This is a genomic window from Bartonella sp. AP1QHHD (genome assembly GCF_042196265.1).
GTDB lineage: Bacteria > Pseudomonadota > Alphaproteobacteria > Rhizobiales > Rhizobiaceae > Bartonella.
Map to the genome: position 1 here is coordinate 57,672 of NZ_JBHIPW010000050.1, position 54,334 is coordinate 112,005.

Annotated in this window: 59 protein-coding genes, 1 tRNA gene, 1 other RNA gene and 4 pseudogenes (1 of these 65 running past the window's edge); 21 read left to right on the forward strand and 44 right to left on the reverse strand. The window is 39.9% G+C overall.

The genetic code is table 11. From position 1 onward, the window contains the following. Positions 1-129, forward strand: the 3' portion of a protein-coding gene (purE, locus tag ACFIME_RS04775; RefSeq protein WP_375610656.1) for a 5-(carboxyamino)imidazole ribonucleotide mutase. It extends 369 nt beyond the left edge of the window; 129 of the gene's 498 nt are visible here — the last part of the coding sequence; its start codon lies off the left edge, out of view; it ends in the stop codon at positions 127-129. A 1-nt stretch (position 130) separates the two neighbouring features. Then, positions 131-1,291 (forward strand): 5-(carboxyamino)imidazole ribonucleotide synthase, encoded by a 1,161-nt coding sequence (locus ACFIME_RS04780; RefSeq protein WP_375684576.1) that lies wholly within the window; start codon positions 131-133, stop codon positions 1,289-1,291. Positions 1,292-1,486: 195 nt separating this feature from the next. On the opposite strand, the gene ACFIME_RS04785 is transcribed toward ACFIME_RS04780, so the two are convergent. Both ACFIME_RS04785 and ACFIME_RS04790 read right to left on the reverse strand, forming a co-directional pair. Further along, positions 1,487-1,612, reverse strand: a complete 126-nt coding sequence (locus tag ACFIME_RS04785) for a hypothetical protein (RefSeq protein ID WP_375627706.1) — start codon at positions 1,610-1,612, stop codon at positions 1,487-1,489. A gap of 142 nt (positions 1,613-1,754) precedes the next feature. Continuing rightward, the gene (locus ACFIME_RS04790; protein WP_375662268.1) at positions 1,755-1,991 is read right to left on the reverse strand and encodes a hypothetical protein; all 237 of its coding nucleotides are present in this window, start codon (positions 1,989-1,991) and stop codon (positions 1,755-1,757) included. Positions 1,992-2,650: 659 nt separating this feature from the next. On the opposite strand from ACFIME_RS04790, the gene ACFIME_RS04795 reads away from it, so the two are divergent. From ACFIME_RS04795 to ACFIME_RS04820, 6 genes are all read left to right on the forward strand, one after another. Next, entirely contained in the window at positions 2,651-3,031 is a 381-nt protein-coding gene (locus ACFIME_RS04795; RefSeq protein ID WP_375613596.1) for a hypothetical protein, read from the forward strand. Positions 3,032-4,434: 1,403 nt separating this feature from the next. Next, positions 4,435-4,560, forward strand: coding sequence for a type B 50S ribosomal protein L36 (ykgO, locus tag ACFIME_RS04800; protein ID WP_004863016.1), 126 nt, complete (start codon positions 4,435-4,437; stop codon positions 4,558-4,560). 142 nt (positions 4,561-4,702) lie between these two features. Then, on the forward strand, positions 4,703-5,488 hold the full coding sequence (locus ACFIME_RS04805; RefSeq protein WP_375655399.1) for a tetratricopeptide repeat protein: 786 nt from the start codon (positions 4,703-4,705) through the stop codon (positions 5,486-5,488). A gap of 811 nt (positions 5,489-6,299) precedes the next feature. Next, positions 6,300-6,460, forward strand: a non-coding RNA gene (ssrS, locus tag ACFIME_RS04810) — 6S RNA. 325 nt (positions 6,461-6,785) lie between these two features. Next, the gene (locus tag ACFIME_RS04815; protein WP_375627769.1) at positions 6,786-7,391 is read left to right on the forward strand and encodes a 5-formyltetrahydrofolate cyclo-ligase; all 606 of its coding nucleotides are present in this window, start codon (positions 6,786-6,788) and stop codon (positions 7,389-7,391) included. An 18-nt stretch (positions 7,392-7,409) separates the two neighbouring features. Continuing rightward, complete coding sequence (locus ACFIME_RS04820) at positions 7,410-8,231, forward strand: TIGR00282 family metallophosphoesterase (protein ID WP_375634533.1); 822 nt, start codon at positions 7,410-7,412, stop codon at positions 8,229-8,231. A 342-nt stretch (positions 8,232-8,573) separates the two neighbouring features. Here ACFIME_RS04820 and ACFIME_RS04825 read toward each other — a convergent pair. From ACFIME_RS04825 to ACFIME_RS04855, 7 genes and pseudogenes are all read right to left on the reverse strand, one after another. Next, positions 8,574-8,929: pseudogene (locus tag ACFIME_RS04825) on the reverse strand (helix-turn-helix domain-containing protein). A 281-nt stretch (positions 8,930-9,210) separates the two neighbouring features. Then, positions 9,211-9,567, reverse strand: coding sequence for a helix-turn-helix domain-containing protein (locus ACFIME_RS04830; protein WP_375684577.1), 357 nt, complete (start codon positions 9,565-9,567; stop codon positions 9,211-9,213). A gap of 872 nt (positions 9,568-10,439) precedes the next feature. Then, a complete protein-coding gene (traG, locus tag ACFIME_RS04835) occupies positions 10,440-12,347 on the reverse strand; it encodes a Ti-type conjugative transfer system protein TraG (protein ID WP_375613600.1) in 1,908 nt (635 codons plus the stop codon). 754 nt (positions 12,348-13,101) lie between these two features. Further along, positions 13,102-13,686, reverse strand: a complete 585-nt coding sequence (locus tag ACFIME_RS04840) for a helix-turn-helix domain-containing protein (RefSeq protein WP_375684578.1) — start codon at positions 13,684-13,686, stop codon at positions 13,102-13,104. Positions 13,687-13,921: 235 nt separating this feature from the next. Further along, positions 13,922-14,272: pseudogene (locus ACFIME_RS04845) on the reverse strand (UDP-N-acetylglucosamine 1-carboxyvinyltransferase); the annotation flags it as partial. A 311-nt stretch (positions 14,273-14,583) separates the two neighbouring features. Next, a complete protein-coding gene (murA, locus tag ACFIME_RS04850; RefSeq protein WP_375671812.1) occupies positions 14,584-15,879 on the reverse strand; it encodes a UDP-N-acetylglucosamine 1-carboxyvinyltransferase in 1,296 nt (431 codons plus the stop codon). Between the two features lie 176 nt (positions 15,880-16,055). After that, positions 16,056-16,208, reverse strand: coding sequence for a hypothetical protein (locus tag ACFIME_RS04855; protein ID WP_375607050.1), 153 nt, complete (start codon positions 16,206-16,208; stop codon positions 16,056-16,058). Positions 16,209-16,380: 172 nt separating this feature from the next. On the opposite strand from ACFIME_RS04855, the gene ACFIME_RS04860 reads away from it, so the two are divergent. Continuing rightward, positions 16,381-16,455 (forward strand) — tRNA-Thr (locus ACFIME_RS04860). Between the two features lie 2 nt (positions 16,456-16,457). Here ACFIME_RS04860 and ACFIME_RS04865 read toward each other — a convergent pair. Together ACFIME_RS04865 and ACFIME_RS04870 are read right to left on the reverse strand one after the other, a co-directional pair. After that, a complete protein-coding gene (locus ACFIME_RS04865) occupies positions 16,458-16,808 on the reverse strand; it encodes a hypothetical protein (protein ID WP_375634529.1) in 351 nt (116 codons plus the stop codon). Positions 16,809-17,560: 752 nt separating this feature from the next. Further along, positions 17,561-17,749 carry a hypothetical protein gene (locus ACFIME_RS04870; protein WP_375636919.1) on the reverse strand — a complete coding sequence of 63 codons (189 nt, stop codon included), beginning with the start codon at positions 17,747-17,749 and terminating at the stop codon, positions 17,561-17,563. Positions 17,750-18,547: 798 nt separating this feature from the next. Between ACFIME_RS04870 and ACFIME_RS04875 the strand changes: the two genes are divergently transcribed. Then, positions 18,548-18,724, forward strand: coding sequence for a hypothetical protein (locus ACFIME_RS04875; protein ID WP_375633334.1), 177 nt, complete (start codon positions 18,548-18,550; stop codon positions 18,722-18,724). Positions 18,725-18,953: 229 nt separating this feature from the next. Continuing rightward, positions 18,954-19,187: pseudogene (locus ACFIME_RS04880) on the forward strand (DnaJ domain-containing protein); the annotation flags it as partial. A gap of 508 nt (positions 19,188-19,695) precedes the next feature. Here ACFIME_RS04880 and ACFIME_RS04885 read toward each other — a convergent pair. The 5 genes from ACFIME_RS04885 to ACFIME_RS04905 form a co-directional block, all read right to left on the reverse strand. After that, a complete protein-coding gene (locus ACFIME_RS04885; protein ID WP_375633335.1) occupies positions 19,696-19,833 on the reverse strand; it encodes a hypothetical protein in 138 nt (45 codons plus the stop codon). 452 nt (positions 19,834-20,285) lie between these two features. Further along, the gene (locus tag ACFIME_RS04890; RefSeq protein WP_375684579.1) at positions 20,286-21,050 is read right to left on the reverse strand and encodes a lambda exonuclease family protein; all 765 of its coding nucleotides are present in this window, start codon (positions 21,048-21,050) and stop codon (positions 20,286-20,288) included. Between the two features lie 525 nt (positions 21,051-21,575). After that, entirely contained in the window at positions 21,576-21,764 is a 189-nt protein-coding gene (locus tag ACFIME_RS04895; RefSeq protein ID WP_375634524.1) for a hypothetical protein, read from the reverse strand. A 2-nt stretch (positions 21,765-21,766) separates the two neighbouring features. Then, positions 21,767-22,156, reverse strand: coding sequence for a hypothetical protein (locus tag ACFIME_RS04900; RefSeq protein WP_375684580.1), 390 nt, complete (start codon positions 22,154-22,156; stop codon positions 21,767-21,769). Positions 22,157-22,468: 312 nt separating this feature from the next. After that, positions 22,469-22,786 carry an XRE family transcriptional regulator gene (locus tag ACFIME_RS04905; RefSeq protein ID WP_273790852.1) on the reverse strand — a complete coding sequence of 106 codons (318 nt, stop codon included), beginning with the start codon at positions 22,784-22,786 and terminating at the stop codon, positions 22,469-22,471. A 416-nt stretch (positions 22,787-23,202) separates the two neighbouring features. Here ACFIME_RS04905 and ACFIME_RS04910 point away from each other — a divergent pair, with 416 nt between their 5' ends. From ACFIME_RS04910 to ACFIME_RS04920, 3 genes and pseudogenes are all read left to right on the forward strand, one after another. Further along, positions 23,203-24,273 carry a YdaU family protein gene (locus ACFIME_RS04910; RefSeq protein ID WP_375633341.1) on the forward strand — a complete coding sequence of 357 codons (1,071 nt, stop codon included), beginning with the start codon at positions 23,203-23,205 and terminating at the stop codon, positions 24,271-24,273. Further along, positions 24,270-24,761: a hypothetical protein gene (locus tag ACFIME_RS04915; RefSeq protein WP_375684601.1), complete on the forward strand. Its 492-nt coding sequence runs from the start codon at positions 24,270-24,272 to the stop codon at positions 24,759-24,761. Before ACFIME_RS04910 ends, ACFIME_RS04915 begins: the two co-directional genes overlap by 4 nt. 101 nt (positions 24,762-24,862) lie before the next feature. Next, positions 24,863-27,070, forward strand: a pseudogene (locus ACFIME_RS04920) (toprim domain-containing protein); the annotation flags it as partial. Here ACFIME_RS04920 and ACFIME_RS04925 read toward each other — a convergent pair. From ACFIME_RS04925 to ACFIME_RS04955, 7 genes are all read right to left on the reverse strand, one after another. Beyond that, positions 27,064-27,591, reverse strand: coding sequence for a hypothetical protein (locus ACFIME_RS04925; RefSeq protein WP_375684581.1), 528 nt, complete (start codon positions 27,589-27,591; stop codon positions 27,064-27,066). The pseudogene ACFIME_RS04920 and the gene ACFIME_RS04925 sit on opposite strands and share 7 nt — an antisense overlap. Before the next feature lie 91 nt (positions 27,592-27,682). Then, positions 27,683-28,366 (reverse strand): hypothetical protein, encoded by a 684-nt coding sequence (locus ACFIME_RS04930; RefSeq protein WP_375684582.1) that lies wholly within the window; start codon positions 28,364-28,366, stop codon positions 27,683-27,685. Between the two features lie 150 nt (positions 28,367-28,516). Then, positions 28,517-28,693: a hypothetical protein gene (locus ACFIME_RS04935; RefSeq protein ID WP_375662338.1), complete on the reverse strand. Its 177-nt coding sequence runs from the start codon at positions 28,691-28,693 to the stop codon at positions 28,517-28,519. 4 nt (positions 28,694-28,697) lie between these two features. Next, entirely contained in the window at positions 28,698-29,021 is a 324-nt protein-coding gene (locus tag ACFIME_RS04940; protein WP_375642848.1) for a hypothetical protein, read from the reverse strand. A gap of 24 nt (positions 29,022-29,045) precedes the next feature. Further along, complete coding sequence (locus ACFIME_RS04945; protein WP_375662339.1) at positions 29,046-29,714, reverse strand: hypothetical protein; 669 nt, start codon at positions 29,712-29,714, stop codon at positions 29,046-29,048. Between the two features lie 15 nt (positions 29,715-29,729). Continuing rightward, complete coding sequence (locus ACFIME_RS04950; protein ID WP_375642920.1) at positions 29,730-30,146, reverse strand: hypothetical protein; 417 nt, start codon at positions 30,144-30,146, stop codon at positions 29,730-29,732. Beyond that, positions 30,106-30,297, reverse strand: coding sequence for a hypothetical protein (locus ACFIME_RS04955; protein ID WP_375684583.1), 192 nt, complete (start codon positions 30,295-30,297; stop codon positions 30,106-30,108). The genes ACFIME_RS04950 and ACFIME_RS04955 overlap by 41 nt, the downstream gene beginning before the upstream one ends. An 88-nt stretch (positions 30,298-30,385) precedes the next feature. Here ACFIME_RS04955 and ACFIME_RS04960 point away from each other — a divergent pair, with 88 nt between their 5' ends. Then, the gene (locus ACFIME_RS04960; RefSeq protein ID WP_375662341.1) at positions 30,386-30,955 is read left to right on the forward strand and encodes a hypothetical protein; all 570 of its coding nucleotides are present in this window, start codon (positions 30,386-30,388) and stop codon (positions 30,953-30,955) included. A gap of 2,315 nt (positions 30,956-33,270) precedes the next feature. Here ACFIME_RS04960 and ACFIME_RS04965 read toward each other — a convergent pair. From ACFIME_RS04965 to ACFIME_RS04975, 3 genes are all read right to left on the reverse strand, one after another. Further along, positions 33,271-33,492 carry a hypothetical protein gene (locus ACFIME_RS04965; RefSeq protein WP_375684584.1) on the reverse strand — a complete coding sequence of 74 codons (222 nt, stop codon included), beginning with the start codon at positions 33,490-33,492 and terminating at the stop codon, positions 33,271-33,273. Between the two features lie 123 nt (positions 33,493-33,615). After that, positions 33,616-33,750 (reverse strand): hypothetical protein, encoded by a 135-nt coding sequence (locus ACFIME_RS04970; RefSeq protein WP_375684585.1) that lies wholly within the window; start codon positions 33,748-33,750, stop codon positions 33,616-33,618. A 79-nt stretch (positions 33,751-33,829) separates the two neighbouring features. Further along, positions 33,830-34,213: a hypothetical protein gene (locus ACFIME_RS04975; protein WP_375684586.1), complete on the reverse strand. Its 384-nt coding sequence runs from the start codon at positions 34,211-34,213 to the stop codon at positions 33,830-33,832. 406 nt (positions 34,214-34,619) lie between these two features. Here ACFIME_RS04975 and ACFIME_RS04980 point away from each other — a divergent pair, with 406 nt between their 5' ends. Continuing rightward, positions 34,620-34,943, forward strand: coding sequence for a hypothetical protein (locus tag ACFIME_RS04980; protein ID WP_375662342.1), 324 nt, complete (start codon positions 34,620-34,622; stop codon positions 34,941-34,943). Positions 34,944-35,816: 873 nt separating this feature from the next. Here ACFIME_RS04980 and ACFIME_RS04985 read toward each other — a convergent pair. The 5 genes from ACFIME_RS04985 to ACFIME_RS05005 form a co-directional block, all read right to left on the reverse strand. Then, the gene (locus ACFIME_RS04985) at positions 35,817-36,980 is read right to left on the reverse strand and encodes a DUF6990 domain-containing protein (protein ID WP_375684587.1); all 1,164 of its coding nucleotides are present in this window, start codon (positions 36,978-36,980) and stop codon (positions 35,817-35,819) included. Positions 36,981-36,990: 10 nt separating this feature from the next. Beyond that, entirely contained in the window at positions 36,991-37,368 is a 378-nt protein-coding gene (locus tag ACFIME_RS04990) for a hypothetical protein (protein ID WP_375662344.1), read from the reverse strand. 353 nt (positions 37,369-37,721) lie between these two features. After that, positions 37,722-38,039 carry a hypothetical protein gene (locus tag ACFIME_RS04995; RefSeq protein WP_375662345.1) on the reverse strand — a complete coding sequence of 106 codons (318 nt, stop codon included), beginning with the start codon at positions 38,037-38,039 and terminating at the stop codon, positions 37,722-37,724. A gap of 24 nt (positions 38,040-38,063) precedes the next feature. Then, positions 38,064-38,630, reverse strand: a complete 567-nt coding sequence (locus ACFIME_RS05000; RefSeq protein ID WP_375662346.1) for a hypothetical protein — start codon at positions 38,628-38,630, stop codon at positions 38,064-38,066. Between the two features lie 269 nt (positions 38,631-38,899). Beyond that, positions 38,900-39,457, reverse strand: a complete 558-nt coding sequence (locus ACFIME_RS05005; RefSeq protein WP_375684588.1) for a hypothetical protein — start codon at positions 39,455-39,457, stop codon at positions 38,900-38,902. 989 nt (positions 39,458-40,446) lie between these two features. On the opposite strand from ACFIME_RS05005, the gene ACFIME_RS05010 reads away from it, so the two are divergent. Further along, positions 40,447-41,010: an NADPH-dependent FMN reductase gene (locus ACFIME_RS05010; protein ID WP_375633355.1), complete on the forward strand. Its 564-nt coding sequence runs from the start codon at positions 40,447-40,449 to the stop codon at positions 41,008-41,010. An 18-nt stretch (positions 41,011-41,028) separates the two neighbouring features. Then, entirely contained in the window at positions 41,029-41,544 is a 516-nt protein-coding gene (locus ACFIME_RS05015) for a short-chain dehydrogenase (RefSeq protein WP_375662347.1), read from the forward strand. A gap of 706 nt (positions 41,545-42,250) precedes the next feature. On the opposite strand, the gene ACFIME_RS05020 is transcribed toward ACFIME_RS05015, so the two are convergent. The 10 genes from ACFIME_RS05020 to ACFIME_RS05065 form a co-directional block, all read right to left on the reverse strand. Next, positions 42,251-42,427 carry a hypothetical protein gene (locus ACFIME_RS05020; protein ID WP_375655256.1) on the reverse strand — a complete coding sequence of 59 codons (177 nt, stop codon included), beginning with the start codon at positions 42,425-42,427 and terminating at the stop codon, positions 42,251-42,253. Between the two features lie 22 nt (positions 42,428-42,449). Further along, a complete protein-coding gene (locus ACFIME_RS05025; protein ID WP_375662349.1) occupies positions 42,450-43,034 on the reverse strand; it encodes a hypothetical protein in 585 nt (194 codons plus the stop codon). Between the two features lie 10 nt (positions 43,035-43,044). Beyond that, complete coding sequence (locus tag ACFIME_RS05030; RefSeq protein ID WP_375662350.1) at positions 43,045-43,419, reverse strand: hypothetical protein; 375 nt, start codon at positions 43,417-43,419, stop codon at positions 43,045-43,047. 88 nt (positions 43,420-43,507) lie between these two features. Continuing rightward, positions 43,508-44,644, reverse strand: coding sequence for a DUF6990 domain-containing protein (locus tag ACFIME_RS05035; RefSeq protein WP_375684600.1), 1,137 nt, complete (start codon positions 44,642-44,644; stop codon positions 43,508-43,510). Between the two features lie 28 nt (positions 44,645-44,672). Further along, positions 44,673-45,038 carry a hypothetical protein gene (locus ACFIME_RS05040; RefSeq protein ID WP_375684589.1) on the reverse strand — a complete coding sequence of 122 codons (366 nt, stop codon included), beginning with the start codon at positions 45,036-45,038 and terminating at the stop codon, positions 44,673-44,675. A gap of 227 nt (positions 45,039-45,265) precedes the next feature. Next, positions 45,266-45,628 carry a hypothetical protein gene (locus tag ACFIME_RS05045; protein ID WP_375684590.1) on the reverse strand — a complete coding sequence of 121 codons (363 nt, stop codon included), beginning with the start codon at positions 45,626-45,628 and terminating at the stop codon, positions 45,266-45,268. A gap of 3 nt (positions 45,629-45,631) precedes the next feature. Next, on the reverse strand, positions 45,632-45,766 hold the full coding sequence (locus ACFIME_RS05050; RefSeq protein WP_375684591.1) for a hypothetical protein: 135 nt from the start codon (positions 45,764-45,766) through the stop codon (positions 45,632-45,634). Between the two features lie 87 nt (positions 45,767-45,853). After that, entirely contained in the window at positions 45,854-46,090 is a 237-nt protein-coding gene (locus ACFIME_RS05055) for a hypothetical protein (RefSeq protein WP_375684592.1), read from the reverse strand. Between the two features lie 845 nt (positions 46,091-46,935). After that, on the reverse strand, positions 46,936-47,268 hold the full coding sequence (locus ACFIME_RS05060; RefSeq protein WP_375684593.1) for a hypothetical protein: 333 nt from the start codon (positions 47,266-47,268) through the stop codon (positions 46,936-46,938). A gap of 198 nt (positions 47,269-47,466) precedes the next feature. Then, positions 47,467-48,045, reverse strand: a complete 579-nt coding sequence (locus ACFIME_RS05065; RefSeq protein ID WP_375684594.1) for a hypothetical protein — start codon at positions 48,043-48,045, stop codon at positions 47,467-47,469. Positions 48,046-48,172: 127 nt separating this feature from the next. Here ACFIME_RS05065 and ACFIME_RS05070 point away from each other — a divergent pair, with 127 nt between their 5' ends. Continuing rightward, positions 48,173-48,358 (forward strand): hypothetical protein, encoded by a 186-nt coding sequence (locus ACFIME_RS05070; protein WP_375683314.1) that lies wholly within the window; start codon positions 48,173-48,175, stop codon positions 48,356-48,358. Between the two features lie 311 nt (positions 48,359-48,669). On the opposite strand, the gene ACFIME_RS05075 is transcribed toward ACFIME_RS05070, so the two are convergent. Beyond that, positions 48,670-49,173, reverse strand: coding sequence for a hypothetical protein (locus tag ACFIME_RS05075; RefSeq protein WP_375684595.1), 504 nt, complete (start codon positions 49,171-49,173; stop codon positions 48,670-48,672). 2,235 nt (positions 49,174-51,408) lie between these two features. Here ACFIME_RS05075 and ACFIME_RS05080 point away from each other — a divergent pair. Then, a complete protein-coding gene (locus ACFIME_RS05080; protein ID WP_375633370.1) occupies positions 51,409-51,975 on the forward strand; it encodes a hypothetical protein in 567 nt (188 codons plus the stop codon). 649 nt (positions 51,976-52,624) lie between these two features. On the opposite strand, the gene ACFIME_RS05085 is transcribed toward ACFIME_RS05080, so the two are convergent. Both ACFIME_RS05085 and ACFIME_RS05090 read right to left on the reverse strand, forming a co-directional pair. Continuing rightward, positions 52,625-52,765, reverse strand: coding sequence for a hypothetical protein (locus tag ACFIME_RS05085; protein WP_375633371.1), 141 nt, complete (start codon positions 52,763-52,765; stop codon positions 52,625-52,627). 400 nt (positions 52,766-53,165) lie between these two features. Continuing rightward, entirely contained in the window at positions 53,166-53,309 is a 144-nt protein-coding gene (locus ACFIME_RS05090) for a hypothetical protein (protein ID WP_375684596.1), read from the reverse strand. Positions 53,310-53,446: 137 nt separating this feature from the next. On the opposite strand from ACFIME_RS05090, the gene ACFIME_RS05095 reads away from it, so the two are divergent. After that, positions 53,447-54,334, forward strand: an 888-nt coding sequence (locus ACFIME_RS05095; protein ID WP_375684597.1) for a YopJ/AvrA family T3SS effector serine/threonine acetyltransferase, incomplete at its 3' end; no start/stop codon positions are given.

Consider the following 54,334-nt stretch of genomic DNA (forward strand, 5'->3'; position numbering starts at 1 on the left):
GCAATTAATGCAGCACTTTTAGCCGCAGCCGTTATGGCCGTTTATGACCATGATCTCGCCCAACGATTAGAAGATTGGCGTCAACAACAAACAGCCAATGTCGCCCAAACGCCTGTAACGGAGGTTTAAAATGGCACCGTTTTTCAACACCTCCTCAGCCAACGCCACCCCCTCCAACACCACCTCGTCCAACACCACTCCCTTCACCATGTTACCTCCAGGCAGCGTCATTGGTTTAATCGGGGGCGGACAATTAGCAAGAATGCTCGCCATAGCGGCTGCAGAATTAGGATTTCGAACCGTTATTTTTTGCCCTGAAGCCGATTGCCCAGCCGCTCAAACAGCAAACAACCATATTGTTTCCTCCTATGACGATATATCAGCTTTAGATCATTTTATTTCTCAGTGTGATGTTGTCAGCTATGAATTTGAAAATCTTTCGCTTCAAACGGTTCAATATGTAGAAAAGAGTAAGCCTGTTTATCCTTCTTCCAAAGCATTAGAGATCACGCAAGATCGACTTTTTGAGAAGCAATTTTTGCGTGATCAAGGGATTGGCACCGCGTTATGGCACGCTGTTGACAATTCTTCTTCTATTCTTTCCGCTCTTGATACCTTAGGCGGACGTGGTCTTTTAAAGACGCGTCGTTTTGGTTATGACGGAAAAAACCAGATCAAGCTTGATCACCCAGATGAACAAACCCTTGACGAAGCCTTAAGGACTTTTCAAGAACAGCCTTGTATTTTGGAAGAAATAGTTCCTTTTTTATCGGAAATTTCGGTTCTCTCGGCCCGCACAAAACAAGGAGAACATATTTTTTATGATTGCCCTGAAAACCAACATAAAAACGGAATTCTTCATAAATCCTTTGTTCCATCACATATTCCACTTGACGTGCAAAAAGCAGCTCAAGAAATCAGTGTAACAGTCATGGATGCCCTCGATTATGTTGGTGTTCTTTGTATTGAACTTTTTGTCTTAACGAATGGTCATCTTTTAGTGAATGAATTAGCACCGCGTGTCCATAATTCTGGTCATTGGACACAAAAGGCATGCATAACTTCACAATTTGAACAGCATATCCGTGCTATTTGCGGACTTCCCTTAGGCAGTCCCTATCGCCATAGCGATTGCCAAATGACCAATCTTCTTGGTAACAATTTTAGCACGTTAAAATATTTTCTGAAGCAAGAGCGCACCTCGATCCATTTATATGGCAAAAGCACTGTTCACCCCAACCGCAAAATGGGGCACATCATCCAATTACTGGGACCAGCCAACAAATCTTAAGCCCACATATATATAAATACTTTTTCACACTTTTCCCCCCAATGAACTGAAAAAACAACTTCTCCCCTACACCGATATCCAGCGGCTCAAAGCGCCCCTAACCTTTTAATTCGCCCCTAGCAGGGCTTCACGCCCTCCTACAAGCCCCCTGCTCTTTTAAAAACATCACCTCTTCCCCCTCCAAACCGCTTCATCCTACACGAACATCTCATCCGCCCTCAAAAACAACCTCTCCCCCACACACCGATATCCAAGCAGTACAACAAGCGCTCCCAACCCTTCAACTCCACCCCCTAGCTCTTCTCCCCTTCCTTTTCTCAAAAATATCCCCCCACGGCTAAAAACAATCCACCAGCCCTCAACTTCCCCTCAACGGATACCTCCCACAGCATAAATATTCCCCCATAACATACGCAGCCCCTTCATTTTTCTTTTAATGCCAATCTTTAAGAAATAGACTTATCTATTGCACCCCATAGATACCAATCCCCATGATTGCGCTTTTATTGTCTCTAGCTTCTCTTCTTATGTTCATTTTTTCACAAAAGCATCGTTTTGTTTTCCATAAAATCGCTGCAAAGAGGTAAAACGTATTACTCTCCCCAAACAACTCTCGAGAATTCGGCCCAATATCAGCCAGACGATAGCCCCCTCCAGCATAGCAACTTTCTTCTTTTTCTCCTCTCTCTTTTTCCTTCAACGGATAGAAGATTTTCTCCTTTCGTTAATTCCCCCAACACATTCCTCGAAAAGGTTTCCTGAACTTCTCCCCAAAGGCTTAAGTTTCTTCTTTTCAGATCAATTTTTCTTCTCTCACGCCCCCTCTCTTTTCAGCGCATCCATTTTCCTACCTTTTAATCCTGTTAAAACAATGAATTATAAGGTGCATCACCACCGTATAATGCGCATTGGTTTTATGGCATCTTTTTATTGCATCTCGCACAATTCTTTATGAACTCCCCTTATCGTAAACGCACTTTGTTTACGCATATTCTTAACCACCCATAAGAGATTGTCTGTAACTCTCTAATCCTGCTCAGCAATGACATTCGTCACCCCCAACAGACCAGCGCTTCATGAAGTTCCCACAATTTTTCTCAATCCAAGCTTCTTTCAAGAGCACCTAATAATTTATAAATATAAATGTTTATTTTATTATCCTGATAAAGCTAAACTATACTTTTTAATACTATTATTTTAACACTATCATTGCCTTTAAAACGCTCATTATGCGAAAAAATACTTCACTTCTAACAATAATAAAATAATTTCGCTTGTATCTTATCTTAATATGTGATTAACGTTCAGCACAAACTTAGATCTTTTTATAGCAAAAATACCATACAAAAGGGGAAAATAATGGAGGGGATCTCTTCAAACAAACTCAAAGATGAAAACAATGAAAATAAGGAAGCAACTTTAAATGAGGCACAGTCTGTTCCTCCTCAAAAACGTAAAGGGGGTCCATTTAGACATATGTTGTTCCTCTTTCTTTTAACCTTTCGTAAACCCATTGTTTTCGTAACGAAAATCCTAGCGATAGGCTTTTTATTAATGGCAGGAATTCTTTGTCTAACATACCTCGCAGTAGGAAGAGAGTCATTACCCCTATCGATCGGGATACCAATGATCATTACGTCAGCTCTCTTTGGCATTTGCAACATGTATATAAATTGGTATTATGACATGCTTTTATTACGTTTATCGCCAGACAATGTGAACCTTTCACTCTTTCAATAAACATCATCATAGACCACCCTTGGGAAGGTCAAATTTTTCTACAGCATGGATATTAAAAGGAATTCAAACTATCCACATTCAAGAGCCAAAGTATATTCTCACTATACTGGTTCCCTCACCGGATAATTTGAATTCCCCCTCCGTTTGACAATATCCAGCACTCCACCCACGTAGAAATAATTGGGTTGCAAAGAATCATAAACTATTGCCTTAAAAGAGAAATTTATGCATAATCTTTCACTCTAACCGCACAGATTTAATCCCTCATTAAAAGTACCGAGCGCTCCGCTCCGTCCCTGATCTCCACATCAAAGATATAATTACAGGATATGATTACAGCACTAAGCTTATCCATTCCCAAACCAAATATCCTCTCACCCCTCACGTAAAATAAAAAGCCTCAAACAGAAGACACTTGTGTTGCCAATTTACGCACTTGTTTTACCACGCGCTTATTTTAAAGAAACATTTGGCCAATGCACATTGCCCCACCACTTCACAACAGCAGCCCCTGTCATAGAGCATAAAAACTCTCGATAATAGCTTAAACATTCATAGTGCACCACCCCTCTTTAAACTTATGAAGCGTAAACACCAACCTCATCATACCGCTTTGCCAGTCTCCAATGTTACAACACTCTTAGCATTTGAAAGCATTCATAAAAGACCGTTTTATTCCTTATCTTCAAGTATCTTTACCATAGATCAATCCCGCTTGTGATATGCAAGCAGCGAATGCTATGCTTAAAGATACACAGATTTGCAATGAGAAAACCTTAAGACTATGCGAAACTCTTATTTTACTATGTTTTCTCTGAACAATAGAAATTTATCCTTATCAATTCATCATCTTCGTCATCATCATGCGGTTTATTTTTTAGGTTTTAAGAATAAGCCTTAAGAATATCCTCACACACGAACAAAAAACACCTCATGTTATAAATTTTACATGAGCCTTACTAAACGATGATATTTTACGAAAAAACAGGATTATTTTCTCACAAATAGGAAGCTTTTACTTTTTTTCACTCTTTGTGCTTTTTTGTGTCCTTCTTTTTACGAGAAAATTTTTACCTCCAAGGCAACCATTAACACACACTATAGGAATTTGTAAGAGATATACCCTTGACAAGAATAAGACTTCTTGTTAGATCTCTCCTACTTTTTTGCAATTTTCACTTATCGTTGTGCTAATGAAGTGGTTAGTGCGTACCTTAAGAGTACGCTTTTCTTTTTGTGATCACAGTGAAAAAGTGTATCGTGTGATGTTATCATGCAAGTACGATATCGCAATGCAATGCTCATTAAAGTGAGCAGTCTATTGGGGTTGTAATATTGTATTTTCGTGTTTTAATATTGTATTATAGTATTGTGTTACGTAAACTATTTAAACGGTGAATATGATGAAAATTAAAAATTCGCTTAAAGCACTAAAAGAGCGCCACCGTAACAATCGTTTGGTGCGTCGTAAGGGTCGTGTTTATATTCTTAATAAAACGAACCCACGTTTTAGAGCACGTCAGGGCTAATTTCTTTAGGGTCAATGTTTTTATGCCTACTTTGATTGTAGGCTTAAAAATTTTTTCTTGCGTTTTTTTGGTTATAAGTCCGTTGATTACAAGTCTAGTATTTGATAATATTTGGTGATTTATCTTTTGGGGGCTTGTTTTTATGGATTCTTCTATTTTTTTAAAAGCCTTTCGATTTTTTCAGCTGCGTTTTTTCTGTATTTTCCAGCGCGCGTTTTTTCTTTCTTTTGTTGGCGTTTTTTGTTTTGTTCCCTCGAGCTATGGGCAAAATCCTCCTTCTCTTCCTGAAGATCGGCCTTCTCCACAATCGCTTTTACCGTTAGATGATCTTATTCCCAATTCTCCTCCCTCCTCCTCAACGCCCTCCGATTCTGATTCTTCGGCGGTTATTCTTGAAGATCTTGACAAAGAGCAGCTTTCCCATGTTGACAGAGTTAAGCAGCGCAAAGAAGCAGAAATTTCACGTTTACTCAAAGAATTGAAATATTGTGCTGATGTTGCTAAAGCGAAAAAGATCAGTCAACAGCTTCAACATTTATGGTCCCAATCGGGGAGCGAGACGATTGATCTTTTGATGTCATGGGCTGAAAATGCACTCAACAGCGACGATTATGGACTTGCGCTTGATTATATTGATAATGCTCTTGCACTTTTACCTACTCATGCTGAAGCTTGGATAAGACGCGCTTGGATTCACATTCAACTGAACGATTTCAAACTTGCCCTGCTTGATCTCAACCATGCTCTTGAACTTGAGCCGCGCAATTATAGTGCTTTTTTTGAACTTGGCGTTGTCATGGAAGCAACGGAGCGTCCAAAACTTGCTCTTAAAGCTTATGAAACAGCATTGGATTACTATCCACAAATGCGCAGGATTCAAAAGCGCGTGCAAGCTCTATTAGACGAACAATCACCACAAGCTCTTTGAAACCATTCAAAAACGAGACGCTTTACGGCATCCTTTCAAACCTAGATAAGACACAAGCCGGCTTCACATTCCACTCAATAAACTGCCCCTGCTTATAACCACACCATCACCCCCCACACAATTCACAGTACTTTTTTTGAATTTTGACTTTTTTGTATTGAAGGCATCTTCCAAACACTGCCAATATACTCCCTACAGAATTTCTTCTCATAGCAAGCAAACGCTTCCACGCCGGAGTCCTCTTCACGCCGTTTCTTCTTTTCACACCTTCCATCATGGATAAAAAAAATTTGTAAACACGATCCTCAAAAAATACTTTTTGAAAAAAGCTTAAAACATCGCTTAGCGCCTCTGATAAACTATCATCATCTGTTTTTTATTTTTAAGCTTCAACCATAGCAGCACATACCGTATCGGCTCTCCTTCACCCCTCAAAGTTGATAAAACAGCCCTGAAATATGGATTCACAAAGCAAAAACTTCAAAGACGCAACACCAATTCAACCAACATCCTTGAATAAGAAATATTTCCCTTCAAACCTCCTCCAAGTATTCCCGCGAAACATAAAAATCAAGCATTGTCCCAAAAGAGCCAATCAAGCCATTGCCAATAAATCGTTCTGCGTCACTCAAACACCCACCCCCACTCATATTTTTTGCTTTTTTACTTTGAATAAGCCATCCATCATACAGCCATTTCGAGCAGCCACCAGCAAGGTTATAAAAACTCTCCTGAAATACTTTTTGAAAAAGAAGAGAGCGAGGTTATTTTATCTCTAGCAGAAGCTCTGAAATTGTTTTATATTAAGGAGGGTGTTCTGCGCTTCTCGACAGGAAATAACGTATTCCTGAGACCTTAATGATCTCCAAGGGAGCTGTCCCTGATCAAGCCCGTGGGCTTTTTCATATGGCGCCCACCTATTTGTATAGGTTCCCGGGATCAGCTTTTTCCATCGGCTGTTGTGGATCACCCTTTTTTACATCAAATTTTTCCAGCTAAAATTGAGAGCGTCTTTTTACATAAGACCAATGACGATACTCTTTTCAAGAAATAAAAATTACGATAGGCTTTATTTTGTAGAACAGACAGCACTTACAAATAATCCCCTCTGTGAATCTGCTTCATCCCTTCGCACGCAAGCAGCGCAAAAGCGGCTTGTTGCACCAAGATACCCCCTAAAGAGCACACACTTTTTTCATGCTTTTTTTTCATGAGCACAGCTCTTGTCCTAACAGAGATTTACAAAACGCCAACAATGGATAAAATACCAGCATCTTATAAAATAATTGACGAGACAATGACAAATAATCCCCTCTATGAATCTGCTTCATCCCTTCGCACACAGCAACGCAAAAGCGGTTTATCGCGTCGTGATGCTCTTTTAACAGAAGAGCGTGCACTCTTTTCACAGCGTGCTTGTTGCCACTTTATTGAATACCTTGAAAAGAAGGGAACCGATTTTTCACGCCTCATTTTAGCAGGCTATTGGCCCATTAAATCGGAAATTGACCCGCGTCCTTTACTGGATGCTGTAGCGTTACGCGGTGGGCATTTAGCCTTACCAGCAGTTCTTGATTCCACCACCATGATTTTCCGTGCATTTTCGCCCAGCACGATTTTAGAGCCCATGCGTTTTGGCACCTTTGGTCCGGGTGCAGACAATGGCGTTGTTGCCCCCAATAATATTATTGTTCCGCTTTCTGCGTTTGATCGTCAATGTCACCGTCTTGGCTATGGAGGAGGATACTATGACCGTGCTGTTGCAGCTCTTGAAAAACAAGGGCATCAAATGACATTATGGGGCATAGGATTTTCATGTCAGGAGGTTTCCTCTATTCCCGCAGCAGAACATGATCTACAGGTACAAGGAATTTTTACAGAAAAAGGTTTCTTAAAATGTTAAAATGTGATTAAAGTGCCTATGCGTTTTTTATTTTTAGGTGACATTGTTGGTAACACAGGCTGTAAAGCTGTTTTTGAATACCTTCCTCAACTGATTGAGAAATGGCAGCTTGATTTTGTTGTGGTAAATGGTGAAAATGCCTCTGGTGGTTTTGGTCTCACACAAGAAACGTATCAAGATCTTTTGATAACCGGTGTTGATGTTGTCACCACAGGTAATCATGCTTTTTCTCACAAAGAAGCATTGCAATATGCCCATGAGAGTGATCGTTTTTTACGCCCTGCCAATTTTTCGAAAGAAACTCCCGGAAAAGGTTCTGGTGTTTTTACGGCAAAAAATGGCGCCCGTGTTCTTGTCGCCAATCTGTTGGGCAACGTTTTTATGCCGTGTAAAGTAGAAGATCCATTTGAAACAGCGGAAAATATTCTGCTTGCCTGTTCGTTGATGGAGCAAGCCGATACGATTATTTTTGACTTTCACGCAGAAACGACAAGCGAGAAGCAATGTTTTGGCCATTTTCTTGATGGTCGTGTAAGTGTTATCGTTGGCACACATACGCATATTCCCACGGCTGACGCGCAGATCTTAGAAGGTGGGAGCGCCTATTTAACAGATGCAGGCATGTGTGGAGATTATAATTCATCTCTTGGAATGGATAAAGAAGAACCCTTACACCGTTTTCTTTATAAGACGAAGCAAGATCGTTTTGAACCGGCATGTGGTCCTGCCACCCTTTGTGGTTTAGCGGTTGAGATTTCAGATCGCACCGGTTTAGCAGAAAAGGTCTCGGCGGTACGGATTGGTCCTCATTTAAAGCCTGAAGTTCCGGATTTTTGGTAGCTTCTTTTAAGCCACCCCTTTGATAGTTTCTTTCCAAGATTTTCTTTTGAGAACTCTATTTGGCAAGACGACTTTTCCAGCCCTTCCCAAATCCCTACTAAAAACACCCCGCCCTCCAATTTACCTAATACAGCAACTTTTCTAGCACAAATAAGTCACTCTTTTAAAAAAAATAAAGGATAAAGGATAAAATTTTTCGTGATTTTTAAAACGATGAGAAGGAGGTTTTATTTGGACATTTCTGCGGGGGGGGGGGAGGAGAAATGTTAACCCCCTTCTCTAGAAAAAGCTTTATATAATAATTTATTATTTAGCAAGAGCCTCTTTAATCTTTTTTTAATTCTAACGAAAATTTAATCTTAAAATTGCTTTCTGCTTTTTAGGTTTGAGCTCTCTAAAACTTTTCAAAAGAATGTGCTCTTCTTTACTTGCGATCCCTTCATCACAGCAATACAAGACGTCTTCTTTTGTTGAGAGACCAGAATAAAAAAGGAAATGGGAACATTAAGAATGTCGGCAATCTCCTGTAAACGCCCTGCGCCTATACGATTAGAGCCTTTTTCATATTTTTGGATTTGTTGAAAAGTCACACCTAACTGACTGCCTAATTGCTTTTGCGACATTCCCAGCATTGTTCTTTTAAAGCGAATTTTTCTGCCTATCGAAATGTCGTTAAAGTGTGGATTTTTAGTTTGCACTTCAAGCTCCCCTACCGGTTGCGAGCGCCTCTTATGCGTATTCCGGGAGTCTGAAAGTACTGAGTTCAGTCAGCTTTTTTTGCTTTTAGTGCTAGAGAGCACCTGGACATAACAAAAGCTCCCGGAATCTCGCGATACTTATAAAGCAGGCTAATGTCTCATCTTGGATTTTCAGGCTTTGGGTTCCACCATTCAACCACACTGTACGACGAGAACCTTGGTGCTTGTTCATAAAATAATTTCTGGAGACCAGCAATAAAAATTAAAACAGTGTTTTTATCTCATGAGACAATCAAACACAAAATTGCTTTCTGTTTTTGAGGTTTGAGCTCTCTAAAACTTTTCAAAAGGATGTGCTCTTCTTTACTTGCGATCCCTTCATCACAGCAATACAAGGCATTTTCTTTTGTCGAGAGATCCATATAGAAAAAAGAAATGGGAACATTGAGAATATCAGCAATTTCTTGTAAACGCCCCGCCCCTATACGATTAGAGCCTTTTTCATATTTTTGGATTTGTTGAAAAGTCACACCTAACTGACTGCCTAATTGCTTTTGCGACATTCCCAGCATTGTTCTTTTAAAGCGAATTTTTCTGCCTATCGAAATATCATTAAAGTGTGGATTTTTAGCTTTCACTTCAAGCTCCCCTGCCGGTTGCGAGCGCCCTCGCATTGGTATTCCGGGAGTCAAAAACACTGAATCCGAGTCAGCTTTTTTGCTTTTAGTGCTAGAGCGCACCTGGACATAGCAAAAACTCCCGGAATCCCGGGACACCCACAAGAGTAGGTTCATTTTTACGCTCGGATTTTAGGGGTTTTTGAATCCCTCTTGGTCGTTGCGTAGACGACCAAAGTTACCCTTTAAGGTATAAAGTAATTTCATGAAATTAGCAATAAAATTTAAAAACAGTCTTTATTTGTATTTTTATAAGAGGCAGATAACCTCTCATTTTTGATTAAATTATATACGAACGAAGTGAGCGCTATTTATTGAAATAAGTATAAGATCATAATCAAGAGATGCTAGACGTATTAGCTCGTAGTAAAAGCCTTTCATAGACATCATTAGCAAACAAGCAAAGAAATATCATGATAACAAAACCAATGACCATTGCTGTTTGGTGTTCATAGGGTGCAACTCTCGCTGTGTATCCCCAAAAAAGAAAAATAGGAATAAAACCAAGCCACCAACAAAGAAGTTTAAGAAGGCAAAAACTGGTTTACGAATGAATAATAAAATAAGGAAGATTGCGTAAAGCAACCTTTTAACTATTACAGCCAATATTCTACGTATTATCTTGAACACCCCACGCATTATAATTGATAAGATACTCTTTTTATGTCTTGATTTTTTTGGTGTTTGTCTTCTTAGCAGAAAGATCGCTCATGACTCCCCCATTTTCAAGCCACTATATTATAAAAATGTAATATAAAAATGATTTATCTCTAATTATATCATCCAAAAATACAACAATACTTTATTCATTTTAACTAAAAACAAGTGCTTTATTAAGAAGAAAAGCTATTTTCATTAGTAAGAGCTGTTAAATCCTTACGTCTAAAATAGATAGAGCGTCCACAACGAACAGGTGGTTGCCCTTGCATAAGAATAATCTGTTCGTCTTTTCGCATTTCTTGTGTTATTTCATGTGGATATATTAAAGGTCTATGCTGGGTGTTTATATTTTCTGTCCCTCTTGTATGGAATCCTCCTAGAGGTTTGCTTGAATCTTTCACTTCAATGGTCATTTGACCACATGCCTTAGATATATTTTCAGCAGTTTTAATATCTTTTATTGCGGCATAGCTTACAAAAGCACAATTTTCAAACCATGTCATAACGCCTGACGAACCGAAATAGTGTTCTATTTGATCTACAGACTTGTAAAAAAGCATGAGAGATATACCATATTTGCGTCCATGATCACGTGCTTCTTCTAAAATGTTCATATATCCTAAAAGATCAGCATTATCTAAAATAAAGAGCGCTCTTTTTGCATAATTACCATTAGCGGCTTCCATAGCTCTGAGAAAAGAGCCAACAAGGACACGCCCAACACCTGGATAAGATTTTAAAATTTTTGAGGGGATATTTAGAAAAATATCAATATTTCCCTTTGTTATATCGGTAGTTTTAAAATCATGACCACTGATAAGGTTTGCATAGTTAGAGAGTGAAAGCCATTGTATATCTTTTGCAGCAGTAGAATAGACATCTGAGAAAGTTTGTTCAGCCATATTTGTAAACACCCCAAGGGTTTCACGAATAAATTGGGATGGAGAATTTGATCGTATAGATTGCAATTTTCCAATCACGGATGGTTCTGGCATTGACATGATCGTATGAAGGGTTTTTAAGTTTTTTTCCTTTAATGTGTATTCATCAGAAAAGACAATATGCGCAAGTAGTCCTGTTAACAAATTATGTGCCTGTAATACAAAAAATTGATCAGTCGAAGTTGATTTGTCGTTTTCAGAAAGAAGGAGTCTAGCAACTTCAACCAACCCCGCTTCTCTTTCATAAAGGGGTAGATTTTCATCTAACAGCCAATCTAAAGGATTAAAAGTTTCCGTTGAAGAACCATGAGGATCAAGAACGTATACTTTTCTGTTTGACAGCTGCCTTGTTTTTTTTACCATTGGAGCGACTTCAGTTGAAGGGTCAAAAACGATCAGTGGACCGGAATATTTGAGACAAGTTGGAATAACATTACTGGTTGTTTTATAACTACCAGAACCAGCAAAAAATAACATATGGGTTGAATCAAAATTGAGTTTATATGTCAACAATGGCTGGCGACCACCTTTTCCCCATGTTGTTTTGTCTTTAGGATTAAAAGGGACATCTTTAACAATATCTTTGTCGACTCTATAGCGCTCTCCTATGACGACTTCGCCATCACGAGGAAAAATCTTTTCAAGGCGTTTCATACTCATCCATTGAACACCACCAAAGATCGTATTTTTTGAAATTTTCAAAGGTGAAGCTTTAGGTAATGATAGTTTTATCGTGTAACCAAGGATAATAACGCCAATAACAACACCCCATAAAACCATCCTATCAAAGAAAGGAAGAACATCCGCCCATGTCATATTATCTTGACCTACATATGGACTAAGTCTGATATATTCATTTGCACTATAATAAGTTGCAAACAAACCAAAGATGATCATGGACGAAATAGTGATATTTTTTCTGATATGCCTTTTTTGTAATAAGATGAATGAAGAACATGAAAATGCAATAAGGATTAAAATATCCAGTGGCTTTGATCTTACAAACCAATAAGCATCAGGCGTCGTTCCATTTTCTGTAATGTTATTGATGGTTATATTGACCAAAAAAGCTACAATGATTGAAAAGATGAGTGGCAATGCTAAAAATATAATCTGTTTTTTGTCTAATTTATTGACCATTTTCCCCCCTGCATACCAGAAAAAGCTTCTCTTCCTATTTTTTTCGAAGTTTTTATATTTTTTGAATTTTTATCAAGTTTTGAAACGTAAAGCAAACCATCTTAAGATGAAAGACTTATCTGCCTCTCTAAGACGGGCTTTTATAAAAAGCTCTCCTAAACTAATTTTTTCAAAAATTTTTTCAAAGTTTCTTTGATGCTTCACGCGCTATTTAAATTTCTTACTTAACTCTTTTACGACACTGCATATGCTTCTTAACAGAAAAAAAACCCAATAACAATACGCATTAGTGTTCACTGAAAAAAAGCGCGGTTTATCATGTTGTGCCGTAAAACCTTGTTGTTTAGAGCCGTGATATAAGGCATGTAAAACTTTCCATATTAAGTGTTTTTAGAGTGTGTAATAAATGGGCATGGCTTGCCCTGTAACGCCCTTTTTAAAGTGAACCACATGAATGGGTCAGGAGTAGGTCAAAAACCCCGCCAACAGAAGCCGGACTGTTTACAGAGCAGCCCTTAAGTCAGGAATATGCATCCTTTAGAGCGTAGAGCGGGAGGAAATCAAAGAAGGATAAGGTAAATATAGCAAAAACTCCCGGAATCTCGCGATACTTATAAAGCAGGCTAATGTTTCATCTTGGATTTTCAGGCTTTGGGTTTCACCATTCAACCACACTGTACGACGAGAACCCTAGTGCTTGTTCATAAAATAATTTCTGGAGACCAGCAATAAAATTTAAAACAGTGTTTTTATCTCATGAGACAATCAAACACAAAATTGCTTTCTGTTTTTGAGGTTTGAGCTCTCTAAAACTTTTCAAAAGGATGTGCTCTTCTTTACTTGCGATCCCTTCATCACAGCAATACAAGGCATTTTCTTTTGTCGAGAGATCCGTATAGAAAAAAGAAATGGGAACATTAAGAATATCGGCAATTTCTTGTAAACGCCCAGCTCCTATACGATTAGAGCCTTTTTCATATTTTTGGATTTGTTGAAAAGTCACACCTAACTGGCTACCTAATTTCTTTTGCGACATCCCGATCATTGTTCTTTTAAAGCGAATTTTTCTGCCTATCGAAATATCGTTAAAGTGTGGATTTTTAGCTTTCACTTCAAGCTCCCCTGCCGGTTGCGAGCGCCCTCGCATTGGTATTCCGGGAGTTGAAAGAGCTGAAACTTGACTCAGCCTTTTGCTTTTAGTGCTAGAGCGCACCTGGACATAACAAAAGCTCCCGGAAATCCGGGATATCCATAAAGCTGGATAAATACGTGTCTCAAGTTTAGGGTCTTTCATTCCCTGTTGATCGCTGCGTAGACGACCAAAACATTCTCTTACCAATAAAGTAATTTCATGAAATTAGCAATAAAATTTAAAAACAGTCTTTATTTTATGAGCTCCACCCCCGCCTCTCAAACTTTTATGCCCGCTCGTAAAAACTCCAAAACCATGAGATAAAACCCACGTTCATTGAGAAGATTAACAAACCTTGTTTTTTGAGATCACACCTCCCAAAAGCACACCTAACAACATATCACCCCCTCCCAAAGCCATTTTTGAGAGACATCTTACAGATTTACACTGTGATGCGTTGGATTTTTGCGCCACAACGAGCCAATTTTTCTTCTAATCTCTCAAATCCACGATCAAGATGATAAACACGATTGACGATTGTTTTCCCCTTTGCTGCCAATGTAACAAGAGTAAGAGGGCTACAATCACAAGAGAAACAAGAAGCACGCAAATCCGTCGCCATGATGAGTCCCCCTTGCAAATTCTCTGTTCCATGAGATAGTTGCCCTCTCGCCCATCAAGCTTTATTTGCGCCCTCAAGCGATTGAGTTCTTGAACATGCATAAAACGATTTTCGAAAACCGTCTCTGTAATATGCGCGCTTCCCTCAACCCCGCGTCATGAGCGCCATGAACGAAACTTAGACAATAATCACGAGCCTCTTCAAGAGTGAGAGAAGCAAAACTTTACACGAAAGAAAAACCATTCCGAAAAGAAAACAGCAGCCACAAAAGCCATACCCTTGAAAGATGGAGATTTGAAAGAACTATTGAGAAAATCATCAAGAATATACGGCTCCAAAATTCCACAAGCAAGAGAGTAAACCATTAAAAATGCACCAGCCAAGCCCAGCCCCTCCCAACAAGCAAACATTGTGTTAAAACGCCCCCAAGCAATCGCCCCCCTCAACCACAGCGCAAAGCATTCAGCATATCTTTAACAGGTTTACACTGTGATACGTTGGATTTTTGCACCACAACGGACTAATTTTTCTTCTAATCTCTCAAATCCACGATCAAGATGATAAACACGATTGACGATTGTTTCCCCCTTTGCTGCCAATGCTGCAATCACAAGAGAAACAGAAGCACGCAAATCCGTCGCCATGACAGGAGCCCCTTGCAAATTCTCTGTTCCATAGACAGTTGCCGTCTGCCCATCAAGCTTTATCTGTGCTCCTAAGCGATTGAGTTCTTGAACATGCATAAAACGATTTTCGAAAACCGTCTCTGTAATATGCGCGATTCCTTCAGCCCGTGTCATGAGCGCCATGAATTGCGCTTGGAGATCAGTTGGAAAAGCAGGATAAGGTCCTGTTTTAATATCAACGGGCATAATTTTGGTGTTCTTTGGATTTCGCTTAATATGAATTCCTTGAGGTTCTATTTGAATCTCGAGTCCTGTTTTTTGGAGCACCTTAAGCACCTTTGTGAGATGATTAGGATTTGCATTTTTAAGAAAGACATCTCCTCCCGTCATAGCAACAGCCATTGCATATGTTCCCGCTTCGATTCGATCAGCAATAACGCGTACTCTAGCACCGTTGAGTTTTTTAACCCCTTCAATTGTAAGCGTTGTTGTTCCTTCACCGGTTATTTGAGCCCCCATAGCATTCAGAGTTCGAATAAGGTTTGTCACTTCTGGCTCACAAGCTGCATTCTCAAGAGTGGTTGTTCCCTTTGCCATTGTCGCCGCCATCAGCAGCACATGGGTTCCACCAACAGTGACTTTAGGGAAACGATAGTGAGCACCTTTTAACCCCTTTAGCGCTTTTGCATGAACATATCCATTTTCGATAGTAATCTGTGCGCCTAAAGTTTTAAGTCCCTCAAGGATAAAATCGACAGGTCTTGTTCCAATAGCGCATCCTCCAGGAAGCGAAACATAAGCCTCTGCGCATCGTGCAAGCAGAGGTCCGATAACCCAAAAGCTTGCACGCATTTTTTTCACCAGTTCGTATGGTGCCCGTGTTGTAGCTATTTTTTGCGCCGTAAAATGAATTGTTCTTGAATTCACGCATTCATCTTTAAACTCTTGTCCATCAACGGCATATCCAACACCATGATTATTGAGAATACGAATAAGCAATTCAACATCGGCCAGATGCGGAATATTTTCTAAAGTGAGCGTTTCTTCTGTAAGCAGCGCCGCAATCATAAGAGGCAATGCAGCATTTTTTGCCCCAGAAATAGGAATTGTTCCTTGAAGTTTTTCTCCCCCAACAATTTGAATAGAATCCATCGTGTTTTCCCTCTTTTCCTTTGTGCCTGCCCTTCCAAAGGATTGTCCCCCTTCGGGAAGTTATGCTTTATTAATCGTTTTAGAACGCATTCTAACTATGAGAACAAATTATTGAGAAGTTTGGTTGCAAAAATTTACTAAAAAACATTTTTTTGCATTTTAGAGCTTTTTGCATTTTAGAGCTCTGGTTGTGCTCTTTTTCGGCTTTGCTCTTTTCGACGTTTCAGGTTTTGACGCAATTGTTGTGCCAATCTTTCTTGACGTCGTTTTGCTTTTTCATCTTGATGATTAATTTCATTTTGTTTTTGTTTTTGATGCATTTGTGTCATTGCGCAACCTTTTAAACAGTGTTGAGCTTCTATCCAAGCAACTCATTTAGATATTTAAGCATATAAGAAACATATGTCATGACATAAGATACGTTTTCTTGCAAGAATATACAAATGTTCTCTTGCCTATTTTCTGACAATATGGCACAAGACAGCGCAAAGATTGAAAAGGGCTGCGGTAGCTCAGTGGTAGAGCACTCCCTTGGTAAGGGAGAGGTCGAGAGTTCAATCCTCTCTCGCAGCACCATTTTATTCTTCTTTTGCCTCTCTCTTCTTGCCCTTATAAGTCTTCCCTATAAGCCTAAATCTTTTCCCCCAACCTCCATCAGCTTCATCAAATCCTCCATCCTTTAAACCATGCGTTTCAATAGCCTCAAAATCAGTAGCTTCAAAATCAATGGACTCAATGACACACTTAATCTCTAAAATGCTTTGCGAATGGCTTTTGAAATTGACCGCCCCCCAAAGAATATCCCCCCACCCCTTGCCTCCCCTTTCCTTGCCTCCCCCCTCTTTCCTTTCTGTAAGATTTGCCCTATCCTTCTCTTTACCAAGCCTCACTGTTGCAACAGCTCTTAGCACTTGAGACGGTATAGACATTTTTATTTTTTCAATATTTTATTTCTTGAATATTTTTCCCCACAAGCTCACCCTGTTTGTAATATGCAAACAAACGATTTTACTTGATTCAATATAAGAGCGTCTGAATAAGAAGGGTTGAAATAAGAACATCTCACACTATTTCGGGCTCTCATTGAAATTCAAATTGAATCTCAATAATGAATTATTATAAACTCATTGTTTGAACATATCCCATTGATACCTTTAGCCGCCTCCAAACCCATAATCTTATCTTTCCAGCCTCTCTATCCACCTCAAGCAACACAAGCATTCCCTCTAAAAATTAGAATAAGCTTCATCGATCTTATTCGTCATTTACAACTGATCTAACAGAGCCATTTCCAGAACCTCCTCTCAACTCAATTCCTTCCCCATTCTCCCCACCCCTTACCAAAAGCAAAAACCAAACAGTGATAAAGTCCCCCTCAATAAAGCTTTCACTAAGCCACCCCACTCTCCCATATGGCAAACATCTCATATGACAGACATCCCCATATACTAGGCACCCCATATACCAGAAAATTGATAGCCTGCCTTTTCAAAGAAGATCCCTCATTACCAATTTTATACACTATGGTTTTCCACGTGCTCTAAGCCTCCCTCTTTCAACACGCATCTTTTTTATACGAATACTTTGATTGATACGGATAGCGTTATTCGTCTTGCATAAGAGCCCCAAGAGTGAAAAGCTCTCTCCCTCTGTTCTATTGAAATTAATCACCCCTCTTCGCTTACACTTCACAAGCAGAAAGATCCGTATGGCGAGAAACTTTCCAAGAAAAGCATATCTCTTCGTAAAAAGCCTCCCAGTAAACGAGATTATGAATCGTCTCAAGAGCTACAGCCCATGCCGCAATTTTGGCAACGGCCCCCCAATAGTACCAACTTACTTTTTCATAAAGTAAAAATAGGGTGCGCAATGTTTATAATCTCTGGGGGGTATAATCTACGGACTTTATAATCTACGGGGCTTGACCGTTATACCCCTCACGATATTATTCACAGGCGCCAGTATGAAATTTACGAACGCCGGCATAAAATGGCTGTGAAATGAGCTTAGAGCGAGATATCTTTATTAAAACAAGTGCGTAAATGTACAACAACAAGTATATTTCATTTGGAGTATTTTGGATATTGCCTACTCTCCCCACCCTAGGACAACCATTTTGGCTACAGATCCCCTTATATTTTCTGCTGTCATACCTCCTCCAATAAGCTAAAACCCCACATATGCGGGGTTTTAGCCAGTACCACACCTTTATTTAGACACATTATGACATTGTAACCATTTTTATTAAATACGTTTTTACATATATTTTCAACACAAAAATAACACATATTGATTTATTTAACAGAAATGACTTATAAAAGCTTGTTAGAAACAAAAGCCAATAAATACCCTCTGTTTAAACACTTTATTTGCTATAGCAATAAGCACTGTTTTATTCACGCATCATACAACAAGTGGATGTACAAAAAATTCGTTTTTTGTTGGGAGAACTGCTCCGATCAACTGTATTTCCAAAGAATATATAAAACAAAAAATAAAAAAGAAGCTATTAGAAAAAGAACGCGAAAGAGAATGGTTAGAGCTTGAACAATTTTCTGTTAGCGCTTGTCCAAGTGGAAAATTTCCTGTTTATTATGGCGTTTCTATTATCGATTGTGTTTCAGAGGAAGAACTAAAACAAAATCGTTTTAATAATGAAATTAATATAATGAACTTATTCCTGCAATGGTTTATCGTAGCACTCGTAATAACAACGATAATGTCTGTTCCCATAAGTTTACTTTGGCGTTTTAGATTTAAGGTTCCTGCCTGTTTATTTACAATAATGACAACCTTGGCTATTATTGCCGTCCCTTTTACATTTGATTTATCGTCTCTCTTTTAATCTATTTTTGTAAAAAAATATTTCTAAAATATTAAAAACACCCTGCATTTTTAAGCGTTTTGAACTGTATCTCCTCTCATTTAGAGACAATAGCCCCAAGTACAGCCATGCCATTCAATACGATTTTAACCATATTTCTAACACAAAAATAACACATGTTGATACATTCAAAAGAGATCAATTAAATGATCTTGTAAAATAAGAGCAATACACAAAGTGGCTGTATTTAATGATAGTCAATGAAGACGATTATTATGGAATTCTTAGTGTAAGCTACGAATGCAACGATAAACAGATAAAATCTGCTTTTCGTAAATTAGCTCTGCAATACCACCCTGATCATAATTCTAGTACCGAAGCAGAACAAAAATTCAGAAAAATTTGTGAAGCCTATGAAGTTCTTAAAGATCCTCAAAAGAGAGCTGCTTACAATCAGTTCTATCATGAAACTTTTAAATATAATCACAAGGCTTCTGAAATTAGTAGAAACCAAGAGAACAGACGACAAGATAATACCAAGCGTGTAATTGATAGTATCGCGTATGTAATTTTCATTATTTGTGGAATAATACCTGTAATGTATTTTATAATTTTATTTTACATGGAAGATATTATGAATAAATAAGTATAGGGTTATTAATTCTCATAAGCATAAAAGGATATTTGGTAAAGATTGGTGCATTTATCTTCGGGCTCATACTAATATCATTTATCAAATTTATATGGAGAAGTATCTATTGATCAGTGCTTTTGAAGAGCTTTAAGATCAGCCCCACAGTGAATTCACAAAATGTGGTCATTTTTGATTTTCTATAACAAGGTAGTGTAGAAAAACATAAAGATTATAATATCTCTATCCGTTCTTTCCCTATTCTCCCGTTTTCCCTACCCTTCTATTTTCTTCCACAATCCGCCCCCCAACCTTTCCCCAACAAGCCTACTTGACTCCACACAGGCTTTTTCTCATGTCCCTACATCCTTTTCCCCATATTGGCTAAAAAACGCCCCTCAAACGACTCTTTCCCAAAAAACAAAAGCACCACAAGAACCATTTCCTCTCCAATGAAAAAGCACTTGTCCGGCAACTTAGCCATCATGGGGCCTTTCATCGCGCCCCCAAACACGGCACAACACAAAAGCGGACAGAACCGCACCCCACATCCCCTATCTCACTTCCCTAACATCTTCCCCCAAAGTACTTCCTTATCTCTCTTATTTTTCACTTGACTGCCCCTCTGAAACACCTTCTTCCATTTTCCCAAGCAATAGCTGTCACGCGAAGTCTCTCTCCCTTCAACACCCACCTGCTTTTCCGCTTACTTCTTGCCTTATGACTAAAGCTTGCCTCTCCTCAACGCTACACAAGATCCCTTCTCACCCCGTCTCATTCTCGTTTTCCCCTCCAGCATACGCCTTGTCTTCATTCCAAGCACCCTTTCCCCCATTTCCGACCATGCTTTCACATTCCTGTCCCCTAAGTTCGCTATGCTCCCTGCTTCCCCTGTTTGGCACCCTCCTCCAACATAAAAACCAACTCTTTTCCCCCTCTGCTCTTTCCTTTTTATAGAACTTTGCCTCTCCTCAACGCTACACAAGATCCCTTCCCACCCCGTCTCATTCTCGTTTTCCCCTCCAGCATACGCCTTGTCTTCATTCCAAGCACCCTTTCTTTCCCCTCCTTCAAAGCAATTTCTGTTCTTATATGAAAACCTGTCCCAACAGATTTAATTTGCTGTACCATCTTCTCCAACGCCTCATTAAAACGGTTAATTTCATTTTCAAGTTTGCAAATATACGCTTCATCACGATAAGCCCGTTTAATCAAAGGGGGCATATCCGGCCAATAGAGCATTAAATCCACCCATTCGCGTTGAGAAATCCATAATCCCCCTTGACATTGTGCTTTATGTTCTGCTGGAAAGCTCTTTTGCATGAAATGAGGGATTAAAATTTCAGGTTTTTTTGTTTTAATTTCTAATAAGCCATTTTTTCCCACAAAAGCATCGGGGGAAAATCCTTGTCCGCGATCATCTGCCAAAACAAAGCCAATACATTCAGGTTCTGTATGTGTCAGTTTCCCATAAAGCTGTCGTGCGCTTGGTTCTAATTCTGTTCCACGTCGCATAGAAAGTGTTGCCCCTTCATCAACGGTTTTTCCGGTAATTCTTTCTCCCGCCAATTTCATCATCACACTCTGATAGCGTGACGTTTTTTGCCCTTGTTTTGTTCGTGCCATAACCATCTCAAACAACGAAGCCGTAATCAAACCATTACGCGCTTGCTGCCATTCCTCTGTTCCTTGAATACAATCGATAATGATTGGCATAGTATTTCTCCCCTTCATCTTTAAGGTGTTTTGTAATATATCCTCTTTAAAGCATTCACCTTTTTTTAAGCTGTTTCCCTCACACGGACTAAAGACAACAACATCCTTCAATATTGTGCCCTAAAAAAACACAAAAACCGGCTCTTTCCCCTTGAACTTGCCTTTTTATAGGTTGGAACCTGTCTGTACTGCTGCTTTTCTTCCCCCTAAGCCTTCATTTTTGTTCTCCAGCATGCTTTCCGTATCACTCCAAGTCACTGAATGACGACCTGTCCCACCATTGCCTTATCCCCCTAATGAACCAGCCGGCAACTTCCCCCACACAAGCGCCCACAATTCCTCATATATAGGCTCTTTTCTTCATACCCCCCCTTTCCATATCGGCTAAGAAAATCCCCGCGCAAAGCTCTCCCCCCAAAGCGGCTCCCCTAAGCTTCCCTCCAAGAACGAAAGCATAACGTGCACCATTGTCACCGCAATGAAAAAGCACTTTGGCCCATCATTGCGGCTTCTTTTTCAACCCTGCTACTGCACGACGGAAAAATCATGGCGGCAATATTCTTCCTCCAATTTTTTTGCCATAGACAGAGCCACTTCTTGCGATATAAAAAGTATAGCGTTGTGTTTTTGTGGTTCGAGTCTGATTAAATTTCGCATATTTCCAGCATAATAAAGTGGAATCCCTTGATACGAAGTCTTGAGATAACTTGGCATGTTTACCACCAATAATCTGTCAAGACATCACATGGGCGTAAACGATGCTGTTTTTCATAAGAGCCATAGAGATTATCTTCATAATCGCAAGCCGCTCTTTCATTCAAACAAGCATGATAAGCTTCACTATTCAAAATGAAGGGCGGCAAGTGTGTATTTTCTTCATTCATTTCATGATTTTCGACATAAAAATCAGCGATTTGTTCCGTAATATCTTCAGCATGAGAAGTTGTCAGATCGAGTCGTAAAACTCTATAAACAGTTTCACATTCTTCAATCAGTTCGAGCACTTCTTCGATTTCGTCGATTGTTCCTTCATAAGTACAAGGATTTTCCTCTTCGCATAAAACGATAATGATTTCATCCTCTTTAACGAATGGAATATTTTTCATGATTTCCCCCTTTAGATAGTTGATAAAGCATAGCCTTGTCTTGACAAGACTAAATATAGCGTTAGTCTTATATCCTCTATAGGAGAGATGTCAACCATTTTATCCTTCATAAAAGATATATTTTAAATATCTACGGGGTTCAAATGACATATGTAAAGAAAAATCTATTATTCTTTGTTCCTCTCATGCCCCTTTGTTGTTCTCTATTTGTTCTTACAAAATTGCAATTATAAACACACAGGAGAGATAAAATGAGTGACATAATATTAATAAAACACTGGAGTCGCCTTGATTCAAAAGCACAGAAGGAAGTTATTTTGAAGCTTCGTCAATTGGTCGCCGCAAAAGAGTCAAAATCGCCTGTCTCTCTTGCGGAGAGAGTTTCGAAATAAGCTCTATAAATTCTTTATCTTCAGGGCTAGCCCCTTTCCCGTAAAGAATATAATTCATACTGATATTAATTTCGTGACAAATTCGCGAGAGAGATTCGATTGTTGGTTCTTTTCCTTCAGAAAGAATAGAATGAAGGTACCCCGCGCCTTTACCGGCAGCGAGGGAGATAGATCTTTTTGACCGCCCACTTTTTTCCAAAGCGATTCTTAATCTTTGACGCCAACCATCGATATTCATAATTTCACCATATAGCGCGTCTTTTTAAAAAAACACGTCCTTTTTATAAAACGGGCTTGCATTATCCTCTAAAAAGGATAAAATTAAGGAAACAAATTTTACTTTTTAGGGGGATTTTTTTTTATTTTTAGATCATAAAAACACTTTAACCACCCTACCGGATATAAAAGACCACTCTCCAAAGCTTCTGCCCAAAAGCAAGTACGTTGAGAATGTGTGGTATTCTTTATTTTTTCCATCACCGCAATCTTAAATCGTAAGTTTGCATGCGCTTCAAGCACAGCCAATCATTTATAAACGTCATAAAGAAGCCTCTAGTCATCATCGAACAGAGCCAAAAACAACACAAGTTAAATCCTTATTTGAGCTTTTATCATCAATAAAAATGTATAAAAAAGAAGAAAGTAGATTGCAGTATGAAACACGCTAATCAACAAGAAACTCCTCATTATGAATCGTCTAGGCTTCCATATGTTTGTTGGTATCAAAATGACTTTCTAGGAGGTGTACGTGGGATGCGCGCACACGAAATTGGAATCTATACGATTCTTCTCAATGAAATGTATGCCCGTGGACGACCTTTAGAAATATCGAAAGAACGTTTAGCGCGTCTTTGTGGTTGTGACAAGCGAACTTTTGTTAATGTTTTAGAGATGCTCATCCAAGAGGGTAAGATTTTAAATTTAGCCAATGGATTATGGAACAAGCGTTGCGAAAATGTTTTTCAAGAGCGTGAAAAATTGCTTGAACAAAAATCCTTTGCGGGTCGTTCTTCGGCAAAAAAACGCAAGAAAATCAATGCAGAGATGCAACAACTGCTTAACGAAAGTACAAAAGATGCTACACAAAACTCAAAAGCTCAAAAGGCAGAAGAAAAGGAAACACCTTACGGTGTTTTAGAAAAGAAAATTTTGTTTGATGAGACAGAACCTTGTTTTTTCTGCGAAGAGAGTTTTGAACAAAGCGATCACCCATCACCCTTATCGGCTCTTGATTCACCTCTCCCTTTGCCTGCCCAAGAAGAAACGGAGCAAAAAAACGCCTCCCCTTTAAATGCTCCCCAAGCCGAGTTCACTCCCGCCCCTATCGCGCAAATTGTCACGGGGGAAAAAACAAAATCTGCCACCACTCTTCCCCCCAGCAATCTTCCTGCCTCCGTCCCTCCTTCTTCCAACAAAAAAACCACAACCTCAGTTGCCAAAGGGCATCGTCTTCCTGAGCATTGGCAAGCAGACATCAAGGCGGCAGTTTCAGAAGGCTTGAGTGAGAGCCAAGCCCATTGGCAAGAAAAGAAGTTTCGCGACTATTGGCAAGCTAAGGGCGGCAAAGAAGCACTCAAAGTAGACTGGCAAGCCACATGGCGCAACTGGTTTCGCCGTGAGATCGAACGGCAAGAACAGCAAAAACAGGGAGGCTCCTCATCTTTTACCTCTGAGAACAACGACACGCTTTACCGCAGTTTGATCAACTATAGCGACAATTTTTGACATCACAAAAACAACGTATTTTTCAAGCACGCGCGGGGATAAAAATGTTTCAAAACCACAACAGCATCGGACAAAATAACACAGAACAAAACAAAGGGCGGCAAAACAACAATGAAATAAGCTCTTTACACAGCAAAACGAGACAACATCGACCATTTTGCTCTCATCACAAAAGCATTTTCCCCACGCAAGGACCCCCACAGGCACCCCCCGCATACCCCCCAATACACACCCCAACAGGACTCCAGCATGCACCACCCCCTCACAGGCATATCCACCCCACCCTTCTTGCACCCCCTTCCTCTTTTCCACCTTCCTCCTTTTCCCAAGGCGCCACTTCCCCATGCTCTTGGCAAACAAACATCAACACAGCCATTTCAGAAGGTTTGAGTGAGAGCCAAGCCCATTGGCAAGCCAAGAAGTTTCGCGACCATTGGCAAGAAAAGAGCGGCAAAGAAGCTCTCAAAGTAGACTGGCAAGCCCCATAGCACTACGGGACTTTACGATCAGATCAAACGGTGAGAACAGCAAAAACAGAGTCCTCACTTCTCACATCTTGAGAAAAACGACAATAATATCACGAATGACCATGAGCACAATTTTTGAAATCAAACAAAAACTTATCTCACAAGCAGATAGAATAGCAGAAATGCTTCTTCCCCAAGGGCACAAACGAGGCAACAATTGGATTGTAGGCAACACACGTGGTGAAGCTGGTCAAAGTTTATCGATTTGCTTGAGTGGTAGTAAAGCAGGACTTTGGTATGATTTTGCAGAAGGCACTGGAGGAGATCTTTTAGACCTTTGGTGTGAAGTCAAAGGCATTAGCCTTTCTCAAGCCTTAGAAGAAGCACGCGCGACTCTCAATCTGACACGCCCCAAACCCTTTATGGCGCCCCATCGTTCCTATCGCCGTCCACCGGTTCCTACAGGGCAGAGCCCGCAGAATCTTGTAAAAAACTATCTCCACGAAGAACGCCACATTCCTTTAGAGATTATAAAGCGTTACCGCATAGGAGAAGATGGTGAAAAAATCATTTTTCCCTTTTATAAACCCGACGGCACCCTTGCTTTAGTCAAAGAACGGCTCGCACAAGCAGGAGCAAAAACCAAACCAACAGCCTCCCAATGTGAACCGATTTTATTTGGTTGGCAAGCCCTTTACCCCACAAACCACCCCGCCACGCACACGCCCCAACAAGCAACCCAGCACGCACCTCAGCAAGCATTCCAACACACACCTCAGCAGCAGGGACCCTCAACCAACCCCACCTCTACACAGGCATCCCAAAACACCGCTTCAACCAACCCCACCTCTACACAGGCATCCCAAAACACCCCCTCAACCAACCCCGCCTCTACACAGGCATCCCAAAACACCCCCTCAACCAACCCCGCCTCTACACAGGCATCCCAAAACACCCCCTCAACCAACCCCGCCTCTACACAGGCGCCCCAAAACACCCCCTCAACCAACCCCGCCTCTACACAGGCGCCCCAAAACACTGCCTCAACCAACCCCGCCTCTACACACACACACCAACAGGCACCCACGCATGCGCTCCAACAGGCGCCATTCCCCATTTTTTCTTCAACAAACCGTATCATTGTTATCACTGAAGGAGAAATTGATGCACTTTCCTTAGCCGCCTATGGATATCCGGCGGTCTCTGTTCCCTTTGGAGGAGGCAGTGGAGGCAAACACAACTGGATTGAAAATGAATTTGATCATTTAGAATCTTTTGAAACGATTTTTTTAGCCACCGATATGGACAAGCCCGGAGAAGAAGCAGCCCGTGAGATTGCCAGCAGGCTTGGACGCCACCGTTGCTACCGTGTCCGTTTACCCCTTAAAGATGCCAATGACTGTTTAACCGCAGGGATTGATAAAGCCACCATAAAAGCCGCCTTTTCCTCAGCACAAAGCTTTGCACCAGAAGGTTTACGACGCGCCTCAGACTATAAAGATCAAGTGATTGGGCTTTTTTGGCCAGAGCCTGAAAAACATCTTGGTTATACGGTTCCCTATCCTAAACTGAAGGACAAATTGCATTTCCGCCCAGCAGAATTAACGCTCTGGAGTGGTGCGAGTGGTGCAGGTAAAAGCCAATTATTATCAGACTGTATTCCCCATTGGATTGCACAAAAGAGTCGCCTTTGCTTAGCGTCTCTAGAAATGAAAGGAGAACAATCACTTCGCCGTTTAACCAAACAAACGGGCGGCTTAGAACAGCCTACAAAAGAGACAATTGAACGGATTCTTCATTTTTTAGACGAAGGGCTTATTCTTTATGAGCATGTTGGCAAATCGAGCGTAGATACCTTGCTTGAAATCTTTGACTATTGCCGTGCGCGCTATGGCTGCGATCAATTTATCATCGACAGTTTGATGCGGCTTGGCATTGCCTCTGATGATTATGCAAGACAAGAACAAGCCGTTTATAAAATGGTTGATTGGGCTGTTTTAAACAATGTACATATTCACCTTGTAGCCCATGCCCGAAAAGGCGGTCTGGATAAAGATATCCCCAGCACAGAAGACATTAAAGGCGCCTCAGAAATTGGTGCCAATGCCTTTAACATTATCACCATTTGGCGCAATCGACCGTTAGAAGACAAAATCTTTGCCGCTTCTCTCGCACAAGAAAAAGCAGATTTAGCCAAACGCCCTGGCGTCATTATGAATATTGCCAAACAACGTTCTGGTGATTTTGAAGGCAAAATAGGGCTTTGGTTTGATCCCCAAACCTACCGCTATCGCTGTTCTTTTGAACAATCATTCCCTCGACGTTATCTGTAATACCCCATAAACCCCACTCTCTTTAAAAACGCCTCCGCCTTCAAACGCGCACGCCTTGCTCCCACAGAAACAACAGGAAGGATAAATCCACAAATGATGAAAAACACCCAATCCTTCGCAAACCAAAGCCAGCTCAACCCTAGATTCTCTGCTCCCAGACGGAAACAAAAAAAGGTCGCTCCAACAACGGCGCAAAACACCACCCCCTTCAATAACCACAAACAACGCGTCACCACCCCATCTCGCCGCCCCCTCATATGCAAAATCAAAAACCACTCCAACAGTGCTGCAAACACGATCTCCATCAAGGACAGGAGTCCCCATGGTATGTCCATACTCTCCATCCCCTCAAGAGCTAAAAAAAGAACGACTCCTAAAATGCAATAAAACAGCACTTCCTTCAAAAAGAGGGAAACACCAAAAATACAATAAAACGCCGCCCGCCACCACGGAATATCGAAGCGCTTGAAAACTTTATAAGTACCAATAACGACAACAATAAAAAGGTAGGAAAACACCAATAACAGCAAAAAAACAAATCGTTCGACATCAAATACCCCTCACAGCAAGCCCATTAAAGATCACACCCATAAGACAAAAAAACACCCCCTACTTTAAGAACCAAGCCCATAGAACACGCGCACGCCTTACACCCTGATAAATCAAAGGAAAAAGAAATCCAACAATAAAGGAAAACATCCCATCATTCGAGAACCAAAGCCAGCTCAACCCTAGATTCTCTGCTCCCAGACGGGTAAAAAAAAGGATTAGTGCCAAAATGCAGCAAAACAGCACAAAATTCAAAGCACGCAACAACCTCTGTAACACCGTATCACCTTGCTCGCGTATAAAGAACCCCAAGAGCACTTTCAACAATACAGTCAAGAGCAATCCCTTTAAGAATACCGCCCTTATGCTATCCATATCCCTGACGCCCACAGCAGCAAACCACAGGATAAAGCCCATCATGCAACAAAATATGACTGCCTTTAAGAACACTTGCCCCGCAACAGGCATACTCTTGACACCCAGATGCAGCAAACCAAGGACAGTTGCAAAAATGCAAGAAAACACCGCCCCCTTCAAGAGCAGCTCCCCGTCAACAGCGCGCCTGCCCACGCCCACATAAATAAAACCAAGGTAGGTGGCAACAACGCCATAAAGCACCACCCATCTCCAAAACATCCACCCTGTAACAGAGCGACGCTTGGCAATCTTATCAAGAAAAACCAAGGCTAGAGCAAAAAAGCAGAAAAACCCCAACAACAGCCAAAACATCACATCGTTCGACATCAAATACCCCTCACAGAAAGAACATCAAAGACCATGCCCGTGGAAAAGAAAAATGCTCATTTTTTTAAGCACCATCCCAACAGTACACGCACTCACCTTATACCTTCATAAGCAAAAAAAGGAACAAATCCAATAGTGCCCAGAAACACCTCATTGTTCGAGATCACAAACCAGCGCCCCCATATGCTTGGCTCCGTTATACGCCAACCCAACAACAGCTCCAACAACGCCACCAAACACCAGCCCCTTTAAAAACATGTCCCATGCAACCACCATACACCCCGCACCCTCATAAGCAAAACCAAGGAACAACCAAAAATGCAGCAAAAGATCAATCCTTTACAAAGAATGAAATCCTAAACCCAAGACGCTTTGCCCCTAGACAAATAAGCCCAAGGATAAGACCAAAGACAATGCCAAAAAGAATGTAAAAAACCCACTTGTTTGAAAACCACACCTGAGCCAAACCAAAATGCTCAGCTTTCGCATAAACAAACTTAGAGGTCACGCCAACAAAGAATGCAAGCACCCCACCCTTAAAAAAGTCCTTCCTTGTAAACCCGAAAAACCTTATTCCCACATAAATAGAAACAAAGGCGAGAGCCAAAGGGCAGAAAAACCCCAACCACTGCCAAAACATCACATCGTTCGACATCAAATACCCCTCACAGAAAGAACATCAAAGACCACGCCCGTGGAAAAGAGAAATGCTCATTCTTTTTAAGCACCATCCCAACAGTACACGCACACACCTTATACCTTCATAAGCAAACAAAGGAACAAATCCAATAGTGCCCAGAAACACCTCATTGTTCGAGATCACAAACCAGCGCCCCCCCATATGCTTTACTCCCACATGTGCCAACCCAACAACAGCTCCAACAACGCCACCCAACACCAGAAACTTCAATAAAAATACCCCACGCGATATCCATTTACCCCGCACCCTCATAAGCAAAACCAAGGACAGCTCCAGCAATGCAACAAACACCGCTCCTATCACTAAAAATTCCCATGATATATCAAAACGCTTCGCTCCCTTATAAGCAAAGCCAAGAACCACTACAGCAATGGTGCAAAACACCACAGCCTTGAAAAACACGCCCCACGATACAGTTCTACTGTTTGCTCCCACAACAATAAAACAAAAGGTCGCTCCAGCAATGCAAGAAATCACCACCCCCTGCCAAAACACCTCCCACGTAATAGCCGGTCGCCCCGCATCTTCATAAGCAAAACCAAGGACCATGCCAACAACGCAGCAAAACGCCAGCCCCTTCAAAAACATGTCCCGCGCAACCACCATACGCCCCGCTCCTTCATAAGCAAAAATCAGAGACCATGCCAAAAATGCAGCAAAAGATCAATCCTTTTCAAAGAATGAAAGTCTAAACCCAAAACGCCTTGCCCCACGATAAATAAGACCAAGGACAAGACCAAAGACAACGCCAAAAAGAATGTTAAACACCCACCTGTTTGAGAACCACATCTGAGTCAAACCAAAATGCTCAGCTTGCTTATAAATAAAATCAATGACAGCAGCCAAAATGAAGCTCAACAACACCATCTTGAGGAACAAACCCTTCGTTACACCACGCCGCTGCATTACTTCATAACCCAACATAAGGAAAATACCGGGAATGCCATAAAACGCCACAGCCCGTAAAAATACGCCCCACGTCATCCCCAACGCCTTCATTTCCACATAAACAGCCACAGAGACATAGGCCACAATACAGCTAAACACCAATCCCTTCAGAGACAAAAGCCCGCGCGCCATCACTCACCTCCCCCATCAAGCCATTCAAGGAAAATCCACCATGCGACAAAACACCCCTCTTTTCAAGAGCCAAATCCATGGGGCTCCCACACACAAGCGCAACAGTCCAAGTCACCCCCAAGAGCGCATACCCACACGCACACTCCAACACATGTCTTCCTCTCATCCCTCTCTTTTGCCTAGAGCAAGCAACATTTTTTAAAAACGAGAAGCAAAATTAAAATTTTTAAGGAGATGCTATGACCCATAAGCAGAAAAAAAATACGCAAACCTGCCCACTTGACCATCAAGATAAAGGAAAGCACATTGGTCATTTAAAGACGCAAGAAATCCCTGTTGAAACAAGTAATCCTTATTTTAAACCCAATCATCCAGAAAGTTCCAGCAATCCGCGCACTATCAATGCCATTGCCAATGCACAAAGCCATCCCATTGCCCTTTTATATGCGAAAGGACATCTCAGCAAAGCCCAATATAAAGCAGCAGAACGTTTTTATTTTTACTGGCGTCAAAGCCAAGCCGATCTCCACATGAGCCTTGACTACACCCGTGAAAAGGTTTCCTGTAGCCAAGGGTACACACACCCTATTGAACGTCAAATAGAAGCATCCAATCATTTAAGAACAATCAAAGTTCAACTGGGTATTCTTGGCTATTCACTGCTTGAACGCGTTATCGGCTATGGACAAGCGATAAAAGAATTAAGTTCTTCAAAACGCAAACAAAACTCTCTTGCCGATCATTTACGAGATTGTTTAGACTTGCTCGCATTTCATTGGGGATATGCAAACCATAAACATTTTGAATAATCCCCTCCTCGCCATTTTAAGCGGCCTCCCATGTTGCCCCCGCCCCCTCTAAAGCCCTTCCCACACACACGGGCTCAAGCATTGAGCAGCTCTCGCCCCCATTTCCATTACCTTGCCCCCCCACCCAAAAGGACAATACTTCACCCCCCACACATACTTAAGATACACCCTAAACTCTTAAAAACAAAAAGCCTTCCCCCATATCAATCCTATAATCATGAGGTGCTCTTAATTCGTTTTTTATTGAAGAATATTCTCAAGATGCTTGCATGCATCATAATATTTTTAAATATAGTTTAATTAATATCGAGTCTTAAAATAAATATTCAATTGAAAAAAGTATTAAGTTTTAATGCAAAATGACAAAATTTTTTGTAAAAAGTATTTTTTATATTGCTATTTTTTCAATTCTCTGCTAATTATAATGTGGTAGGTTATTTAAGTATGATTTTTTTGTATTAGTACGGCCTTTTGAATTTATTCTTTTTTGACACGTCCTGCGAGTCAATGTTAAAATTCTCCTGCTTTTTGGTCCTCTGATTGCGACAGAGGACTTTTTTTATGACTGTACTTTTTTATAACTGTATTGTCTTAAATCACTTCCTTATGAGCTTTGTGATATTCCTCCATAAGGTTTACCCGCAAAATAGATCATTCTTTTGTCAAATTGACTTGCGTTCCATTCTTAAAGAACAAAGATTCTTAACTCAATCTGATTTACAAACAGCTTGGATACACTTCCCTCTTGGTTTGCCATTCCCTCTTGGCTTCTATTCAGGATTTTCCGCTAAACTCAAGGCGCAACAGAAGCTTGCTCTGTCTCAAAGATTCACCACGCCCTAAAAAAACACTTAAAACATATCCAAGGAAGCTTGCTTCATATCACCAAACCTCACATGACCGTGTTTTACGGCATAACAGAATGACTTAACTATTGGATAACTTTCTTTATCGCCCCCCCAACAGGTTGATGTATCACGACAACATATTGATTTATAATCATATCCCGTTATCCATATAAAATTAAGAGACGCAGATATCATAGGGATTCTCTCATTTTAAATTTATTTCATGTTGCATCAATCAACACCTTGTCTTTTCCACATTACAAACATGAGAGACATATGAAATAACGCACTTCAAAGATAAAGAATCAAAATGCCTCTTATGAACACGCTCAAGAGCCAAAGGCTGTCATCATATGAGGCGCGAATAGTATAATAGTGTACTGGCTTTTCCTTATGAGAATTTAAAGAAGGACTTATCCACTTCGCAAGAGATTTCTCCATTATCAGATTTACCAATATCCCCAATCACCAATATAATTGTGATGATAAGATAACATAATGTTTTTAAACAAGTAGGTAAGTGTGCAACACAAATATATTCTATTTAGAACATTCTGTTTTACGTGAGTCGCGTAACCTCCCATTAAAAAACTAAAATCCCCCATTAAAAACAAAATCCCTATGAGAAAAAATCTAAAGCGTGAGAATAAAAACATGAGACAAGTGTGATTCCATTCAGATATTGCTCTTTAACCGTCAAACCGAATAAAAATAGATCCGGAAAATATGTTAATCTTCCTACCTTAAGAGATAAACTAAGAATATAGACAACATCTCTCCTAACATTCCCCTTTTTCTAGCATCGCGTAAGAATCAAAAGTTATACAGCTTATTTTGTCATATTATAAAGCACTGTTTTTTTAAGGCGGTGTTGAAGCAGTTAAAACGATTGAAGTGTTTAGCCAACGCCATCGCCATTAGCAAAGCTAAAAAAACAAACTGTTGAAAAGCCGTGCATATCTTGTGTAAACACAAAAAAAACAAGAAAAAGGCACAAAAATATCTCAATTTTTATAAAAATACTCAGCGTCTTTTACGATTGTATTGACGAACAACCCTTATCACATAATCATCTTAAATATTGAGAATAAAGAATGAATAGCCCTCGCAAATACAGCAACCTATCAATATAAAATATAAAAACAAATCTTTTGGTTATCTCTGTTTCTTATGGAATATGCCTTTCCCTATGGATGCACTTTAGCCTCCAAAGAGTGCATTCAATCCATGGAAAGGATGCACTCCAGCCCTCAAAAGAGTGCATCCTTCCCCTCAACGGATACCGCCAAACCCTCATGAGGCAGTATCCAATCTATAAGAGGATGCACTCCAGCCCTCAAAAGAGTGCATCCTTCCCCTCAACGGATACCGCCAAACCCTCATGAAGGCAGTATCCAATCTATAAGAGGATGCACTCTAGCCCTCAAAAAGAGTGCATCCTTCCCCTCAACGGAAACTGCCAAACCCTCATAAAGGCAGTATCCAATCTATAAGAGGATGCACTCCGCGCCTTAAAAAGAGTGCATCCTTCCCCTCAACGGAAACTGCCAAACCCTCATAAGGCAGTATCCAATCCATAAGAGGATGCACTCCGCGCCTTAAAAAGAGTGCATCCTTCCCCTCAACGGAAACTGCCAAACCCTCATAAGGCAGTATCCAATCCATAAGAGGATGCACTCTAGCCCTCAAAAAGAGTGCATCCTTCCCCTCAAGAGATACCTCCGACCCTCAAAGGAGGCATCCAATCTATGAGGATGCACTCCGCGCCTGAAAAAGAGTGCATCCTTCCCCTCAACGGATACCGCCAAACCCTCAATAAAGCAGTATCCAATCCATAAGAGGATGCACTCCGCGCCTTAAAAAGAGTGCATCCTTCCCCTCAACGGAAACTGCCAAACCCTCATAAGGCAGTATCCAATCCATAAGAGGATGCACTCTAGCCCTCAAAAAGAGTGCATCCTTCCCCTCAAGAGATACCTCCGACCCTCAAAGGAGGCATCCAATCTATGAGGATGCACTCCAGCCTTCAAAAAGAGTGCATCCTTCCCCTCAAGAGATACCTCCGACCCTCAAAGGAGGCATCCAATCTATGAGGATGCACTCCGCGCCTTAAAAAGAGTGCATCCTTCCCCTCAACGGAAACTGCCAAACCCTCATAAGGCAGTATCCAATCCATAAGAGGATGCACTCCGCGCCTTAAAAAGAGTGCATCCTTCCCCTCAACGGAAACTGCCAAACCCTCATAAGGCAGTATCCAATCTATAAGAGGATGCACTCCGCGCCTTAAAAAGAGTGCATCCTTCCCCTCAACGGAAACTGCCAAACCCTCATAAGGCAGTATCCAATCTATAAGAGGATGCACTCCAGCCTTCAAAAAGAGTGCATCCTTCCCCTCAACGGATACCGCCAAACCCTCATAAAGGCAGTATCCAATCCATGGAAAAGATGCACTCCGCCTTCAATAGAGTGAATCCTTCCCTTCAAGGGTTTTACTCAAATTTCATCGCATCTCATTTTTATGAACCCTCATTTTTATGAATCCTTGGTCAAAGGCACAAAAAGAAGTTTGCTAGCAACTATTGTATCACCCACCTTATGGGATTCCACTTCTCTACAGAGCTTTCAAACTTTTTTACGCCTTCATAAAATCAAATCTGAAAGAATTCATTAAGGCAATTAAGGGTAAATTTTGTCAATTTGTAGGCAAAGTTTATTCTTTTTTGTGATTGTTGTATTTTTACTATAGTTATTTAAATCGTATTTATATATGATACGTATCGATATTTATTTATCGAAATAAATATAGGAGAAAAACTATGAATATCAGATATTTTTTCATAGCTGGGGCTATTACAAGTGGTTTAGCTCTCGCGATTCAAAAATCTGATCGTATAGTCAATAAACAACCCTCTCCTATTGTTGCTCCTTATACTATTGAGAAAACAAATTTACAGTTTGTTAAAAAAGTAAGGGACACATCGGATACATTGAATATACTGAGAATCAGTAATAGAAGCGCATCAGAACAAGCATCAATAAACGATATATACGAAAAAGGAAAAAGTTTATTGAATGCAATAGCTGGTTTTTTAGGATCAATTATTATATATTTCGTACAACTTGTTGCTACTAGAATATAAGATACAAAAAGTTCTTAAAGTAAGGTTATATACGTTTTGTATATATTGTAAAATTTAAATAAAAAGGCCCTTTATAAAATGGGGCCTTTTTTAGTTTAATTTTTCATTTGTTTTAGTTTAGTTTTTATTGTGTTTTTATTTTTATTGGCCAAATATCATCTATCATCGCCTTCAAAAATGCCATTTTTACTTGTCTCACATCTCAAATGACAAAGGCTCTACCCCCTTAGCTTCCCTCCCATAGCGCTTTCGTTAATAAGGGTCCGCAATCCTCTTGTTCTTCCCAAAAATTCCTCTATTTTCAAGAAAATGACCATGCATCTCCTATGTCATCGGATTGGCTTACAGATCTCCATGAAGCAGACTGAAAAACACAAAAATACCATAAATTTTTGTATCAATATCACCATACTGAAACGCTGTTGAGGCTTAACAAGCGCTGCTTCATTGGCGAGGACTTCTTAAAAAGACAAAAAACACCTCAAAGGAAAAAGACTTTAACACTGCTCAAAAATGCCATTTTTTGCCTTCCTCTCATCTCAAATGACAAAGGCTCTAACCCTTAAAGCTCCTCCCTATAAGCGCTTTAGTCAATGGACCTTCCCTCATACCGCTTGAATAAGCGATAATTTATGAGCATTTTCTAACAAAACAACAGAACCGTCTTAAAGAAGATAGAAAAATTTATAATTGATTTTTCTCCTCTATTCTTGAGGATCAAGCCATTTTCAGTCTATTTTTTAAAATCTTGGCTATTATTCTCGATTTTTCAAGCCCTTTATTTTGCTCTGGTAAGAAAGATGTGAAAGCGCCATGATTGAGACGCTTTCACATCTTTTAAATAAAAGTGCTTTTCTTCAACAGGAGAATAAACTAATCAATTTTTATATCCATAAATGCGATTTTACCATCTTTAATATAAGTAATATCAGGAGCATGTTTTACCCCCTCTGCTTCAAACACGAACTGTTCATCACTCACCCCTTCAAACCCTTGTTCCCTTAATTCTTGTTTTTTCTTCTCGACTATTTTTTTATGAAAATCTCGTTTTTGATTACACGTATTAGGGGGTCTCACTCTGAAAAACTGATAGTCCATGGCTATAGACCACTTCTCAGCAACCCGTTCCAGTAGATCGTAACTGAACTTTCCTTCCCTTTTCACTTCTTGAGCGATCACCATCGCGCGTTCCAAATGGACTTTTTCAATGGTTTCATCAAAGCCAAGCTTCTCCCCTGCCGTAAAACTTTCGTCATAAGAAGCTAAAGTCTCAACATCGCCCAGCAAGGCAAGAGCAGCAAGATGCAGCAAAGCATAAGGTGCAAACTCTACGTCTCCATCCGTTGCCCAAGATAAAGAGTCTTTTTCCCAAGGGGGAATACTATATTGAGAGCGAAACATTTCAAGCAAAGAATCATCTTCCATTGTCCATTTTAAAGTTTTATCGAGAGCTTTCTTTAAAAGCTGGACGCTCACTTTTTCTTCAAAAATTTCCAATCCATTGAACACAAAATTTATAAATACTGTTGGCAAAACCCCAGAATTATGCGGATTAATCGTCTGACAAGCCGCCGCAAAAATACCGCTCATAATTAAAAGTCCGCGATCAAAAGGCGAAAACTCTTCCACTCGTTTCTCGTTATAAAGAAACTGCACTTCGCGATCTGGTAAAAAGAGGGTTGCCAAATAATCTCCCTTTCCCTCGATTTCCACCGACCATCCCAAGCTTTTTAAAAGCCCTGTTGCACTTTCTATCGTGAGAATTTCATCATCATCATAATCGGCAGAGAACTCTTTTTCCTTTAGTTGCAAACGCCTCTCCTGTACCACGGCTTCATCTTTCCAAAACTGCTGCGTTGCAAGATCATTTTCTTTAAGCACTCTTTCCAGCGCGCCTTTCACTTGGAAATTCATTTTCATCCGTTTAAAGACAGAGGTATAAAGAGCTAAAACAAGCATGATAATGATCATGCAAATAACAATAAATACCCAAAACTCGGGATCTAATAGAAATACGGCTATAGGATCACTGTTCATTTTTTCCCTCTCAGTCTTTACAAAGCCCGTGCGACAGAGAGCTTATGTGCTCTCGCACAGAGATTGCTTCTTCTAGTTTCTGAATATTTTTGTACAACTCACCCGTCACTTTGGTGCGAAGCCGTAACATAACCGGAATAAAAATAATGACACAGACCATTATAATGTCCGTTGTTTTAAGGAGAACGGCATGCACAACATATTGCCACCCTGTCAGCTGCCAATTTAATACATCTGGTATTCCTAGAATCATGTTCCAGATGACAATGACAACAGCAATAGCAAAAATAACTTTATAATCCTTTGCTGAGAGCAACACTTTCTGGAGCGAAAAAGAATGCGCTCCTTTATGCGTTTCTTGCTCTGATGTCCAATTTTGCTCCTTCATGTATTCCCCTCTCACTCTTTGAAAAGACCCGTGTGACAGAGAGCTTATTTGCTCTCACACAGAGATTGCCTCTTCTCGTTTCTGGATCTTTTTTTCCAATTTACGCATTATGATGATGCAAAACCCAAATACCACCTGGAATAAAGAAAAGTACACAGGCCGTTATGGCTTACGTCATAATAAAAATAATAATATTCCTGCTACCTTGCCACCCTCTTGCCTTCCTCACATCTCAAACAGTGAAGATTTTCAAACCGTACCAATCTATAAACAATAGTTACAATTCAGCTTTTTCTTCCTAAAAATTCTCCTATTTTCAAGAAAATGACCCTGCATCCCCACTTCAATAGGATTCATTTCAAAGCTTGAATGAACAAGGTACCTAAAAATACGAAAACAACCCATATACCGCGCGCCCCTACAAGCAAAACCGTTCCTTCCTCACGTCTCAAACGATAAAGTAAGTCCCAAGCACTCACTCTAGGCTCTAAACCCCACGGGCTCTTATTCCCTTTAATCAACACTGATCCAGTATCGGCTTTTCTTCCACTCAATGCCACCCAACACTGCTCCTTTAAAGCAATGTTTACGGACAACCCATAAAGAGCACCAAACCATCTCAGAGGCAAAATGGTATAGAGAGCAATCCCTATAAAGGCTGAATCTCTCATAATTTCTTCATTATTTTTTCCCTCTCATGACTTCTCAAGCGCTGTATCCTGTTCTTTCAAGACGTTTTTCAGTTCTTTTCTTAAACAGCGATACGTTCTCACCTGCTTAAAGACACCATAATAAAGTTCCAAAATCATCATGGGAATAACAGCAACCCACACTGTCACGAACATAAGCACGAGAACAAATATCATGACAAGAATATCACCCCTTTTTTCTCTATCGCCTTTTTTATACCAATCCTTTTGATCGGTTATTTTACCCCGTTGCTGGTTTATTTCTTTCAATTTTTGAGTATTTTTTCTCAACAAAAGCCACAATGTTATGCAGAGTATCAACATAACTGGGAACAAGACCCAAACACACACTGTAATAATTTGCCAAAACGTACACAGAGAGAGAAAAAGGGGTGTATCCTGCCACCCTGTCAAGTTCTCTTTGCTGCCTAAGGATGGGAGAAAGAAAATCCTGTTCCACAACTCAATAATGAGGGAGAGGAAACAAATGACAACACGCTCTTTCTCAGAAAAAACACTTTTTTCGAAAAAATGGCGCAGTCCATTATAAAATGCTGAATTTTTCCCCTTCATTGCTCTTCCTTTTTTTATGAAAAACGCATTTCTTTATCTCATGCCCGCTTTTTTAAGAACCACGAAAAGTGCGATGCATGGCGCTTCCCTTGTTTTCAACAAAAAACCCCAACTTTCTAAAAGCGCTGTTGCTTTTCCAAATGATTAAGAGCATCCTCCTCATTACAAACCTGATAGGCCTCTTTATCCTCTTTACCTGATGATTTTCCAACCATCCCCTCTTCTTGTGTCATGAGCTTCCAAATATTACCTCTTACCCCTCACGATAGCTACACAAGCGCCTTGTCACTCTCTTTTCTTATGCGTTTTAATTCCCGTTTCACTCTACAATACGTTCTCACGCGCTTGAAAACAAAATAATAAAATTCTAAAATGAGCATGACAACACCCGCAGGAAAAAAGACGTTTAGCAGAAATATCAACCAAAAGTATACGATAAAAAAACTGCTTATTGTTTCTCTATTGTTTTTTACCGAATTATTTTGTTGATCGGTTGTGTACCCCCGTTGCTGGATAGCCTCATCCAACTGCTGAATCTTTTTTTTCAACAAATACGTTAAGATGAGATAAAGCACCAATAAAACAGGCATCAAGGCAACAACACACACCATGATGACTTCACGCAGCACAAAAAGCGCCAAAAGAGTGCTATCCTGCGATACACTCAACGTCCACTTGGATTCTAATGGGATCAAAAGAGCTTTATAACCTATCCCAATAAGGATAGAAATAAGACAAATAATAATATGATCTTTATAAGAACGAAATGATTTTCCAAAAACAAGAGAGCACCGTTTGTTATAAAATGTGGAATTTTCCCCCTTCATTTGCTCTTCCCTTTTATGCAACTGTTTGTCCCTGACTTTATAAAGACACGAATAACCTCTCAAGCACAATTGCATCCATTATCGTCAAACAGAACACCCCAGAGAACACTCGTATCGCATATTTATGTTGCCAATACTTTTGCCAATTCAGGTGCTTGTTTTAAAGAAACATCTCTCAACACTTGCAAACCAACACGCATCACCCCCATTTCATGAACAGCCCCCATGAAGGGGATAACAATAGCGCCCCCATGAATATATCCCCCTTACTATAAACTCTATCACCACCATTATTTCAATAAAAAATGTAATCCGGCACCATTCATATACGCCCCCTGTGGCCTCTACAATAGCCTTACCCTCCCCTTGCGACAAGCCACGCCATAACTCGTTCCTCAACACGGACAACCCCCATTAGCCTAAGGCTCCTACAACAAACCCACCCCTGCCCCAAAAACAGGCATATCTAGCTTCTACGATAGTCTTTATCCCTTGAAAAGACAGAAGCATTTTTATTCTTTTCTCAATTGTTTTCCGCCCACTTAAGACATAAAAAAAGGAACTTCCATTGATTTGCAAATGATCGCGCAATAAGAACATTTGAAATGAGAAAATCTTACAACTTTCTTATTTCAATTAAAAAGGCTCAATGATCATTATAAATCAAAATATGACGATACATTCCATTTTTCATTAGAGTTCTTGCAAGCCAATAGCTCAGAATATATTCATAAAAGCGCTTCTAAGACACGAGACAGCCGCGATTCTTGAGATCAAGCATTTTAATATTAATGAAAGCACTAACATTCCCTTACAAGTTTGAGGTGTTGTTTTGTCAACAATCTTGTTAGCATGGACTGATTCTATGATGATGCGATATCATCACAATTGCTCTTTATGGACAGCATAATGATACGCGCCATTTTACTCACAATTCTTTATAAGCCTTGCGTTATAGGCTTGTGGGGAAAAGATAAAGGAGAATCCTGTTGAATATAGCAATTATTTTGGGGTCTGTGCGTCAACCTTCCTTAACAAGAACTTTAGCCAATTATTTAGCCGATTGCCTCATAAAGCGGGGTGCATCACTTCATTGGGTTGATTTGCGTGAACAGCCCTTGCCGATGACAGATCCAGATTATCATCAGCAGGTTGAGGCTAATCCAAGTGCTGCGGTTCGTAAGTTTGTAAAAACCATTGCAGCGGCTGATGGCGTTATTCTAGCAAGCCCCGTTTATCAAGGGTCTTATTCGGGTGTTTTAAAAAATGCTCTTGATAATTTGAGCTATAATGCCTTTTTAAATAAACCTGTTGGGCTTATCTCTCATGGAAGTACCGCCAAAAAATGCGCACAACCGTGTGAACATTTATTGCCGTTGGTGCGCACGCTTTATGGCTATGCACTCCAATGTCAAATCGCATCTTCCAACGAAGATTTTTCCTCAGATGATGAAGGTCGTACTTGGAAAGTTATAAGTGACGAGGTACAAACACGTTGTGAAAGACTTGCTGATGAAATGTACACATTTTTAAAGCAAAGAGGTGGGATTTAAAGCAATAAGGGAGGGGGCATGAAAAAAAAGGATGCGCACTATCGTTATTTAGTGGTAGGGGGCACAGGGATGCTTGCCCCTTTGTATCAATCACTAGAGCCGCAAGAAGTGATTATTGCTGCACGCTTTCTTTCCCATAAAGTCCAGCTTGAGGCATTGCAAAAACAGCATATGTGTGTGCCATTGGATTATGATTGTGCAGCATCAAAGGCACAATTTTTAGAAGCTGTGAAGCAATGGCATGATCTAAAATATTGCATATTATGGATTCATTCACCTGCCCATGCATTTTCTTGCGCATTAATTGAGCAGTTAGCTCTTTTGCCTAAACCACCATGTATTCTTCATATTTTTAGTTCCAACACGCATGATCAAATGATCCTCGAGTGCGCGCGCAAAAACAAAGTTGATTTTATCCCCATTCAATTAGGACAAAAAACAACGTCAAAAGGTTTACGATGGCTAACACATCAGGAGATAAGCCAACAAGTACTGGATGCCATAAAAAACCATATGAATAAACAAAACTTATGATCAATACCTCTTGCCATGCAAAGAAGCCGAGCCCCCTCAATCTCTATCCATACCCAAACACCCTCTTGAATAGCCCATACTCTCTACATCATAAGCTTTGTGAACGAACAGTCCCCCTCCTTTACGCCTCTAAACAGCATCCTTATATCAACAGCTTCAGAACCAAACGTTTTTTCCTCCTCACACGGGCTTATCCCCGCCCCACAACCATCACAGCCCTTGACCAACCACACACACCCTATTACAGTTTCACGTTTTTACGATTTTGCAAATTCACAGAAAACAAGCAAACTGCCGATCAACAGCCCCATTAAAGCCTATCATCAGCCTATTCATTGCCATCAACCCTTTTCCCCCAACGCCCTCCATTCTCCCAATCCCCCATTCCAATTTTGACGCATTTCACAATCCAGCCTTTACGCCTCCATTGCCACTCTCTTCTCCCCAACCGCCCCAAAACCCTCACAGCTCTTAAGCAACCATACATCCTTGCCATTACAGTTTCACGTTTTTACGATTTTGCAAATTCACAGAAAACAGGAAAACTTCTGATAAACAGCCACAGCCTATTACAAGCCTATTAATTGGCATCAGCCCTTTTCAAACAGAGATCAGCGTAAAATGAGAAAAATAATCCATGCCCTCCTCCCAAGCTGTGAAGCAATGGCATGATCTAAAACTCACACCTCCCCCCATGACATGAGCGCTACATACGCTTTTTCAGCGCTGCATTTAATTGCCGCGTAACCTTGTAATACGATATCAAACGCTTTATAAAAGAAATATACAGTGCCACAATGGGTATTGTTAAGAAAAAATCAAAAACACCCCCCAGCAGAATGATCAAAATCACCGTCCAAAATGCCGCTATTTCGTAATGCATTTTATCCCCTTCCCTTTATAAATTAATTTGTATGGTATAAATTGATTGATTGGGTTGCTTCAGTCACTTCTTCCAACTGCTGAATCTTCTTTTTCAATCGATGGGTTAAAATTTCACGAAGGATCACAACAACAGGGATCGTTGCAAAAATACATACCGATAAAAAAAACCAGAAAAACAAGAGAATGATAATATATTCAAATCTGCTCTCATCTATCTCAGCTATCCCTTTAGAGCAAATCACATAGACATAAGCTTTGAAAAACATAATGATGAAAGAGAGGCATGCGTGGAGGATATAATCTTTGCGTGAAAAAGCGAGCCATTTTTTTAACGAATAGGAACTTATCTGTGTTTCTAGTGCTAAGTTTTGCGGCACTCTCTCTTTTTCTTTTCCGCTTTTTTCAAAGAAACAAAAACGCTGTGGGTGTTCTTTCATCAAACGTCTTTGTTTTTTCACTCTGTAATAGAGCCTCAAACGCTTGATTAAAGAATAATAAGGCGCCACAATAATCATATTCACGAAAATGGCAAAAACTGTAACTGCATTTAGAAGAAAATATCCAAACGGCAGAAACAAAATAAAAAGCGCGATCTCACCCCTCATGCGTATAGTCTCATTGATTAATCTCTTGCTGCTTTATTTTTTCTTTTAGTTTTTTCTTTATTTTTTCCAATCTGCGCTCTTTAAAACGATAAAGCCCCCAAATGATCGGAAGAGGAGTGAGAAGACAAAACCAAATCAACACTGGTAAGAGAAAAATAAGATAACCAATTCCTTCCCATTTTATCCATTGCAACGGCTGTACCAGAGATTTTGCACCAGCAGGAACTTCTAAAGCCATCATGATAAGACATGTGCAAAACATAGTGAAAAAGCGGCGCCCTATTATTTCACAGCTCCTCACCCCTTTACGCCTTTCCACTGAAGACACCATAAATTTTTTGAATGAAAAGAAAGACACTTCAAATGTTGCTTTTTTCTCCTGCATTGTTCCCCTCTGCTTTTACACTTCGCGCTTTTTACGCATTATTTTTAGGTTTAAGCTCTTTTTAATTTATCTAAACTCTTTATTTTTCTCAATAAATTTTTTCATCAATCCTAATTTCTACATCCATATATTCTAACTCCCCATCCTTTATGTAAAGAATATGAGGACGATAGTTTTTTCCATCAACCTCACAAATTGCGTCCTTTTCGTAAACAAAATATCCCTGTTGCCTTAATTCTTGTCTTTTTTCCTCGATCAAATTTTCATAAGAATCTCTTCTTCTATTGCACAAATTGGGATCTGTAGCTCTAAAACATTCATAGCTTTCTACCTCCATGGAAAAATCCTTTGCCGCCTGTTGAAGCAAATCGTAACTGGGTTGCTTTGTCTTTTCTACCGCCTGAGCAATCACCATCGCGCGTTCCAGATGCTCTTCTTCGATGCTTGTTTCAAAGCCCAGCTTCTCACCTTCCATAAAGCTTTTGTGATAAGAGTGTAAAGTTTCAACATCGCCCATCAAAGCCAGAGCCGCAAGATAACGCAGGGAATAAGAAGCCAACCGAGGGACCACCGTTTTGTTTTCCCAAGGCAGGATTCTATATTGAGAGTGAAGCATCTTGCCAAGATCAACCTCAGTCATTGCCTCATCTAAAGCCTTCTCGAGTGCACGACGTAAACATCCAACGCTTACCTTTTCTTCAAAAATTTCCACCCCCTTCACATCAAAACTCAATTCAAGAGCAATCAAGCCTCCAGAATTATAAGGGTCTATCGTTTGGCAAGCCGCCGCATGGATACCAGAAACCACCGCAATTGCACAATCAAATCGCGGATACCCCTTCTCAGCATTATAAAGAAACTGCACTTCACGATCTGGTAAATAATAGGTGGCCAAATGATCTCCTTTTCCTTCAATTTCCACCTTCCACCCCAAACTCTTTAAAAGCGCCGTTGCACTTTCCATCGTTAAGATTTCTTCATCAGAAAGAGAAAACTCTTTTTCCTCAGATAACGGCTTAATCATCGGCGTTTCTCCACTAGACGGCTCAAAAGCGACAGGTTGTTCAAGCACGCGGCTTAATTCTTTTGTCACTTGGCAATACAGTCTCACCCGCTTGAAAGTAGAGTAATACAATGCCCAAATAAACATCATGACGACAGCAGAAACCAGCGTGAAAAGCGTCAAGCCCACACCCCACGAGAGTACAACAATAATATCCATCATTTTAATATCTATCATTTTCTCCGCCCCTTCATGCGCTGTTTTGTTGAGAAGCGGTTTTTCTCCGCTTCCAGATTGCTTGCTCCAACATATCGATCTTTTCTTTCAACAGAACCGTGAAAATGATACGAACCACAAAGGCAACAGGGATGAACAAAAAAATAAACCATGATATAAGCCACATAATTAACGAGAGAGCTGCCACGACATCCCCTTCCCACTCCGCCAACTTCCACCCAAGCAACATGGGTACGAAGCGAAGAGCCGTTCTTAAAGCTGCCACAATGAAAGCAATACAAAAGATGACTTTATAATTTTTGCGTGTCAGAAACGCTTCTTCAAGCGCAAAAGACCGTAATTCTTCATCCAATGATGCATCTTTTCCATTGCCCCTCATTTTTACCCCTCATTTGTTTCAATTTCTAAGTCATTTTCATGAACCGAAGCTTTCGTCCTCACAATGAATGAGGGTTCATCAATATCAAGCGCTTGTATCCCTCATCTTTTATAAAGACAATATCAAGGGTGCATTTTTTTTCATCACCTTCAAACATCGCACGAATAGAAACTCTCCTACAATGCATGAGAATATATAAAGACCAGTATTCATTTTCTGCCCGCCCTTCACACGCTGTTTGGTTGGTAAGCCGTTTTTCTTCGCTTCCAGAGTGCTTGATCCAACTGCTCGATCTTTTTTTTCAACAAACGCGTAAAGATGATACGGACCACAAAGGCAACAGGAATGAGTACAAAAATTAAATCTAATATAACCTGCACGATGCAAAAGAGAATTGTTATGACATCCCCTTCCCACCCCGCCAACTTCCACTCAAGCAACATTGGTATGAAGAGAGCCGTTCTTAAAGCTGCCACAATGAAAGCAATACAAAAGATGACTTTATAATTTTTGCTTGTCAGAAACGCTTCTTCCAGCGAAAAAGTCCGTGGTTCTTTATCCAATGGTGCATTTTTTCCATTGCCCCTCATTTTTTATCCCTCATTTGTTTCAATTTCTAAGCCATTTTCATGAACCGAAGCTTTCGTCCTCACAATGAATGAGGGTTCATCAATATCAAGGGTGCATTTTTTTCCATCACCTTCAAACATCATGTTTTCATCACTCACAGTGTACCCCCTATTGTCTTAAGGCTTCTCTTTTCTCCTCGATCAAATTTTCATAAAAATATCTTCTTCTATTGCACAAATTTGGGTCTATGGCTCTAAAATTCTAAGTACTCTTTTTATTTTCAGGAAGATAAGCTGCTTTCCAAAGAAGAAGCAAACGAGTGCAAGAAAATCGTAACGAAGTTGCTTTGTCTTTATGACGATTTGAATCATCAACAAAACCGGCCCAAATAGATTTTTTCGATATTTTTTTTCAAAGCCCAAACTTTCATCTTCCATAAAGCTTTTATGAGAAAGCTGCCAAATGTTAATATCAGCCCTCAATACCAAAGCCCCAAGGGTGTGCAAGTAAAGAAGAAGCCACTTGAGAAATAGCACAATTTCCTTTTCCCAAGGAAGGGTGTTCTATTGAAAGCCAAGCACGCGGACGCAGACAAGATCAACCTCAGTCCCAGATCAACCTCATTCATTGCCCTCATCAAAAACTTCCTCAAGTACACAGCATAAAATGCCTTACGCTTACCTCTTCCTCAAAAAATTTCCAATCCCTTTGCCTTAAAATCCACCCCTTTGCCTCAAAGCTTCGTTGTCAATCTGGCAAAGCCCTAAAATGATATTGCACAAAACCTTTTTCATCCAGAGATGAGAAACTGTCCTTCACGGTCTCGTAAATAAATAACAGTCTCGTAAATAAATAGATGTCCCTCTTTTCTTTCAATTTTCCCCCTCCACCCCAAGCTCTTTAAAAGCACTGTTACACTTTCTATGGAGCAAAACGTGTGCTTTTGGCTCACCTTCTCTATGCGTCTTACCTCTCCACCTGCAAAAAATGGGCTCTTCTTCCCCAAACACCAGAATATCTTGTGCTTTAAGTATAGATTTTTCGCTCTCAATATCGCTTGGTAAAACACATTTTTATGCTTGATAAAAAGAAAATAAGTTACAAGATTTTCTCTCTTTAAGAGAACAGAAACAGCAAGTGAAACCCAAGAGCAGCCCCTCTTCACTTTCCCCTCAGCAATCAAGAAAGAGCACCAACTCAAGAAAGAGCCTCAATTTTTCTCAAAAACACGACACAAATATAAAAAGGCATAAAACGAGAAGTGCACCCCATGCTCCTTAATGAACAAGTCAAAAGCAATATACTTAATGGCAATAAAAGCCTCTCTTCACTTTTTCCCCTCGCTCGCTTTTACCTCGCTCACATCGTATAATATGACGGGAGCTCCTTTCTGCTCAGCCTCTTCTTCTAATTGCCGTATCATTTTGTTCAACTGACGGGTCACGATAAAACGCATAATAAAAACAATCGGTAAGAATAAAAAAGTACAGGCAAGCATCCATGCCAGTGGCTCGAATACGACAAGAGAAACAAAGTCCTGCCCTCTCCATATCTTAACGACAACAGTTATAACTATTGGAGCAGTCGCCATGACCGTAGAAAGATAGAATATTTTTTTATAGTCTTGCCAAACAAGAGAAAGCTGCTTTTTATCAAACATTCTGCTGCTTTTTATTTTGGGGAGTTCTGTTTTAAGGCGATATCGCGTTCATTAAGCACGCATTTCAGTTCCTTTTTCACGCGACAATAAAGCCTCGCACGCTTGATAAACAGGTAATAAATGACAACGATTGGCACCCATATTAAAACACTTAAGAGCGTAAAGAACAGGAAAGAAATGGCTATTAATGTTATAAGACTACTCGTCATTTTGTCTCCCTACCACATTCTGCATACGGATTACCTGATCACGTTGTTGTATCGCTTCTTCCAATTGTGGAAGTATTTTGTTCAATTTTCTCGTTAATTTTATACACATCATCCCAATGATCGGAGAAAAGAGAAGAACCCCTAACCATAGAAGGCCATAAATAATGCGACCTATTGAAAACCGCGGTACTATAAAACTGACCATACTATCCTTCCACCATACCAAATGTACGATAGAGAAAGCAAATTGCAAAACAGCAAAGAGAATAAAAATAAAAAGAATTATTTTACATTCTTTTGAATAAAGAGGCAGAGATTCTTTAAAGTTAAGAAAGCGTATTTTCGCATCAAGTGTCTTATGCGCGAGATTGTGTCTTTTCATTTCTCCCAGATCGTTGCGCAACTGTTGTATGGCTTGCTTTTGTTGCGTCGTACTCTTTTTCACGTCTTGAGCGAGTTTAAAAGACAACTTCATATGCTTGATCAACAGGTAAGGAAGCCTAATCATAACCATAAACATTAAAATGGCAATGATGATGCCCCCTAAAAAACTCAAATATTGTATCATAATGCTCACTTTTTTCCCCTATCGCATTGATATGAAATCATCATTTTCATTCTCTTCTCAAGCAAATGTTTCTAATTTCTTTACTGTTTTTTTCACGCCATAATGAAGGAAACTATGGAGAATTAAAATGACAGGTAAAGTGATGGCACTACATACCAAAATAAACAAAAACGGCAGCGCTTCAATCAATAACAAAAAAAACAACGGATTATTGTGTGAAACAGTCGCATATCGTGCAATAAAAGACGAAAAAAGCACAGCATGTATAAAAAGCGCAACTGCAATGAAAGCCATCCAAGAGATTATTTTATAATCTTTTTTTGAGAGAAGCAAAGATTCTTGAAAAGAAAAGGCACTGAACTGTGTTGCAAGAACTGTATTCTGTCCCCTACCCTCTGCCTGATTATGCCTCAAATTCTGCGCTGCACCCTTTTTTAATTTCCTTCGCATCTTACATAACAGTACTGCCCGTTTTATCAAAGAATAATAAATGGCCAAGATGATCTTCACGGTAGAAAAGAGTACCATGCTCCACGCAGAATAAATAAAGATAGCTATCCCTAAGGAGATCAATAATGTAGTTATTAAAAGAGGCATTATAGAAGTGATCACTTTTCTCCCCTATCATATTTTGTTGAGAGATTGGTTGTCTGGCTGTTGCTGCTCTGGCAATGTATCCCACAGCTTCATCATTTCCTTCGCATCCCGTTTAGAAATGGCGTTAAAAATAGAAAAGAGCGGAAACAACACGAAAAGGACGCCAAAAATTATTTGCGGTAAGAGACATAAAAAAGCCCAAACACCATTCCACCCGAAGTTACGAAGAAATTCGATCGCAGGAATCTGTATAAAACTCTGACTCATTTCTTGAAAATCTTCTTGTTTCATTTTTCCCAGTGCTTGGAGCTGTTCTTTGGACATAATGTGAAAAAACTCCAAAGGATTCATATAGGCAGACGCGGAAAAAAGCACAAACAAGAGGATAGCCAAACAACAAATGATGATATAATCGCCTGTTGAAAGCATCATCCATTTTTTGAAAGTTGCCGATTGATCCAACACTGGCTGCGATACAAAAGCCTTATCTCCCTTATGGGCAGATTGGTGTTGTGATTTATCTTCGATCATACGGATACTCCCCCACTTCTAAAATTCCCACTCTTCAATATTTGATAGCACGCCACCAGCGCGGTAAATTCGCTTAGCACCCTTCTCAGAGTAAAGCAAGCACTATAATCCCCTCTAAATATTTTATTCACTTAGGCCCTATACGCGCATACATGACGCGCTTACAAGCCCAAACACCCCTTTTCCTCTCTTTATCGATCACATAAACCCTAAAAGACACCGTTTTACAAAAAATCCAACAAATATCTAATCTAAAAAACATCCCATGTGGGAAACTGACATACCCACCATAAACGACAGTGTTTTCACCGCTTAAATGAAGCCGAGTATATATAAAGCAAAGGATGATGATATTCCTTGCTCATCTCAAAGAATGAAGATTTTAAAACCCACCTCAGTTTGTCAACAATCCCATTGCTCTTAAGTGCACTCCGCCTGCTGAGCACTTATGGGTTCCACTTGCATAAAGCGCTCTACGAACAACTTCTCCCTTAACAAAAGTCCTTCCTTAACATTGGCACCTAATTTTTAACACTTAATGCGTCAAACATTGTAATGCCTCATAAGCTTTCCTATCCCTGCCCAAAATGACAGTATTTTATGGCATAACAAGATAAAAAACATTTTCACAAGCACTTTGTATCTTGATAATCAACACATCCAAAATGCTGTAAGATTCTCTCATTTCAAATCTATCCCCTGTTGAATTAATCAAAATTATTTGCTTGTACGTAAAAAGTGGGAGAGCCATGCGCAGTGAAATTGTATAATGAAAATGCCTCTTACAAACCGTCTCAAGTGCCAAGAGCTTGTAATACATATTGGGAATTGGCAAAATATGCGATGATACCAGCTTACGCTTTTATGAATCCTAAAAATGATGATCCTTAATAAAGTTATATTATCATGAAAGCTTTACCATGATACCCTTCTTGAGCCAGCGTCGTGAAATGGGCTCGAGCACATGTAAGAGATGTCTCTTAAAAACAAGCGCGTGAATATGCCGCAATAAGTATATTCCGTTTGAGGCGTTGTGTATGACGTAAGAGATGTGCCCCCAGAATGTGAGAAACAAGAACACGATAAACAAAAGCGTGAAGCAATAAGCACGCCCAACAGACCAAACAACCGATTATCTAAAATGCGCCCACAGCAGCTTTGAAATTTTTCAATTCTCATTTTAAAATTTCTTGATTCAAAAAGCCCCTATTTTAAAATTAAAAAAGAAATGTCTTACACCTCATAGCCCCCACCTTTATAAAAGCATCTCTTAATAAACGCCTCTTTTATCAAGCTACCTGCCGCTTATAAAGCTTCTTTGGATATTGTATCCTGTCATTTAACCATTTAAGTGACCACCTCCCTTTTTTATGAAATCCATTAAAACAGCAAAAACAAAAATATCCTCCATAAAAGATGATCCTAAATTGCTTGACCCTCCACAGTTTATTTTGTTATTTTGAACTAATGAACCATATTTTATTTGAAAATATAAGGATCTTATGCTATTATAAGCACATTGAAAAGTTTGTTTTTTTAAGCTCTGTGTCGTTCAAAAAAAGATAAAATCCTCTATAAAGGATAAAGATATATTTTGCAGCTTAATCTACATCAGACATCTTGGTACAGCGCCCAATAAGAAAACCCCAATATACCTCCCAATAGCAAAGCTCAACGGATGATAAAAATCCACGGATAATAAAAACAATGACTTTTCAAAGGTAAAACTGAAAAGTTTCCACGAAGCGCTCATGAGAAAGAAAGCAAATAATCCTACCAGAAAAGACTTCCTATTAGAAAGATAACGACATACCCATAAAACATCATTCTTGTTTATTTATTCACATGTGACAAAAGTTTCTTTTCAACTGTTCCAGAAAGGTTAAGAAATCTTTAGAAAGCAAATAACCCGCTATCAATAAAAAATAAGCATGATAGGGGCGGAAAATAAGACTGATAGGGATAAGATAAAAAAGGTAAGAAACACTTTAAAGATGATTTTTTCACCCCACACCGTTGCTTTTCTTTGCATTTAAAACGCCTTTAGTATCGTTTGTTTTTTGATCTGCAACGGCTAATATTTCCCAGTATTTGCTCACTCCCCCAGTATTTTCCTCCTTTTAAGTATTTTCCCCCTCTTAAGTATTTGCTCCCCCCAATATTTGCGCCAAGTGCTTTTTACATCACTGTCCCTCATCAACAGACAGTTTCTTTTTCATTCAAATGGTTAAGTTCATGAAAATACGTAAAAAACGCGGTAGATCGAAAATAACAGGAAAGCGAGAGCCCAATAGCTGTATTTCACGTGCCCAAAATTCCAGCGAATCTGCGCTTCAATCTGCGATTGAAATGCGTGCAAAACACTTTGGTTTAAGCTTCGAAGAAGCGAAAAATCCGCTTGTCGGAACCTATATTGGGCGTCTTTGTTTGCTTGGCTATAAAGAGGCTTCATCAGGCATCAGTAAAGAGCAATATGACACGGCGCAACAATACTTGCAAATTAGAAACGACTATTTATGTGCAAAAGGTTTACCAAACGGTTATTATGATGGTTTTACGCACAGCGCATCAGATGAGAAAGCAAAAAAGCAATGGGTCCAAAGAGCAACCGAACACTATGAAGCTATGCAAGAAGCGATTAAAGAAGCACAATATCTACATCGTCAACACAACTTTCATGCGGCATTACACTATCTTGTTATAGAAGATCAACCGCTGCCTAATCTTGTTGGTTCGTTGCGTATTATTCTTGATGCCCTTTATAAACATTTTGACAGTTCTACCCAAAAGAGCCTTGGCTAAAACACCCATCATTTCCTCCCCCTCACAGGATAAAGATTCTCCCCCTCCTTTATAACATGCCTCTTTATAACCAGCGCCTTTGTAAAGCCCCCTTTTGGCAAATGACACTTGAGATCCACTGAGCTTGCCCTTTCATAAAATTTCATGGGTTAACAAGCTTAAAGCGCACAACAAACAAGCTTAAAAATATCCACCCCGCCCTTAAAAAAATACTTCAACTGTCAAAGAGACTTAACCTTATATCTACCCATACCTCACTTATCCATGCCTCAAAGGACAATATTTCACGGCATATTCACGGCATGGGCAGGATAAATATTGCCCCCTCTTTAAAACAGCAACATTCTCCCCTCTACCCCCCATTGTAACAAACCACCCTCATCATACGCTTCCCCCAATATCGCGACATCCTTAGCTCTTCAGATAATTCATTATCGTCATTTTACATCTTTTCTTGTACAATTCTATATGGCTCTTCTGATCTTATGACGGACAAGAGCTATGGCTTTTATTTCAGCATAATCTGGGTTTCTCATTCAAGATAAATAACGATAAAATATCCACTATAAATAAATAGCTTATCATTAAAACAACCCGTTGATTTTTGACACAATTAAAAGCATCATCCCTTAAACGAAAGAAAAAGCCCCTACCAACAATCTCCTCCCTCATCAACAACTGCACCGATAACCCTCCCCCCCATCACATCACCACTAATACGACAGCCAGCATAGCCCCAATTCACCCGCACAAATCGCCAACACCTAAAGCTTTGCCCCGCAAACACCATCCAGCCACCGCCTTCCCAATTTCATCAATAAAATACCACGGATTTCAAAACCACAATTCTCCCTTCATCTTGTCCCCTCCTTTCTCAAAGGAGAAAATGTTTTTTGCCACATCAAAAACTTTTCCATTAAAACAAGATATTTTGCTGCATAGCCAATGAATGAGCTTTTTTCTGTAGATTTTTCCCGCGATAAAGGAGGAAAAATTATCGTTTTGCGGTTGACAGAATATGAAAAATCGTATTTAATGGTAGATGCGGTAAGGGGTTTTCTGCGTCCAGATTTCATCATAAAATTTTCGCATTATTATAGACTGTTATAAAACAGTGTGTCTTGCGACAATGTTTAAAACTTTACGGTTTGAAGGTATCTTTCGTCTTTTTCTGACTGTTTTCTTTTGCATCACCCAATTTGCATCACCAACAACTCTATAATTTTGAGATTTTCAAAACAAGCCGTATTCACGGGCTCCCAATAGAACGCCCTAATAATCCCCCATAAAATACCAATATCATACATCACAGCAATGATGAGCAATACACGCATAAAAATATGAAAACGGCATCATTATGCTCTCATCGCCTCACCTTTCAAGATGCAAAGGCTTGTTTTTCAAAACATTGTTTAGCCAGAATTGAAGAAGATAATATCACCTATCGATCATCAACATAGAGGCTAAGATTATGAAGCCACAAGATTCTCCCCCACCTCATTCCTCACAAACACCAGAAGGAGCAAGCGCACCTGAAGGAGCGCATGCAAATGCATCATTAGACACTCTTACTGCACATTTAGAACGGCTTAACATTGAAAAAATAAAAAACACCCCTTTCAACCGTGCCGAGTTAAAAGATATTGTTGCTGGTTTAGAACAGCATAATGCCGATGGCAGTTGGATCAAAAATTATTATGATATTTTAGATCTTTACATGATGCCAGCCTTGGTCGATCAAGCAAATCGTAAATATCCAGAGATGAATCTCAAACTTACAAGCCCCCCTGACGGCTTTGCCCTTGCACTCAAAGACACTTTCGAGCGCGGTATAACATCTTCCAGATTTATTGTTAACGCACAAGATAGGGGAATTCATTTTGCGGTTGTCGATCATCAAACCATTGATAATAAAACATCTTTGATCTTTTTTGAACCGACCTTACTGCGTGACACGCTTCCCGCATTACTTGCATTAAGGACGCGACAATCCATTGAACATCACCAATTTCCGAATATTCATTTTGCCATGGTAGAAATGGATATTCAACGAAGCTCCTCTGAATGTGGGATGTTCAGCTTAAGCCTTGCCAAAAAGCTTTATCTCGAAGCTCAAAAATTAGAAAGACTACACAAAGATAATATTAAGGGTGTGTTATGTGAACCAGACACGCCTTTACCTGCTGAAAAATTAGATCCATATCTTCCAGCTCGTTTATACAAACACGTGCAAGGCAGAAGACGTCTTAAGGAGTATTTAACAGCCAATCCAGAAGCAGCACATGAAAAAGTAAACAAAAAAGGCGAAACCCTAAACGAGAGGTTTGAGAGAAGCCTGGTAGCAACAGAGACAAAAACT

Bases quoted from the DNA above. Each gene is read 5' to 3' on its own strand.
- ACFIME_RS05020 (WP_375655256.1), bottom strand. From the start codon at position 42,427: ATGCATTACGAAATAGCGGCATTTTGGACGGTGATTTTGATCATTCTG.
- ACFIME_RS04890 (WP_375684579.1), bottom strand. From the start codon at position 21,050: ATGCCAATCATTATCGATTGTATTCAAGGAACAGAGGAATGGCAGCAA.
- ACFIME_RS05070 (WP_375683314.1), top strand. From the start codon at position 48,173: ATGACAGGTAAAGTGATGGCACTACATACCAAAATAAACAAAAACGGC.
- ACFIME_RS04815 (WP_375627769.1), top strand. From the start codon at position 6,786: ATGACAAATAATCCCCTCTATGAATCTGCTTCATCCCTTCGCACACAG.
- traG (WP_375613600.1), bottom strand. From the start codon at position 12,347: ATGGTCAATAAATTAGACAAAAAACAGATTATATTTTTAGCATTGCCA.
- ACFIME_RS04910 (WP_375633341.1), top strand. From the start codon at position 23,203: ATGAAACACGCTAATCAACAAGAAACTCCTCATTATGAATCGTCTAGG.
- ACFIME_RS04865 (WP_375634529.1), bottom strand. From the start codon at position 16,808: ATGTCTATACCGTCTCAAGTGCTAAGAGCTGTTGCAACAGTGAGGCTT.
- ACFIME_RS05045 (WP_375684590.1), bottom strand. From the start codon at position 45,628: ATGAGGGGCAATGGAAAAAATGCACCATTGGATAAAGAACCACGGACT.
- ACFIME_RS04900 (WP_375684580.1), bottom strand. From the start codon at position 22,156: ATGAAAAATATTCCATTCGTTAAAGAGGATGAAATCATTATCGTTTTA.
- ACFIME_RS05080 (WP_375633370.1), top strand. From the start codon at position 51,409: ATGAAAATACGTAAAAAACGCGGTAGATCGAAAATAACAGGAAAGCGA.
- ACFIME_RS04990 (WP_375662344.1), bottom strand. From the start codon at position 37,368: ATGAAGGAGCAAAATTGGACATCAGAGCAAGAAACGCATAAAGGAGCG.
- ACFIME_RS04855 (WP_375607050.1), bottom strand. From the start codon at position 16,208: ATGACACAAATGCATCAAAAACAAAAACAAAATGAAATTAATCATCAA.
- ACFIME_RS04930 (WP_375684582.1), bottom strand. From the start codon at position 28,366: ATGTCGAACGATGTGATGTTTTGGCTGTTGTTGGGGTTTTTCTGCTTT.
- murA (WP_375671812.1), bottom strand. From the start codon at position 15,879: ATGGATTCTATTCAAATTGTTGGGGGAGAAAAACTTCAAGGAACAATT.
- ACFIME_RS04885 (WP_375633335.1), bottom strand. From the start codon at position 19,833: ATGAAAGGCCCCATGATGGCTAAGTTGCCGGACAAGTGCTTTTTCATT.
- ACFIME_RS04995 (WP_375662345.1), bottom strand. From the start codon at position 38,039: ATGAGAGATTCAGCCTTTATAGGGATTGCTCTCTATACCATTTTGCCT.
- ACFIME_RS05005 (WP_375684588.1), bottom strand. From the start codon at position 39,457: ATGAAGGGGGAAAATTCCACATTTTATAACAAACGGTGCTCTCTTGTT.
- ACFIME_RS05035 (WP_375684600.1), bottom strand. From the start codon at position 44,644: ATGATGGATATTATTGTTGTACTCTCGTGGGGTGTGGGCTTGACGCTT.
- ACFIME_RS05040 (WP_375684589.1), bottom strand. From the start codon at position 45,038: ATGAGGGGCAATGGAAAAGATGCATCATTGGATGAAGAATTACGGTCT.
- ACFIME_RS04820 (WP_375634533.1), top strand. From the start codon at position 7,410: ATGCGTTTTTTATTTTTAGGTGACATTGTTGGTAACACAGGCTGTAAA.
- ACFIME_RS05015 (WP_375662347.1), top strand. From the start codon at position 41,029: ATGAAAAAAAAGGATGCGCACTATCGTTATTTAGTGGTAGGGGGCACA.
- ACFIME_RS05030 (WP_375662350.1), bottom strand. From the start codon at position 43,419: ATGCAGGAGAAAAAAGCAACATTTGAAGTGTCTTTCTTTTCATTCAAA.
- ACFIME_RS05060 (WP_375684593.1), bottom strand. From the start codon at position 47,268: ATGTTTGATAAAAAGCAGCTTTCTCTTGTTTGGCAAGACTATAAAAAA.
- ACFIME_RS04780 (WP_375684576.1), top strand. From the start codon at position 131: ATGGCACCGTTTTTCAACACCTCCTCAGCCAACGCCACCCCCTCCAAC.
- ACFIME_RS04950 (WP_375642920.1), bottom strand. From the start codon at position 30,146: ATGGCGCGCGGGCTTTTGTCTCTGAAGGGATTGGTGTTTAGCTGTATT.
- ACFIME_RS05085 (WP_375633371.1), bottom strand. From the start codon at position 52,765: ATGGTGTTTGCGGGGCAAAGCTTTAGGTGTTGGCGATTTGTGCGGGTG.
- ACFIME_RS04905 (WP_273790852.1), bottom strand. From the start codon at position 22,786: ATGAATATCGATGGTTGGCGTCAAAGATTAAGAATCGCTTTGGAAAAA.
- ACFIME_RS05025 (WP_375662349.1), bottom strand. From the start codon at position 43,034: ATGAGGGGTGAGATCGCGCTTTTTATTTTGTTTCTGCCGTTTGGATAT.
- ACFIME_RS04805 (WP_375655399.1), top strand. From the start codon at position 4,703: ATGGATTCTTCTATTTTTTTAAAAGCCTTTCGATTTTTTCAGCTGCGT.
- ACFIME_RS04985 (WP_375684587.1), bottom strand. From the start codon at position 36,980: ATGAACAGTGATCCTATAGCCGTATTTCTATTAGATCCCGAGTTTTGG.
- ACFIME_RS04960 (WP_375662341.1), top strand. From the start codon at position 30,386: ATGACCCATAAGCAGAAAAAAAATACGCAAACCTGCCCACTTGACCAT.
- ACFIME_RS05075 (WP_375684595.1), bottom strand. From the start codon at position 49,173: ATGATCGAAGATAAATCACAACACCAATCTGCCCATAAGGGAGATAAG.
- ACFIME_RS05065 (WP_375684594.1), bottom strand. From the start codon at position 48,045: ATGATACAATATTTGAGTTTTTTAGGGGGCATCATCATTGCCATTTTA.
- ACFIME_RS04980 (WP_375662342.1), top strand. From the start codon at position 34,620: ATGAATATCAGATATTTTTTCATAGCTGGGGCTATTACAAGTGGTTTA.
- ACFIME_RS04895 (WP_375634524.1), bottom strand. From the start codon at position 21,764: ATGCCAAGTTATCTCAAGACTTCGTATCAAGGGATTCCACTTTATTAT.
- ACFIME_RS05090 (WP_375684596.1), bottom strand. From the start codon at position 53,309: ATGCGTGTATTGCTCATCATTGCTGTGATGTATGATATTGGTATTTTA.
- ACFIME_RS05000 (WP_375662346.1), bottom strand. From the start codon at position 38,630: ATGAAGGGGAAAAATTCAGCATTTTATAATGGACTGCGCCATTTTTTC.
- ACFIME_RS04940 (WP_375642848.1), bottom strand. From the start codon at position 29,021: ATGTCGAACGATGTGATGTTTTGGCAGTGGTTGGGGTTTTTCTGCCCT.
- ykgO (WP_004863016.1), top strand. From the start codon at position 4,435: ATGAAAATTAAAAATTCGCTTAAAGCACTAAAAGAGCGCCACCGTAAC.
- ACFIME_RS04875 (WP_375633334.1), top strand. From the start codon at position 18,548: ATGAACTTATTCCTGCAATGGTTTATCGTAGCACTCGTAATAACAACG.
- ACFIME_RS04795 (WP_375613596.1), top strand. From the start codon at position 2,651: ATGGAGGGGATCTCTTCAAACAAACTCAAAGATGAAAACAATGAAAAT.